Here is a 57671-nt window from a genome sequence, read left to right as displayed (position 1 = left end):
TGGATCGACTTCATCCTTCAGAACCTCAGCGAGATCGGCAAATAACAATGCTTCTGGATCTTTCGCCTTCAAAATGACGTCGCGCACCCGCGTCACAGCAGGCGGCAAGCTCACAGTCCGCTGCGCCCATGTCGGAAGCGCGTGGAAGCGCTGATAGAGCGCCGATGCAACCGGCAACGCCTCGGCTTCAACCGCCTCACCACTCTGGGAGAGCAGGGTGGCGAGCTGCAGAATGAAAGCATCATCCTTCTTCGAGCGCACAACGCGCCGGAACTCGATCGCCTTGGGTTCCTGGAGCATCCGATCGACGAAGACGTCGTCGATTAAAGCTTGGTACAGCCCATCGAGATAGACGGCGATCGTGGCGCGGTGCGTAATGAGAAAGGCCAGGATCAAGATCGGCATAACCCCGCGCTTGAGGCCATAGGGTCGCTTGCTCCATTTGTCGTAGAGCTCGTCGAGCGGCAAGCGTCGAGCCGTGGCGAGCACCTTCCAGGCCGGGCGCAAACTCTTGCCGGCGGTTTCGCCGTCCGGGTCCTGGAACCGCCAAACACCAGCAGCATCCTGCCGATGAAGCCCGAGCGGCTTTAGAATCGTCAGGTAGAGACCTCGTTCCGCCGGAAATCCGCTGATACCCAAATCCGCTTCTCCGGATTTGGAGACCATGGCATGCGCCAAGGCCCGCAAGCCGGCCATGGCGCTAGTTGACGGACGATCCCGATAGAGCAACTCGCTTTGAATGACCGGCGCATCATAGAACGCCGTGCTGGCCACTGCCGACGCGACGATGCTGAGCGACCGCCCGTCGAGATCCTTATCGCGCTCGCCAAGCCGCCACCAGATCGCGGAGGCGAACGCGTCCAGCAATTCCCGCCGGACCGCATCAATGATCAGAGATCGGCGAGCGGACAACTCGCGACGGGCAATGCGGTCACCCTCCAATTGAGGGTGAGACGCCTCGATACGATCAACGGCGTAAAGGTCCGTCGCGTGCTCACGCAGCATGAAGATGTTCTTGGCCGTGGCCACGGCGGCAAGTATCCCGGCTTCCTCTAGCGCTTCGCCGAGCGCCTTCGCCGCCGTCGCCAGTTTGGCCTCGAAGGTATAGGCATCAGGCAGTAGCAAGATAAGCACACCGCTGGCGCGCCGCTTCGCCTTGGCCAAACGCGCAGCGATCGCCCTCGCCCAGGGCGTGCAGTCGCTGGGGACGTGTTCGCCAAACTGCAAAAGAACATCGAAGGTGCGCAGCGCGCCAGTTTCAAAGTAATGACGCTTCGCCGCGATCGGGCCGATCCCCAACCGAACCGGTAAATCCATTAGGGCGTCAGCTTCGAGCTTCTCACTCGCCAGACGCATCGCCTCATCGAGATCGAAGTCACTGCCGGCAAACAGGGCATAGCCGCCCAGGCGCGGTTGCCGGATCAAAATCGCCCGGGAGACCAGCTCCGCCAGCGCGGCATCAACCTCGGCGGTCGTTGCGGTGGACGCACACAAACGCAAAAAGTCGTCGGTGACCGACAGGCCAGAGCCGTTTCGGAAGAATTCGATTAGCGCGGCCGCCTTGGCCAGTCTGGCGCAGAGCGCACTCCGAAGCGCCGCCCGCTCAACTGCCTCCATCGCCAGCGTCATTCGGGCTCCGTCCGGACCGACCGACAATGCCGACCCGAAGTTAGCTATCAGATAGTCCCATAGCTGGTCCGGTCCGAACCAGGCGTCCGCCGCTCGGACGTCGGTCGCCGTTAAATGTGCCTGAAAGCCATGCGGTTCGGCCGACGACAGGAAGCCGAACACACTGCGCTCATTCTGCGCGAAACGCTGACGAGACACGGGTCCGAGCAAGAGCGCGGTGACCGGATGCAGCGGCCAGGCCTGCCGCAAGGCGTCCGCCAGACTGTCTGCATCAACCGGACGACGCGCTGAGACCGCCTCGGCCGTCTTCCGAGCCAGGACCTCGGCCGCAGCCGGTATACGATCGCTGGTGATCGCCCGCGCTAGGAGCGCCGCGATTTCGTCGGCCTGCGCCACGAAGGGCACGTTCTGAAAACGGCCCTGCACCTTGGCCCATTCATCGCGCGCTGTGCGATTGAGCTTCCCCGCATATTGCTCGAACGACTGGTGTAGCACACCGACGATTACCAGGCTGCCCTCCGAGCGGCTGGCGCGTTCGGCAAGATCCTGAAGCAGATGCACGTCGCCGCCTTCAGCTATTGCGTGCTCAAAGAACTTGCCAAGCTCATCAACAATAAGTAGGAGGCCGCCGCATTTTTTTGCCTCGTCTTCGAGCTGCGCTATCAAGGCGCGATCGTCCGCCTCGACCGCCGTCCGCGTGGCCTTCGTCCACTTGAACGCGTCCGTGGCCGCGGCGACTAGGTCGCCCGCAAGGCTAGCCCGGCGTCCCGTCAAGGCCAGGACGGCCCAATGCCCATCGTCGCAAGGGAACGCACGGCCGAATTGCGCGACGAGCTCTTCGCCCGCAATCTCTCGCGCGATCTTGCGCTGCTCGGGCGCGCCGGCCACGAGATTGGCCACGAGAAGCGCGGCGCATGACTTGCCGCCGCCATAGGGGCCGGTCCAGGTGAACGCCCGCTGACCGCCATCCGCGATACCGGCGATCATGGCCTCGAGGGACTTTCGCACGCTCGGCTGGAGAATATAGCCGGTCAACGGCGGTGTCCCCGTCAGGTCGGAATCGAGGCGCGCCGACAGGGCAAAGCGGCGCTCGACGCGAACGATCTTCGCGAGGGTCGTCATGCGGCCCTCCGATAGGGATAGCTGGAGGTAATAAGTGCGTTGTCGTCGATGGTGTCAAGTTTGCGGGTCATTGAGACCTGTCGAAGACCGGCGGTGTCGGTCCAAATGATCGCGCCGCTCGTAACGTCGCCAATCTTCGCCAGACGTGCCATGACGCTATCCTCATCAAGCTTGAACACCCGGCCAGGCGACCCTGCGCCATAGCTGGCCTGCTCGGCCGACAGAGTGGGCGCATCGGGATGCCACCGCGCCCAGAACCGCTTTAAGACCAGCGCGAAGACGCCATCCTGAAGGTTCGGCTTGGGGCCACGCACGAACTCGAACTGCCCTGATAGCCGAGATTCGCGGATCAAGGCTAATTCGGCCAGCAGCGGCTCAGCCGCATCCTCACCCGCGTCGCCAGAGCGCGGGGCATAGCTGCGCAAGAAGACCTCGACGTCGCGCTTCACTGTCTCCGCCGTCGCGCGCGCACCGCGCATCTTCGCCAGATCGTGGATCGCCTCGACCAAGCCCCCACGATCAAACACAGCCTGATTCAATGTATTAAAGGCGAAGAAGAACGTCGTCGACTGCTCCGGCGTCCCCGCAAGGGCAGCATGAACCAGCCAAAGCGTGCTCGGGTCTTCCAGAAAGGGATCGAGGCCCGCTCGATTGTCGAGCAGTAACCACGCCAAGTGTGTCGGGACGAGCGAGCCGTCCTCTTCCGCCAGCATCCCGGTCGCTATCGCCCAATGACGCATGGCGAGCGCCATATTCTTGCCGACACCAAACTGCGCGATCGCCGACTGTTCTTGAAACGTTCTGCGATCTGCCCCATGATATGCGACGGCGTCGAACGCCTTCTTCAGCCACAGCAGGCGAAGCGGGAAAGTTTCGTGGCCTGCAAACTGCAGGCGCAGATCAGAATCGGTGAGAACATCCCTCATGCGCGGACCTTACTGGAGGATTAGTCCAGTGCGCAAGGGTCATACGATAAACTGCGTCGGCGATCGCGGTCGCGGCGTAGTCGATTTGTGAGACGTCATTATATCGGCCACAATAGATACGAATAGTTTCGCGCATTTCGACTTCCGAAAACCCGATTGCAGCAAGCACATGAGACGCCTGGATTTGTCCACTTGTGCATGCAGATCCTTCTGACAAACAAACGGTATCCGCTAAAGCATCGATTAGAGATGGGGCGTCTACACCGAAGAGGCCCAAACTTAGACTTCCAGGTAACTGATGTTCGTTCGGTACGTTCCTTCGAAAGCGCACCTGACGCGCCTCCAGACCGGCAACAAGGCGGTCGGCCAGAGCGCGGACATGGACGCTATCCTGCTCCAGTCTGCTAGCCGCGACCTTCGCCGCAGCGCCAAAACCGGCGATCAGCGGCGTCGGCAGGGTCCCCGGACGAAGACCGGCCTCCTGCGCTCCGCCATGGAACAGCGGTCTTGGGCGATATTGCGCGGCCGCGGATATGAACAGTGCGCCGACACCCATCGGACCGTACATCTTATGCGATGAAATGCTGGCGGAATCGTAGTCGGCCACGTCCGTCGCGAGCTTGCCAGCGAGTTGAGCCGCATCGACATGGATCATCGCGCCGAGCGCCCGAACCATTGGAAGCACCGCACCTATCGGCTGGACCGTCCCAACTTCGTTGTTAGCGGCCATGACGGACACAAGAAGCGTCTGGTCTGACAGCAAACGCTCGAATGCTAGGATGTCGAGCCGACCATCCTTTCCTACCGGGCAGACCTGAACACTAAAACCGCGCTCCTCAAGACTTTTAGCTGCACTCAGCACACTCTTGTGCTCAATCGCCGAGATTATGACTTCACGACGCCCGTCGCCGGCGCGATCGGCCGCATCGGCGATCCCGAGGATTGCGATATTGTTGGACTCCGTCGCACCTGAGGTGAACACGATCTCCTGCGGGGCAGCCCCAACAAGGTTAGCCACTTCAACGCGGGCCTGCTCTACAGCGGCAGCCGCTTCAGTCCCGCGACGATGAGGAGAATGGGCGTTGGCTGCACGGCGGTGCCACCACGGCGCCATCGCGGCCTCCGCTTCCGGAGCCAGCGGCGATGTTGCGTGTCCATCTAAGTAAACAGGAAGAGTCGTTGTGTTTTCGCTCATGTGACTTCTCGATTCTGTAGCACCTTAGCGTGCGGAGCGCTTAACGGCGATGATCTCAACGACCGGCCGCGCCGTTCACCCCCGCAGGATTCTTGACACAAGGTAGAACATAAGGGGAACGATGCCGTCGGCACCTCGAACCAACTTTGGGTGGCGGCGGGATCAATCTGGCGTGCCAAATGCATTGCAGTGATATTGGCTTCTTTTGTCGATGGCGTTCGGTTCTAACGAGCGAGTGACCCCAAGCCATTGAACCTCAAGGAGTGGGCTCACCCTCCGCGCGAGGCACGCCGTGGGTTGAATGTTCCCGTGCGCAACTAGGTTGGCTAATACTAGCAAGAGAGTTCAATGCTCTTTTCGACGCTTGGCTCACCACTCGCTGAAGTGTGTCGAGTGAGTGGTTAGCTAAGAATGGCCGTGTCAATTTGTGCAGCGAACGCTCGCCCGTCGGCGGGACGTATCGATGCATCGTGATGCAGCGCCTTGAAGATCGGCCCGAACAGTGCGTCTGGACCGTGCCAATCTAATCGCGACAACACTCCTGTAGGGTGACTTCGGTTCACTACGAACCAGAATACGGATGCGAGCTGGAAAACATCCGATGCGGCATTGATTGCGTCCTGACGGCCAATGCTGCGGTTATTCGCTTCCGGAGACATCCAGAAACGGGGGCCGACAACCTCCCAATCAGGGGTAACCCGTTCCTCCTCTGCACAATCGTGTGGGTCGCAAAGGCCATAGTCGCTAAGGACCCAGCGATCCCCAACGACCAAGATGTTGTCCGGCTTAATGTCCCTATGGAAGGCTCGGGTGTGTATCCGACCCAATGCATGCGCGAGGCCCCTGAATTGCGCGATGAATATCTCAGGTGGGATCTCCTCGGCCTTCACGAGGGCAGACAGCGTCTTGCTGCCGAGGCCCATGATGAGGAAAGGTATGTCGATATCTTTCGCCACCCCGAAGCGTCGCTTCTGTCGGCCGGCAACGTTGCCGTGGTCCTCGTAGACTATCAGGTGATCGTGCTTCAGCTCGCTTAGTAAGACCTGCTCGCGCGCGAACCGCAGCCGGCGCCGCTGCCGCAGATCGAGTTGAAATTTAATCGCGAACTCGAGACCATCGGCGATATCTATGCAACGGTGCACTACGCCATTGCCGCCCGCCGCTATCCGCTCGGCAATTTCAAAGTGCCGCCCGGCAAACGAGACGAGTTGGTCATCGACTTCAACGAACTCGCGAGGCTCTACCTCACCATTACCGGAGAAGAGGATCGCCACAGCTCAAGAGCTCCCGGACGCCGCACAATTCGCGGACCGCCAACACGAGTTAGTGATCTGATAGCTAACGACGTCCTTCGGCCATTCCAGCACACGTTCCGATGTCTCATGCTCGCTCATGAGTCTGTCACAACCCGAGCACACGTCTAGAAGTGACACCTCATCGCGCTGTAGCTGCACAAGAATCGTTGTGAACATCTCGACCGTCCGCGCGTCCGGCCGACGCTGCCGGTATGTTCCCTCCAGGATGTTGAGCAGGAAATTCTTACGCCAGGATCGACTCGATACCGAATTGGCCTGCGAAACGCACTTGATCGCATACTCGCTGAGGATGTCGACTGGAGACTCGGGCGCGATGTATTTGTCGAGCAGCTTTAGATCCTGACGTAGCGGGACGAGGTCTTTTCTCTCGAGCGTGCACCCTGCCCGGCGGAGTTCGACGAAGGAGAGGAACAGGGAGTAGAAGTCGGACTTCTGGCGAAAGCGTGTACTACGGAGCGGGAGCGCCCGCTCGTCGAACACAAGCTTGATGTCTTGCAACGCCGCTTGGAACTCTTTTTTCGCTTTTGCGGCAGCCGCGACTTCCCAATTGGCATATCGAGAATAGAAATAGTCTAGGTCGCCCTTTTTGTCCTGCGGCCCCTCGAGCATGCCGGCGAGCACCTCAGACATGAACTCGACGTCCCCCATCCGCCGTCGCTGTGCGATGCTGAAAACCTTCGCTTCTTCCAGGTACTCGTCAAGGGAGAGTTCAGTCGACACATCAAGGAAGGTGCCAGGATAGTCCGCTTTGCGAAGTTCCTGCTTGTTGAGCGGAAGCGAGTACTTATTCACTCGTGAGTAGACCTCGCGAACCTCTGCCTCGTCAAAGTCGAGCGCCTCATTGAAGTCAATCCGATACTGGAGAATCTTCTGTCGTTCAGCCACTGGAAGCTCGCTGAACTTCTTGCCGAGGTAGGGACCCGCGTATGGGGACTCAAGGGCAAACTTGTCGTCAAGGAACCCGAGGATAGCTGAAATACGCTGCTGACCATCAATTACGCGACGGTGCGTGCTTTCATTTACGACCTCGTTCCAAAGAAACATCTTCGGCATCGGCACCTGTCGCAGGATCGTATCGATCAGCATGATCCGCGCGGCAGAGCTCCACACCTCTTTCCGCTGGAACGAAGGACGAACTTCGAGCCGCCCTGACCTCTGCCAATCGCGTAGATCTGAAACAGGGTGCGGACTTGAGTTCCAGATACCCACACCGTTCCCCCTTTTGAACTGACGTTTACACTACGGCGATGTCCAACACCAGGCTCGCTTCCCGAGATACCCCTATATACGCAGACCTGCGCCCGGGCAGAAATCCCGACACCTGACGGCGGCTATTGGGCGAAGAAGGAAGCGGGCAAGAGAACCTTCCAGGTCGCGCTGCCACAGCGCCTGCCCGGTATGCTTGACGAGGTTAGCCGACCTTGATGAGCAGACCCTCGTTGCACATACGCGCCAGATAACAGCGGGGAATTCCAATGCTAGTTAGGTCGCACGTTCGCACTTCACCCTTTTCGCGGGCAAGTGCGACAGCGCGTTCTCTGAGGGATGGCTTCGGCCCGCCGGCCAATCGGATGCGCTCAGCGCGCTCGCGGTCGCGCTTCCGAATCTTGATAATGGGCTGTGGCATAGATTTGAAGGGGATCGGCAACTCGCAGTTCGCAGTTTCGTTCAGCCCGGGGACCGAGTCGGCATGGCCGATCCCATACCCGACAGCCTGAAACAGAAATGTCAGCCTCTCGATCACGATCGGCCAGAAGACATTCATGTCTCCATGAAGTCGATACTGGAGCCGAGCGGTTCGGATTTGATCGTCCACCTCCTTCAACGCATTACCGAGCATGTCCAGGAGTTCGAGGCCGACTTCCGGCGCAACCCATGCGGAACGCCGCTGGGCGGAGTATTCGGATTGGCACGGGTTGACCATTCTCTGAAGTGCGTCGTCGCGACCGTCGCGCGGCTTGGCCTCCTTCCAACCACCTGGGTAGGTCTTCGTAAACAGCCGAAGATCGTCAACGTGAACAAGTTCGTGAAAGATGGTGTGGAGCGCGCGCTTGTGGTCCTCGTGGCCTTCGTCAACCACCCGGCGGACTAGTGGCATCCAGATCACCACGCTCCATATCTCGCCGTTCCGCATGACGTGCATAGCCATTGCGGCACCTTGTCCGTACTCGTTGGATGTTGGATCAGCGGCTGGGCTGCCTTGGCCACGGTCAACGCTCGCCAATGCTTCGTAATAGTCCGTGCCAACCACGATAGACTCGAGACGGCTTAGGTCGAGATACCTGGAAATGCCCCGAGTCGCTCCCAACAAGCCCGAGGCAAACGCTCTTGCCTCTTCCTCGTTGTCATTCTCCCAGCCCCGAATATTGACATTGAAGTCAGGGTAAAGGGTTGGCTTAGCCGCGAGGTCGATGCTGTTGTAGTTTTGGATAGATATTTCGTATGCAGCCATGGTGCCCCCCCCAAAGTTTCGGGCCCAGTCATAGGCGAGGTGTTCTGGGGCTGTAAAGGCGAAATACTTTCGCAACATTGCGCGAAGAAAGTTCTGCAAACTCCAAGGTCCGCTTCTGGCCATGAATTCGGTCGAGCGCGAATGGCTTCCGCTTGGGGCCGAAAGCGTAGCGGGCTTTCCCGGCACAAGGAGCTATGACTTCGAGGCCGTCATTCGTCGCTCAATTTCCGGAGTTCGGAAGCCGGGACGCGGCAGCGATTTTTTCATTGCTTCTTTCGATTCCATCTCCTGATACCACAGCGGCGTTTGGCTGCTGGCCTTTTGGGGAACGCCATCGCCTTGGCCGAGAGACAGCACACGGCCAAGAGGCAGCATTTGGCCGACGGCCTTGAAGGGAACGGGCCAGCCGTGTGACGTCCGCCTCCTGAAATTCGACCTCCCCGGTGTTCCGGATGAGTGGTCCAGCACGGCGGAGGCCGCGTCTCCGCGCACTTTCAGGTCCGTCAGGATCGTCGTGAGGCTGCGCCGAAGGTCATGCGGGGAGAAATGCGGGATGCCTTCCAGCAGGTCGACGGACTCCCGTTTCTTCACGACCGTATCCTATCCCCGAAGCCTCCGGATCATCAGGTTCACGGTCGTGTCATGGATGGGTAGGTCTTCGATTTCCTCGCTACCCGCCGACGCACCTTCTTCGACGGGAAGGCCCATTTTGAATCGCTGTCGATGCCGATCCGCGCCCGTTCCAGCAAAAGCACCACGCGTGGGGGCAGCGGCAGCGCGTGATACCGTTTGGACTTCATGTCCTCCGCCGGGAACGCGGCGATCTTCCAGCCTCGCGCGTCCCTATCGCTTACCACGCGGGAGGCCAGCAGGGACATGCTGGCGGTGGTCCGCTGGGCCGTCAGGACGGTCCACCACAGGGCAGCTAGCGCCGCCTCCGTTGTCGGTTTTGCTTGCAATCTGTCCGGTCGGTCCCGATGCTTCTCCGCGATGTAGAGAACGCGGGCAATCTGTTCGAGGTCAAGATTCAAGCGAGCATCGCGAGCAATCGGACAGCAGGCAGCATTCAAATCCTCGAAGGCGTCCGTCGACATTCGACAGGAGACATATGGCGGGCGCCAGCGCTGGCGCTGTACGACTGACGAAAGCGGCTCTCAATCCGAGGCGATGCCGTTCTTGATCCGTGTGAGGCGGCTTTCGCCTTCCTCCGGGCCGAAGCAGCTTTCGAAATCATTGCATTCCCGGCAACTGGGCGCGCTGCACAGCGAAAAACCTTCGGCCTCGCAGAGCTTGCGGTAAAAGTATTTCTTCCATTTCATGTTTTGGGTGTTGCCGGCCGCCAGCGTCGGAAAATGCGAGGCGAGCAGGCGGCCGAGGTCGGTTCGATTAAAAAGGCCAAGGTCCTGCCAGAGGTGGTCATAGCGCATGGCACGCCGGGCGATGATCCTGGCGAAGCGGGCGCTCGTCGGGTCGCCAGGTCGGGCATGCGCCAGCAGCAGTCCATGCAGAAGTTCTTCCTCCAGATCCGGCTCGGGCTCGCTCACCTCTTTCAAGGCAAACGCGTTGATAGGAATAGCAGGGAAACAGCGGGACAGGACATCGCGCAGCTCGGCGCGCGAAAGTCCGGTTGCCTCCGTCGCCGTCGCCTCGCCGGCCTCGATCTCCTCGAGCGCACGTGAAAGCACACAGGCAAGCACATGCTGGTCGAACCTCCTCTCCAGCTCGATCTGCGGCCATTGGCCGGTGCTGAGCCGGGCATAATGTTGGGCAAATATGGTGCGTTCTCCTGGTTTGTCCTATCAAATCATGCAGAGATCCGGCCTGCCGCAACATGGGTCGGGCAGTTCTTCGGGTATACGCAGTCGCGGATCGCCTCGCGGTCGAGTAGTTCGGCAATTTTCGTCTGGTCCATCGGCTCTGTCGCAAATTCTGTGATTGGAAGAGGCGTTTCGCGAGCCCCGCCCTGCCGTTTGCGCCTCATGGGGAACACTGGCGCCGGAAATGCCCCCGCGGAGTTGGACGTGGACCGTGCTGGGACAGAGGTCGCGTGCTGTTCTTTCCAATGCGGCGAAATGGTCGACCCCATTCAGGCCCGCCAGACTCACGGTTGAATGACGTCTGATTCAAAAGCGTCAGCGGCGGGTGAGTTCCAGCGCACGTTCAGGACAGCATCGCGCGCCTCGCGATGCCGGCAGCTCCTCCCCTTCCGCAACTTCAATGTCACCAGGCAGGATATAACCCTCGTCATCAAGCTTGAAGATGTCCGGCGCTTGCGCCGCGCATCGCGCGTGACCCTGGCATTTGGCATTTTGGACGATGATGCGCATGGCGGTGCCTCCATTGTCTGTGCCCCGGCTCGGGGCGGGCCTAGGACCAATCCAGGATCAAATTTTCGATCCCGAACACATGGCCGCCAGAGGTTATGGGTGCCGTACCCTGCTTGATCCTGAAAGCCGGGATGCGCGCCAGCCACTCCTCCAGGCCAATGACAATCTCCCGCCGGGCAAGGTGTGAGCCAAGGCAACGGTGGGGACCATAGCCAAACGCTGCGTGGCGGTTGTCCTCGCGCTCCAAATCGATCGTGTTGGGGCATTCGAATTCCGCCGGGTCACGATTGGCAATCATGGTGGCGCAGGAAACATAGTCCCCCTTCCGGATCGGCGCGCCTTCGAAGTCGATATCTTTCGTAGCCACGCGGATCAACTGAATGGGCGGATAGGCCCGCAGCAATTCTTCGGTTGCGAGCGGGATGCGGTCCGGTTCGCTCCGCAGCAATTGCTGATCTTTGAGGTTGCGCGCGAGGTACACCAAGTCAAAGCCTATAGCTGCTGCCACCGTGTCGAGCCCAGCGACGAAGACAAGCACGCCGATGCCGCGGACTTGGGTGTCCGTCAGCCGGCGGCCCTCGACCTGTGCCTGCACGATAAAGGTCATGAAATCGTCAACCGCCTCCTGGCGGCGCATGGCTGCAAGTTCGTCGATGAATGCCACGATCGTCCGGGCAGCCACAGGTCGTTCCTTATTGTCGCCGTGGAGCAGATCTTTCCCCCAGCCGACGAATGTATCGAGTCGGTCATCGGGCAACCCCAGAAAGCGAAGAAAGGTGCTCACCGCGAAAGGAAAGGCAAAATCCTTCATCACGTCGCAGCTTGTGCCCGACGCGGCGATCCTTTCGATCAGCTCGACCGCCCGTTCGCGGACAGCCGGTTCCAAAGCCAACACCCGCTTTGGCGAAAGCAGCGGATTGAGCAGTGAGCGAAAGACGCCATGGGCCGGTGGATCGAGCTCAAGCGGGATCGTCGGCCAGTTTTCACCCAGTATGGAGGAGAAGATGCTGCGATGGCTGGAAAAAGTCTCTGCGTCCTGCAGCACCTTCCGCTGGTCCGCGGCACGGGTGATGACCCAGGTACCCCGGCCATCTTGCGTGTTGTAGCGGGAGTAAAAGATCGGAGGCCCCTCATGTACGCAAGCGACAGCTGCGTGTGGATCCCCGTTGGGTGTTGGTGGCATCCCTGGCGATGTAAACAGGCTGAAGTCCCTCACCATTTCGGGCGGGACATGATCTGGAACGGGTTTGGTTGCCATTTTGCTTTCTCTACATTGGCGTTCATGGCTCGATTGAGATTGCACCGCTGTTCATAAAGTCGATTTCCAGCATGGGTACGTCTCTTGTCGGGCCCCTTCTACATTCTGTCGCCCGATACAGCCCACCTGCACCAGCGCGGATGAGATCGGTTGCGAAGTCAATCAGAAGGGGCATCTCCGCCGCGCTGCGGTCATGAAGCAAAGCCGCCGCTTATCCCCGTTAGCGTTGAGAGGCTGGTCAAATCACCGCTGAGCTCCGTGACGCACTGCTGATGCCCTGCTGATCAAATTGTCGAAGCAAGTCGCGTGCCGGATAGGCGTACCCATGGCGCTGCACCAAGCGATGCCAACCTGCACTGGGCCCGCCGCCGCTAAGTTGATGATCACCTGTCCATCATTCTTAGGACAACGTCCGACAACCGACATCCACGGTCGGTTTTGTCGAGTCCGCGACATCGGGCTGTTCGGCCTGGCTGCTGCTGCACTGCCTTCCGGTCGACGAGCGAGAAGATCGCTCGCACGGCCCAGATTGAGCAACGACGCGATCCAGCGCAAGGATCGGGTGCGGTCCGACAAGACTCAGCGGCGCTTGCGCGCGATGATCGAAATTATCAACAAGGTCGAGCCGCGCTTCGGTTCGGCGCTGATGGCGTATGCGTTGTATCGCTCGCAGCCGCAGCAAGGCTTTCCGGTTAGACGGCGATGCACTCGTGCGCAGCGGTCCGCCCGGCGACGAGCTTGACTGTATCGATGCGGTCAATTCCGGCGTGCACACCTGACCGTCCGTATGCGCTACGACCTCGCAGCCGCTGTCGCAACGTGGTGCCGAGTCCTATGGCGGCCGGTTCAATCCGAGGGCCTGTCGGCACTCTAAACATCCCTGTCGGTCGGACCGGGAACGCGTGGCAGACTCTCGGCCAGAAACCGCCAGTCGCTGCGCTCGCGTTCGCCTTCCTTGCGCGTGCCGAAGAACTGGATGATCATCTTGCCGTCGGCGCCATAGGCTTCAATGGACGTGACGTGACCGTCCCTCGTCGGCTTGCGCACGGCCCAGACCTCGCGGATGTGATGGGTCCTAAGATGCAGATGGAAGGTCTCGTCGAGCACATTGATCCGCGGCCCGATCTGCTTGACCGACTTGATCGGGCCGGAATGGATCTGGATGCAACCACGATTGCCGACAAAGCACATGATCGGCATCTCGTCTTCGGCCGCCTGTTGGAACAGGGCGCCAACGGCATCATTGTCGAGCAGCCAGGCGTAATCCTCGTCGGCCATACGCATCGCCTGGCAGCGGCTGAGCTTCAGGGTCTTCAACATATGATAGAACTGATGCACGTCGCTCAGCCGGCTCCAGTGCTCGCGTAGGTCGTCGACCGTGGCGGCTTGGTCTGGACTCACTGCGTTATCGCGCGCCCCGCTCGCCTCGACCGATATGATCGGCTCCTGGTCGGAGGATACGAGCTCTGCCACCAGATTCTGATAGGCGTGCAGGTTCGAGGCGGGCCTGAGATGTACTTTGTGCATCGCCTCGCCGGTGGCATCAAAGAATTGCAGGCTGCGGCGGATCTCGGCTCCTTCGCGCTTCTCGACGGCGAAGCCATACGCCCACGCTTTCGGGAAGATGCGCAGGTCGATGTCGTCGCCGAGCACCATGGCATGCTGGTTGCCGGTGACCACTTTGTCGTAGACACCGATCTTTTCGTGCACGGCACTTTCATTGCGGGTGAGCGCCATCACCTCGCCGACCGCTTCGAGGCCGGTCAGCAGATCATCGACGCGCGGCTCGATGCGCACCGCGCCGTGACCACAATGCGCCGCGACCAATTCGGCTTCCGAAATGCCCAATCGAGCGGCGAGATCATGCTCCCGGATTTTCGGATTGTCTTCGCACGCCCGCCGGATTTCGTCCGGCGACGGTTTCTCGCGCTGGTCCATGTCTTACCCCTGCTTCCACCTACGTGTAAGGATCAGCTGCCCTGCCGGGGAATCTTCAGCCGATAGGGCGTGCCGTAATGCTCGACCCTGATCTGCTGCTGGCCCGTGAACAAAGTGTCGCTGGACAGCGTGCGCACGTCGTCGCACCCGCGCGAAAACCGGGGGTGCTGTCGGAGCGGCGAGACCCGAGTGACACGAGCAGGCACATGCCGATGGAATCCCATCGAGCCGGCCGGCGGCCACTGGGCGGTGGTGAGCGATTGTCGGTGTTGTCGCAATCGGCCAATCGGGCATTCGGATGCCACAGGCGGCGCTGCTTTGCCAAACAAAGCGTATCTGACCCAGTCCTGACATGTTGCTCCCTTGCTTCGCCCCATCGATCGCGAGGGCACCCACGACATGATTGTGGATCGGCAGTCTCTTGCCGCCTCGCCAAATGGAGCTTCAAAAAACGTGCCAATTGCGCCGAAGCAAGCTCAGAAGAAGTCTTCTGTAATGATCATTGGTTTAATGTGAGTTCAGCCAGAACTCAGGCCCAACATCCCCGTGGCGGACCCGACAAACCCGACAGTACGTGTCGGTTGGCCGACACCTTCGCAGCAATGGACTCACAAGAACCACCGCAGTGTCAGAGATGCCGCGCTGTGTTGAAACATTTTTCGCTTTGGCACGGTGCATGCAACGTGATGCGCAAGCAGGTCCCGGACTGAGGAGAATGGAGCCATGATTACGCTCACCGACAACGCTGTTGCCGCCATCAAGACTGCTCTTTCCCGCGCCAGCGAGCCGGCGGAAGGCTTTCGCATCATGGTCCAGGCCGGCGGCTGCGCCGGCTTCAAATACTTAATGGGCCTGGAGAGCGTGTCGCGCGAGGGCGACGCGATCACCGAGACAGATGGGATCAAGCTGTTCGTGGACGCGGGCTCCCAACCGCATGTCGCCGGCATGACCGTCGACTTTCTCACCGGGCTCGAATCTTCCGGCTTTGTCTTCGATAACCCCAACGCGCGCGAGAAGTGCGGCTGCGGCAAGTCCTTCAGTTGATCGCCCGAAGCGCCTGTGCGGGTCCATGAAGCGATTGCCGCCGACGCACTCATTTGCGGCAAAGGAGGCTTATATGGCCGGCACAACAGATGTCCCTGTCCTCAAGAACAAGGCAAGGTCGAAGCCGATCTTGGGACCGGCAATCGCTTCCGGTGGGATGCAAAGAACGTCGCCTCCCGAAACAGTTCGGTTCCTGGTGGCACCCAAGCTGCTGGCGGCCAAATCGCGCCGCTGCGCCAAATTCGGCTTATCGATAACGTTGTCGTGTTCGGGCGTCCTTACCTGCGGGCTGACGGCGGCGACTGCGGACTTGTCCATGTCGACGCCGATCCGGTCTACGTCAAACTCTCGGGCGTCTGCGCCGGCTGCCAGTTCGGGCCCATCATCATCAACGGCATACGCCAGAGGCTCAATGAGGCGGTCGCGCGCTCGCGTCATTCCGGTCAACTGAGGATCGCACATGAAACCTGTCTACCTCGACAACAACGCAACCACACGGGTCGATCCTGAGGTCGTGCAAGCGATGTTGCCGTTCTTTAGGGATCAATTCGGCAACCCTTCGTCGGCGCACGCTCTTGGCGCCTCAGTCAGTGCGGCGGTGAGAAAGGCGCGGAGGCAGTTGCAAGCTCTGATCGGCGCGGAGTTCGACGATGAGATCACCTTCACCTCGGGTGGGACAGAAAGCGACAATGCAGCGCTTCTTTCGGCGCTCGAGGCGGCGCCCAACCGAACCGAGATCGTGACGTCCGCGGTCGAGCATCCCGCCGTGCTGACGCTCTGCGCGCATCTTGAGAAGACCCGCCGCGTCAAGGTGCACAGGATCCCGGTGGATTGCCGTGGCCGGCTCGACCTCGACGCCTATATGGCCGCCCTCACCCCACAGGTGGCAATCGTCTCGATAATGTGGGCGAACAATGAGACTGGTGTGATCTTCCCGGTGGTCAGGCTTGCCGAGTTGGCCAAGGAAGTGGGCGCCCTTTTCCATACCGATGCTGTGCAGGCGGTCGGCAAGCTTCCGATGGACCTGAAGTCAACCGCAATCGACATGCTGTCGCTCTCCGGCCACAAGCTGCACGGGCCGAAAGGGATCGGCGCGCTTTTCGTAAAACGTGGCGTCAATTTCCACTCGCTGATCAAGGGGGGCCACCAAGAACACAACCGGCGTGCTGGCACCGAGAATACGCCCGGCATAGTCGGGCTCGGCATGGCGGCCGAACTCGCCTTGAAATTCATGGACGACGAGACCACACGGGTAAAGTCGCTCCGCGACCGTTTAGAGGACGGGATTCTCCAGCGCATCCCAAGCACCTGTGTCACTGGTGATCCCCTGGAACGGTTGCCCAACACCGCAAACATCTCCTTCGAACATGTCGAAAGTGATGGAATTCCACTCCTCCTCAGCCGCGTGGGCATCGCGTGTTCCTCCGGCTCCGCCTGCACCTCCGGCTCTCTGGAACCGAGCCATGTCCTGAGCGCGATGAAAACGCCACACGCGGCAGTCCGCTTCTCCTTGGCGCGGGACAACGGCGAAGCGGACGTCGACCGGGTGCTCGAGGTCATGCCGGCAATCGTGGAGAAGCTGCGTGGCTTTCCCAGTTCTGGGCCGGGTAAGCGAAGCTCCGAAGACGTTCAATCCGGTCTATGCCTGAGCGGCAGCAGAACCGGCTACCGTTCATGACCCGTCATGTCTTTCTCAACGATACGACCTTGCGCGATGGCGAGCAGGCGCCCGGCGTCGCCTTTACCACGACGGAAAAGCTGGAGATCGCCGAGTCTCTTGCGGCGGCCGGCGTCACAGAGATCGAGATCGGCACGCCGGTCATGGGCGCCGACGAGATCGAAACAATTCGCGCCGTGGTCGCGCGGTGTCTCCCGGTTCGGCTCATGGCCTGGTGCCGGATGACGTCGCTGGATCTCGATGCAGCGATCGAGAGCGGCGTCCACGCCGTCAATCTATCGCTGCCTGCGTCGGACATCCAACTTGCCGCCAAGCTCGGCCTCGATAAGGCGGGAGCGCTCCATGTCATCGAGCATATGGTCAGGCGCGCAGCCGCCGCCGGCTTCTTCGTCGCGGTGGGCTGCGAGGATGCCTCGCGGGCCAATCGGGATCATCTCGCCCGCGTCATCGAGACGGCTGCACGCGCCGGCGCAAGCCGCGTCAGGCTAGCCGACACAGTCGGCGTTCTCGACCCGTTTTCGACCTTCGAACTTGTCGCCCAGCTCGTGGCGCAGTCTCCAATCGACCTTGAATTTCATGCGCACAACGATCTCGGACTTGCTGCCGCCAACACGCTGGCCGCAATCCGCGCAGGCGCGCGCCATGCGTCCGTCACCGTCCTGGGGCTCGGCGAGCGTGCGGGCAATGCCGCGCTGGAAGAGGTGGCCGCCGCGATGGCGGTCTTCGACGGCGCGGATACCGGCATCGAGCTGACCGCATTGCCCGACCTCGCCGCCCAGGTGGCTTGGGCCGCCCGCCGGCAGACCGCGGCCATTAAGCCGGTCGTCGGCGCCGATGTTTTCACCCACGAATCCGGCATTCACGTCGCAGGGCTGCTAAAGGACTCGCGTACTTATCAAGGGCTCGATCCGGCTCTCGTGGGCCGCCGCCGGCGTATCGTCATCGGCAAGCATTCCGGCGCCACTGCGATTGCCCATGTGCTGAGCGAAAGCGGTCGCGATCTCGACCCGGATCTGGCAGCCGCGATGGTGGCCCGCGTCCGGCGCGAGGCGGCCGAGACCAAATCGACCGTCACTGCAACTCAACTGGTCGAGCTCTACGATGGAATGTGCAGCGAGGCATCCCTCGCGGAGCTGTGCGGGTCCAGGTCAGCCGTTCGCGAGCGCACCGACGCCACAGTTTTGCGACCAGGGAGAATGCAATGAATTGTTCCGCTGACAGCCGCCCCATCGATGTCACCGACATCCTCGCACGACTGAAGCGCCTGTCGGCTGCGGAGGAGTTCTTCGCAGTCCTTGGCGTCTCCTATGATCCGAAGGTGCTGAATGTCTCGCGGCTCCATATCATGAAGCGCGTGGGCCAATACCTTGCCGAAGAAGATTTCTCCGGTCTGCCCGACCAGGTGATTGCCGCGCGGGTGCGCGCGACGCTCGAACGCGCTTACGAGGACTTCGCGGTTTCCTCGCCGCTCACCCATCGGGTCTTCAAGGTGCTCAAAGACCACGATCCGAACAAACCTGCCACGCCGGGCCGCACCTTTGTCCCGTTCGACTCCGTACTGAAGCGGTTCGGACAGGAATGACCGCGACACGGGTTGCGATGCGACAATGTCGAGAAGCCGACAAATCTGGTCATCACCACGGCGCCCTCAGAAGCAACCAAGCGAAGTTCTAGGAATAGGGGGCAGCGCAAAATAGTTGGCACGAATGATGCAAACCAAAGAGATAACCGCCAAGCCCGCATCCGGACGGGAGCCTGGAGAAACCGCCAATGCACATCGTAATCTGCATCAAGCAGGTGCCGGACTCGGCACAGATACGGGTCCATCCGGTGACGAACACTATCATGCGCCAGGGTGTTCCGACCATCATCAACCCTTACGACCTGTTCGCCCTCGAAGAAGCCCTCAGACTGCGCGACGCCCATGGTGGCGAAGTTACCGTGCTCACTATGGGTCCGCCCATGGCAGAGGACGCGCTGCGCAAGGCGCTCGGTTACGGCGCCGACCGAGCGGTGCTCTTGACCGACCGCTATTTTGCCGGCTCCGACACGCTGGCGACCTCGTTCGCCCTTTCCCAGGCAATCGCGAAGGTTGGCGAGACGTTCGGCACGCCAGACCTCGTCTTCACCGGCAAGCAGACGATCGATGGCGACACCGCCCAGGTCGGGCCCGGCATCGCCAAGCGCCTCGGACTCCTGCAGCTGACCTATGTCGCGAAGATCGCCTCTATTGACCTTGCTGCGCGCGAGATCAAGGTCGAGCGCCGCTCCGAAGGCGGCACACAGATGCTGAAGAGCCGGCTCCCTTGCCTGATCACCATGCTGGAAGGCACAAACGAGATCCGCCGGGGCTCGATCCAGGACGCCCTGTGCGCCGCGCGCAGCCAGGTCTTGAAATGGAGTGCGGCCGACGCCGGCATTGAGGATCTCACCAAATGCGGCCTGCGCGGTTCACCGACGGTCGTCAAGCGCGTTTTCGCCCCTCCTGCGCGGGCGGAAAAGGCGGCAAAAATCGACACCGCCGAGATGGCTTTGCGCGATGTCGCTGACGAACTCATCACGGCAATCTTCACCCGCCAGCCGGCATTGGAACATGAGCTCGCCTTCAACGGCGGCGCGTGAGAGGGCAAGGATCAGACGATGTCGAACGCGAACCGAGAAACCCCTCGCCCTGCCGCCGGCCGTGCCGGCATAAAGAAGGAGCTGCCCGCGCATTTCAAGGACTACCGGCACGTTTGGGTTTTCATCGAGCTCGAACGCGGTCAGGTCCATCCCGTATCATTCGAACTGCTCGGCGAGGGCCGCAAGTTAGCAGACAAGCTTCAGGTCCAGCTTGCGGGCGTCGTGCTTGGACCGCCGGGAGAGGCCATCGGGAACGCCGTTGCCGAAGCCTTCGCTTATGGTGCCGACCTGGTCTACATCGTCGAGGAGCCGCTGCTCGCCGACTACAGGAACGAGCCTTTCACCAAGGCGATGACGGATCTGGTCGATACCCACAAACCCGAGATCCTTCTTCTCGGTGCCACCACACTCGGCAGGGATCTTGCCGGCTCCGTGGCGACGACCTTGCAGACAGGGCTCACGGCCGACTGCACCGAACTCGATGTGGATACCGATGGTTCGCTCGCCGCCACCCGTCCGACTTTCGGCGGTTCCTTGTTGTGCACGATCTATACGCTCAATTTCCGCCCCCAGATGGCGACAGTGCGACCGAGGGTCATGCCCATGCCGCAGCGGGCGGATAAACCGGTCGGGCGTGTCATCCGGCACAAGCTCTCGGTAGCCGAGGACGAGATCGTTACCAAAATCCTCGGCTTCCTGCCGGATAGTCAGTCGGCAAAGGCAAATCTTGCCTATGCCGACGTCGTGGTTGCGGGAGGCCTCGGTCTAGGCGCGGCGGAGAACCTGCAGCTTGTGAAGAATCTCGCGCGGGCAATCGGCGCCGAGCATGGCTGTTCGCGCCCGTTGGTCCAGAAGAGCTGGATGCCAGCTGATCGGCAGATCGGCCAAACTGGCAAGACTATCCGGCCGAAGCTTTACATAGCGGCCGGGATTTCCGGCGCCGTCCAGCATCGGGTTGGCGTCGAGGGGGCGGATCTCATCGTGGCCATCAACACCGACCCGAACGCGCCGATTTTCGATTTCGCTCACCTCGGAATTGTCACCGACGCGATCCGCTTCCTGCCCGCACTGACGGAAGCCTTCACCCGGCGGCTGTCGCCCCACAGTCGCGACAAGCTTGCGAGCTAAGGGATGGACATGATTGAGGAACAATTCGACGCCATTGTTATTGGGGCCGGCATGTCCGGAAACGCAGCTGCTTACACCATGGCCAGCCACGGCCTGAAGGTGCTGCAGTTGGAGCGGGGTGAATATCCGGGCTCCAAGAATGTCCAGGGTGCCATCATGTACGCGAACATGCTGGAGAAGATCATCCCGGATTTCCGGGACGATGCGCCTCTCGAGCGGCATTTGGTTGAACAGCGGCTTTGGGTGATGGACGACACATCCCATACCGGGATTCACTATCGGTCGGACGACTTCAATGAGGCGAAGCCCAACCGCTACACGATCATCCGTGCCCAGTTCGATAAATGGTTTTCGCGTAAGGTGCGCGAGGCCGGCGCGACGGTTCTGTGCGAGACGACCGTGACGGAACTCATCCGTGACGCCAAGGACAGGGTGATCGGCGTCCGCACAGACCGGGCCGGCGGAGCCATCTACGCGGACGTGGTCGTCCTCGCAGAAGGTGTATGCGGACTGCTTGGCACGCGGGCCGGCCTGCGCGAGATGCCGAAGCCGCAAACCGTGGCGCTCGCCGTCAAGGAAATGCATTTCCTGCCCGAAGAGGTCATTGAGCAGCGGTTCGCGCTCAAAGGCGATGAAGGCTGCGTGATCGAGGCGGTGGGCACGACCTCCCGCAGCATGGCCGGGCTCGGCTTCCTCTACACCAACAAGGAGTCGATCTCACTGGGCATTGGCTGCCTCGTCTCCGATTTCGCCGCGATGGTCGAGAGCCCTTACGTCCTCCTCGACGCCTTAAAAACCCATCCTTCGATCCGTCCGCTGATCGCCGGCTCGGAAGTGAAAGAATATTCCGCGCATCTCATTCCCGAAGGCGGCTACAAGGCTATTCCGCAGCTCTTTGGCGACGGTTGGGTCGTGGTCGGCGATGCCGCGCAACTGAACAACGCCATTCACCGCGAGGGTTCGAACCTCGCCATGACCTCCGGCCGCATCGCGGCTGAGGCAATCATCGAGGTCAAGAGCCGCAACGGTCCTATGACCAAACGGAATCTCGCCCTTTACAAAGCCATGCTGGACAAGTCCTTCGTGGTCAAGGACCTAAGGAAATACAAAGACATGCCGGCCTTGCTCCACACCAATTCCTGCAATTACTTCACGGCTTATCCGCGGTTGATGTCGCAAGCCGCGCAGAACTTCATGCGTGTCGACGGCACGCCGAAGATCGAGAAGGAAAAGGCGACCACGGCGGCCTTCATCAAGGCGCGCTCGCGCTGGGGGCTGGTCAGCGACGCGGTCCGCCTTGCATTGGCGTGGCGCTGAGGGGAGACGAAATGACGATCGCAGTGACGAAGTCACGTGTCGAGGACAAGCTTTACCAGAACCGCTACTTGGTGGATTCCGGCCGTCCGCATATCAAAGTGCGACCGCACGAGAGGCCAAGCGCGAACTTGCTCGCGCTGACCCACGTCTGCCCGGCGAAATGTTATGAGTTGAACGACAAAGGTCAAGTGGAGATCACTGCCGACGGCTGCATGGAGTGCGGCACCTGCCGGATTTTGTGCGAGACCAGTGGCGAGATCGAGTGGAACTATCCACGCGGCGGCTTCGGAGTCCTCTTCAAATTCGGATGAGGACGCACGCACCGTATCAACAGGGTCAATCTTGGTACACCTGAGGTCGCGACCAACGCCAAGTCTATCTTTGCTTGAATTGCCGCGCCACGAAGAGAAGCTCGTGAATACTGTGCTTTCAGAATTCAGACTCAGACACAAAAGGAGGAGCACTCTGGACGACAACCGCTGAGGTGTTTCCATGGCTCACGTACCGCAAGATCGGGTCGACGAGGTAGCACCTCGGGATACCCGCCCTGAACCGCCCATCAAAAGCATGCCCCAAGCAGATATCGCGCTCAGGGGACTCTACGAGATATCGAAGGTGCTGACCGCCCCCAGCGAGCTGGAGATTACGCTCGCCAATGTCGTGAACATCCTGCCTTCGTATCTGCAGATGCGTCACGGAGCAATCGTCGTCCTGGACGCTGAAGGAGAGCCGGAGATTGCCGCAACTGCCGGCAATACCGACGCACCTCAATCAGGCACTCGCCGCGTCATACCACAGGCCATAACAGATCAAATCGTCGCTACGGGGACGCCGCTCTTCATACCGGACGTCCGCAAGTCCCAACTATTTCAGGCTGACCTTCAAACATCTTCGAGCAGCGGCACCATCCCAATTGCCTTTATCGGTATCCCGCTAAAGGCTGATCATAAAATCCTTGGGACATTGTCGATCGATCGCGCCGGAGACGGCGCCACCGACTTTCGCGACGACGAGGACACATACTTCCTGACGATGGTCGCCAACCTTGTCGGCCGGACGATCCGTCTCCATCGCATCCTGAGTACAGATCGTCAGCGGTCTGTCCATGAGCAATGGAGACCGGAGAAATCGCCCAACGAGGGGAGGACCTACGACCCTGCCCGGCATGCGGATGTCAAAATCGACGGGATCATCGGGGAAAGCCCCGCACTCAAGCAGGTGCTCGAAACCGTCTCGGTCGTAGCAGGTACCAATTCCACCGTGCTACTGCGGGGTGAAAGCGGCACCGGCAAGGAATTCTTTGCGCAAGCCATCCATAAGCTCTCACGTCGGAGGAAGAAGTCTTTCGTCAAATTGAACTGCGCCGCACTGTCTGAAAGCGTTCTGGAGTCAGAACTGTTTGGGCATGAAAAGGGCGCTTTCACGGGTGCTATCTCCCAGCGCGCCGGTCGTTTTGAATTGGCAAATGAGGGAACGCTGCTACTTGATGAAATCGGCGAGATTTCGCCGGCCTTTCAAGCCAAGCTGTTGCGTGTCTTGCAGGAAGGCGAGTTGGAGCGAGTCGGCGGCACCAAAACGCTACAGGTCGACGTGCGCCTCATATGCGCCACCAACAAGGACCTCGAGACGGCCGTCATAAAAGGGGAGTTCAGGGCCGACCTTTATTACCGCATCAATGTGGTGCCAATTATCCTGCCTCCGCTCAGAGAGCGACCCGGCGATATTCCACGCCTTGCGAACGCCTTCCTCAATCGATTCAACAAGGAGAACGATCGCGCACTCGCCTTCGCGCCGTCGGCGCTTGACCTGATCTCGCAATGCTACTTCCCTGGTAACGTCCGCGAGCTCGAGAACTGCGTCCAAAGGACGGCCACACTTGCGCGTTCAAGGACGATCACGCCATCCGATTTCGCCTGTAAGAAGAGCCAGTGCCTTTCCTGGCTCCTCTGGAAGCGAGCCGACCGCTCGAATGGCGGCAATACCATCGACGATCTCGCACGGGTCAACGCAGTGCCGGTCGGATTGCGGCTGCCGGCCAGTCGCATCGGTGCCTCCGCAGGCAACGTATCTCCCCTTGCGGCCGGCGATCCAAACGATCCCGCTTGTCCCCCGCGTCTGACGGAACGCGACCGGCTGATCGACGCGATGGACAAGGCCGGTTGGGTTCAGGCCAGGGCGGCTCGTATCCTCGGCCTCACGCCGCGGCAAATCGGCTACGCGCTGCGCCGGCATGGTATCGAGGTGAAGAAATTCTAGACGTCGTGATGACGTCAAACGTAAGCCCGGAGTAGTCTCCCTCACACCCTTCGCGCCCAAGGCTGGTAGCCTTCGCGACCCGATTTGCTTGTCCACTGTCGGAAGCCCGACAAAGGTGTGTCGGAGCAATCCGACGGAATCCGACACGAAAGCCAATTCGTGAACCAAAACCGCTCTTTGAGCTGGCATAGCTCTTGCGGTTTGAACTGCGACATTCACCCAGCAACGGAGCCGTTCGATGTCCGCACCGGCAATTTCGCTTGAGAGCCTCAGCACGACATTCGGTGACCAGTTGCTTGCCACCGTGAAAGCCGGTGGCTGCGCGTCTTCGTCCTGCGGCTCGTCGATAAAGCCGGACGACACGGATCCGGCTGTCTGGGACAAGATCAAGGATCACCCCTGCTTTTCAGAAGAGGCGCATCACTATTTCGCGCGCATGCACGTCGCGGTCGCGCCCGGCTGCAATATCCAGTGCAACTACTGCAATCGCAAATATGACTGCGCCAACGAAAGCCGGCCTGGGGTGGTCTCCGAAAAGCTGACACCCGACCAGGCGCTACGCAAGGTGGTCGCGGTCGCCAACGAGGTGCCGCAACTTTCCGTGCTCGGCATCGCCGGACCGGGCGATGCCTGTTACGACTGGAAGAAGACGAAGGCAACGTTCGAACGAGTTGCCAGGGAAATCCCAGACATCAAGTTTTGCATCTCCACGAATGGGCTCGCGCTGCCGGACCATGTCGATGAGCTTGCCGACATGAATGTCGATCACGTGACGATCACCATCAACATGGTCGACCCTGAGGTCGGTGCAAAGATCTATCCTTGGATCTTTTACGACCATCGCCGCTACGTCGGCATCGAAGCCGCCCGGATCCTGCACGAGCGGCAGATGTTGGGTCTGGAGATGCTGACCGCGCGCGGCATCCTCACCAAAATCAATTCGGTGATGATCCCCGGCGTGAACGATGAGCATCTGATCGAGGTGAATAGATGGGTCAAGGAGCGAGGCGCGTTCCTGCACAACCTCATGCCGCTGATTTCGGACCCGGCGCACGGCACGCACTACGGACTGAGCGGGCAACGCGGCCCAAACGCAATGGAGATGAAGGCTCTTCAGGATCGTGTCGAAGGCGGCGCCCAGTTGATGCGCCACTGCCGGCAGTGCCGGGCAGATGCCGTCGGCCTGCTCGGTGAGGATCGTGGCCAGGAATTCACAGTCGACCGGATTCCCGGCGAGGTCACCTACGATGCCAGCAATCGCAAGGCCTATCGGGAGCTGGTCGCGGAGGAGCGCCGTGATCACGTGGCGGCTAGGAGAGAAGCGATCGGATTGGTCAAGGCAGCGAGCCCCGGCAAGTCCCTTCTCTTCGCAGTGGCCACCAAGGGCGGCGGCCGCGTCAATGAACATTTCGGCCATGCGAAGGAATTCCAGGTTTATCAAGCCTCGCCGAGAGGGATCAGCTTTGTCGGGCATCGGAAGGTGGAGCAGTATTGCCTCGGCGGCTGGGGCGGAGAAGCTGCCCTCGATGGCGTCATCGCAGCGCTTGAGGGCATAGATTTCGTGCTGTGCGCCAAGATCGGAAATTGCCCGCAGGATCAGCTCGCGGACGCTGGAATCCGAGCCACCGACGCTTATGCCCATGACTATATCGAGACCGCAATCAGCGCGATTTACGCCGCCGCGTGTGGGACCCCCGCACTCGCGGCGACGGCCTGAGCTGTCTCATTCATTCGGACCAGGAGTTAAAATGGCTTTCAAGATCATCGCATCCCAATGCACCCAATGCGGCGCCTGCGAATTCGAGTGTCCCTCCGGCGCGATCAAGTTCAAAGGCGAGAGCTATGTGATCGAGCCGCAAAAGTGCACCGAGTGCGAGGGGGTCTTCGATGCGCAGCAATGTGCCTCGGTATGCCCGGTGCCGAAGACCTGCGTTCCTGCGTGACGAACATTGGGCTGCCGACATGGTCGGGGATGCCTTCGCAGGACGCCTGGAACGCCTTTGTTCACAATCTGCAGCCTCAAGAGAAATCAGGGAACGGACATGTCGCTCGGACGCGAAGAGGAGGTCGAAATCCGCAGGCCTCCACGATTCATGCCGGGAGAGCGGGTACGTGCCACTCGCCACATAAAAAATGACGGCACCTATCCTGGCAGGGAGATCGGCGAAAATCTCGTGCGGAAGGGCGACGAGGGATATGTGCGCGACATTGGCACCTTTCTCCAGCAGTTCTTCATCTATGCGGTCGAATGGATCGACCGTGGCACCGTCGTCGGCATGCGAGCGCGTGAACTGATGAGCCTCGACAAAGCCGAGGCGCCCTGCAGTGCTGAAAACGATACCAATGAAGGGACGGCCAGATGAAAGTCATGATCCGCAGGACCGATGCTGGCTTGTCGGCGTATGTCCCCAAAAAGGACCTCGAAGAGCCGATCATCAAGCTTGAGAAGGAAGAGTTGTGGGGCGGAACTGTGACGCTCAGGAACGGGTGGCGGCTCCTCCTACCCGATCTTCCACGGGATACGCGTCTGCCGATCACCGTCGAGGCAAGGAAGGTTTCCGAAGAGGACTGATGCTGCCCCTTGATAGGTGCGTCGCGAGGAACGAGCATGAACACGATCCTGACATCGGGCCACCTCGTCATCGTGCGGGACAGTTTTGCCGAAAAGCTGCTTGACTTGGCGAAGGAAGCGCTCGCCGCCGATGAGGTGATCCCCTATCTCGGTCCGGGTCTTCTTGGGTTCAACTGTGCGGAACCGCCTGTGCCGCATACGCCGGAGCTCGTTGCCGCGGCACTCAATGCGCGGGCGCCGGCCCCTTCCAGGATCCGCACCAATATGTGGTCGGTTGCGCAGTTCATCGAACAGCGCCGGCATCGCCGGACGCTTCAAGCTTGGATGACCGACATATTCGCAGCGCCGGTGGCGCCGACCCTCCTCCACGCCTGGCTCGCAAGGCTGCCGCTCTCCCTCATCGTCGACAGCTGGTACGACGGCGCGATGCGCACGGCTCTCGTAGAGACCGGCCGAACGGACGTCGTTGAGATACAAGGCGTCACGCGGGCGAACGAAATCGGTAACGTTTGGACGAAAACCTACGATTTGTGCGGGAGGGAACTCGACCCCCGATCGGGGGCGAAGACGGTTCTCTATACACCTCACGGGAGTATTAGGCCGGCGCAAAACTTTCTCGTCGCAGATTCCGACTATGTCGAAGTCCTGACCGAAATCGATATCCAGACACCGATCCCAGACCTGGTGAAGGAACGGCGCATCACCCGTGGATTTTTCTTCGTTGGCTGCCGCTTCAACGATCAGATGCTGCGCACCTACGCCAGGCAGATCATGAAGCGCTCCCGAGGTCCATATTGCGCGGTAATGGACGCGGAAACGCTGACCAGAAACGAAGCGCGTTTCCTTGCGGCAAGCGGAATCACGGTGATCGACATGCCAGTAGGTGAAGCCGCGGCTCGGCTTATAGGAACGCGCCCTGCTGCAGGTGGTGGACAGGATTAACAATGGCGGGCCCCTTTGATGATTGGTCCTTCGGCTTGCCTCGAAGGCGCAAAATGCAGTCGGGAATCAACCGTGAGCAGTGATGCTATCGGCAGCGCAACGAACGCTCTGAATTCGTTGACCGATGTGGAAGCGGCGCGCTGGGGCCGGGATTTGAGTACGCTGTTGCGCATCACGCGTATGAATTTGCGCCATCCGTGGCAGGTTGCCCTCGCTATGGGCTCGACGATCATGGCGGCAATCCTCCAGTTGCTCATTCCCCAGCTTCTCGGCCGGGCTGTCGACCAGACCCAGACAGTTATCGGGGGCGGTGTCGCGGGGAGCGCGGCAGGACAAGCGCTCTGGGCCCCGGCTCTCCTGCTGCTCGCCGTCAGCGCGCTGCGCGGCGTTTTCACGATGGCGCAGAACTATTTTGCCGAAGCCGTCGGGCATCATGTCGCGTACGAACTGCGGCTCGCCTACTACGACAAGATCCAGCGTCTCAGCTTTTCCTTTCACGACCGGGTCCATTCAGGCGATCTGATCACCATCGGAATGCTCGATCTCCAAGGCGTGCGGATGTATTTTTCCACCGCGCTCGTTCGCGTGGTCCTGCTCACCATGCTGATCGGGATCGGCGCCTACATGATGATCTCGACCGATCCCATGCTCGGCCTGGTCGCGCTGAGCTTCGTGCCTTTTGTCGCCTGGCGCTCATCGACCACACAGCTTAGGCTGCGCGCCACCTGGCTCGACCTCTATGAGCGCCTTTCGGTACTAAGCCGCGTGATGAAGGAAAATCTCGCAGGCATCCGCGTGGTCCGCGCTTTTGCGGCTCAAGCCTATGAGATGCTGAAGTTCGACGGCGCTTCCAAGAACGCGCTCGACCTCGCCCACGACCGAGTTGACATCTACGTGCCCAGCACGTCGGCGATGACCTTGTCCTTCTTTTTCGCAATGGGATTGGTGCTCTGGATCGGTGGCAGCAAGCTCGTCGCTGGCGAGATAAGCGTCGGAACGGTGGCGACCTTCCTGACCTTCATGACAATCCTGCAAATGCCAGTCCGCCAGATCGGCCTCATGGTCAATGCCTTTGCCCGCGCTTCTAGCTGCGGTTCGCGGCTTTTCGGTCTCCTCGACCAGGAGATCACAATCAGGGATGCTCTCGAGGCCAGACCGCTCGAGATAAGCGACGGCACTCTGCGCTTCCACAATGTCTCGTTTGCGTACCCCAGCGCCGAAAACCGCGCCATTCTGAAGAACCTCAGCTTTGAGGCCCGTAGAGGCGAGACGATCGCGATCGTCGGTCCGCCGGGTTCGGGCAAATCGACGATAGCTCATCTGGTCCCCCGCTTTTATGACGTGACCGGTGGCGCCATCACGCTGGACGGCCAGGACATACGCAATGTCACCCTCGCGACGCTTCGCAAGGCGGTCGCCGTCGTACAGCAGGATGCATTCCTATTCACCACTACGATCGAGAACAACATCGCTTATGGCGATCCCTGGGCGAAGAGACAGCGAATCGAACGCGCTGGCGAATTCGCCCAGCTCCACAACTACATCCTCGGGCTCCCAGCGGGCTACGAGACGGTCGTGGGCGAACGCGGCGTCTCTCTCTCTGGCGGCCAGCGCCAGCGTCTCACGATTGCTCGCACCATGATGCTGCGCCCCTCCGTCGTCGTTTTCGACGACTCAACGGCCGCGATCGATGCCGGCACCGAGCAGCGCATCCGCGCGGCGATGCGGCGCTTCGCCAAGGATCGGGTGACGATCATCATCGCGCACCGGCTGAGTGCGCTTATGCATGCCGATCAGATCCTTTTTGTCGATAACGGCGAAATCGTAGAACGCGGCACGCATCAAGAGCTTTTGGCGAAGCGGGGACGCTACAGGGCCCTTTACGATCTCCAGACGCGCCCGGGTGATGACATTATGACCCAGTATGGGGGCGCCCGCTGATGGCGCAGGGCCGCGCCGGCGAACTCGAAGCCGAACGTGATGACGGCAGACGCCCTCCGCGCGCGGTTGTCGGTTCGCACCGCATCGAGGAGGAGATGTTCGGCCGGGCTTTCGACAAGAGCATCCTCCGGCGCATCTGGGCCTTCGTCCGTCCCTATCGGGCCAGGGTAGTCATCACGATTGCAGCAATGCTGATCTTCACGGGGACGCAGCTTCTCATCCCGTTGATCATCCGCTACGCGATCGACCAGGGCATGAACCCGGCAAGGACCGATCGCTCAGCCCAGCTTGCGGCCGTCGGCGCGTTCGTCTTGGCGATTTTGGTCAATTTCGCTGCCGGCTACATGCAGGAAACTGTGGTTGGGAAAGTGGCCGAAACTGTCCTGTTCGACATCCGCCGCGCCATGTTTGGCCATCTGCAGAACGTTTCGCTCTCCTTCATGGACAAGACCGAGGTCGGACGCCTCATGTCGCGCCTGCAAGGCGACGTCAACTCCATACAGGAATTCCTCGAAACCTCGGTATATTCCGTAGGCGATGTTGCGCTCCTCTTCGGCATCGTTTTCGTAATGCTGTCGCTCGACTTCCGCCTCGGCCTCCTGACGCTCTCGGTTCTGCCGGTCCTGGTGATCGTCCGCATTGTCTGGCTGCCGCGTGCCCGCGACGCCTTCATGGCTGCACACGAGACTAATTCCGTCGTCAACGGCGCGCTGGCCGAAGCCATTCACGGCGTGCGCACCGTCCAGTCCATGGACCGCCAGCAGGTGAATTTCATTCTCTTTGACGACAAGGCCCATGCCAACCTCAGGACCCACCTGATCGCTGCCAAATATGCACTGCTCATGGTGCCTATCGTCGATGGCCTCACCGGCCTCGCCATGGCCGCCGTCATTGTGGTCGGCGGCTCGATGGTCATGAATGGCCGCATAGATGTGGGCGTATTGGTAGCCTACCTGTTTTACATCCAGCGCTTCTTTGACCCGATCCGCTCACTCACCCTGCAATATTCCATCATGCAGCGCGCCATGGCCTCAGGCAAGCGCCTGACCGATGTGCTCGACGTCAAGATCGATGTTCAGGACAAACCCAATGCCGAGGTGCTTTCGCCTGAGATGGACGGCTCGGTCGAGTTCAGGGACGTCACCTTCGGCTACAATCCGAACCGTTCGGTGCTGAAAAATGTCTCCTTCCGGGTCAATCCCGGCGAGACGGTCGCACTGGTCGGGCCGAGCGGTTCTGGCAAATCGAGCGCGATGGCCCTGGTCCACCGCTTCTATGATGTTCAGCAGGGCCAAGTGCTGGTCGGCGGACATGATGTGCGCGATCTCACCCAGGAATCGCTCGGCCGCCAGGTGGCCATGGTGCTGCAGGAGCCGTTCCTGTTCACCGGGACGGTCTTCGAGAACATTCGATACCACAAGACAGAGGCCACGCGCGACAAGGTGATCGAGGCCGCCAAGGCGGTCGGCGCCCACGACTTCATAATGAGCCTCGCCGACGGGTATGAGACCCAACTTGGCGAACGCGGCGACAACTTATCTCTCGGCCAGCGCCAGCTTATCAGTTTCGCCCGCGCCCTCGTCGCCGACGCCAAGATCCTCGTGCTCGACGAAGCTACCGCCAACATCGACAGCTACACGGAAATGCAGATTCAGAAGGCTCTGATAAAGCTGCTTGAAGGCCGCACTGGCCTCGTCATCGCCCACCGTCTTGCCACGACCCGGGGTGCCGACCGCATCATCGTGCTTCAGAATGGCCAAGTTATTGCGACTGGCAACCACGATCAGCTAATAGCCATGGGGGGCCTGTATTCCAAACTCTACAATCTCAACTACGCCTCCTTTGACGATATTCCAGAACACGATACGACCGTACAAGCCGGCTCCCAGACCTGACGTCTTGGCGGCCTTGTGGTACTGACATTGACTTCGGGCGTGCCGGCGGACACTCAGGCCGCCGCAGACGAGGAAGCAGGCAGCATTCATGCAAAGCACTCGCGCGGATCGTGAGGACCGGCTGCGAACGATTTCCTCCAGCGTCGTTATCCGACCGCGGTGCACGCCGCGACATCGGGCGAACTCGCTCCAGGTGGTGTCGCTCGGCGTAGCAAAGCCGCTCGCGAGCGCGCCCTCAACAGCGCCGTAGCGAGTGACGGCTTTGCTACCGCCGAGCCGCTGATGAAGCTGGATGCGGGAGCCGCCACCGGCGCCGCCCCGGTCGAGAAGAACCTCTGCGGCCGGCTATGGGCAATGACTAGCGCGAGCGCGACGAGCAGACGCGTGCCGGCACCGTGGCGCGCTCGGCCATCATCTCCTTAGGATCGTGCAGTCTCGCACGGTGCCCAGATGCCGGCCAACGCACAAACCCGGCAATCTGTGCCCCCGGTTCGTCGTCAGTTTGGCCTCCCTCACGATTTCCCAATCCCCACCACGTGCACGCTCGAGCAATGTGAGGGAGCGCAGTTACAACGATTTACCTTCGGATCAGACCGCGAATTTCATGGTCAGCCAAGTCGAGCCATGATTTCGGATTGAATGGTCGTCGCGGTGTATAGGGAAGCATCTAGCGGCAGATTCCCAAATGCCAGCTGACAAAGAAGGTAGTTAGCACCTGCCTCTTCCAACTGACTGAGCAGAGCTTCTCGCACAGACGCTGCTGATCCTACCACGCACAATTCACTCTCGACTGCCGCATCGAAGGTCAGCGGCAGGTTGGGTGGAGTGGGGATAGCGTTAAGCTCGTAAAGGAATTGGAAGCTCTTGAGCCATCTTTCGTAAGCAGGTGCCGCGAGCGAATAGGCATGTGTGTCACAACGCCCAACCACGACCATGCGGAGCAATCCAATAAATGGCGCTCGATCGCCCGCGCCAGTGTTGTCCTCTTGATAGGCGCGGAACGCATCAGTAGTTTTGCGAACAGAAGAGGAAGGTCCTACACACGCGATATTTGCTCCATTCGCAGCGGCCCAGGCTGCGGACTCGGGTCGATTGGCGGCGACCCATGTCGGCGGATGTGGACGCTGATGAGGTCTTAGCGTCAAAGGAACGTCATTGAGCTCAAAATGGCGGCCTTGATAGCACAGCGTGCCAACCTTCATGGCATTAACAAGTATTTCAACAAGAATTTCGCTGGCTTCCGCATAGCGGCCCGGCACCGCGTCCGCACCAATCCCGAAGTAACCCAATTCGATCGGGAGAGCACCGCGCCCTATGCCCAGTTCGAGCCTGCCACCGCTCAACTGGTCCAGCATACAGATCTCTTCGAACGCACGCAGCGGATGATAAAGCGCAAGCAGCATCACCAAGGGTCCGAGACGCAGGCGCCGGGTGCGCTGGGCGACGCTCGATAAGAACAGATTCGGCGATGGACCTCTCCCATGGGGGGTACAGTGGTGCTCTGCGAGATGATAGGCATAGAACCCTAGCTGATCGCACGCCTCTGCTAATATCAGGCGATCTTCGTACTGCCGGGCGATATCGAGGCCGTCCTCGTCCAGATGATCGAAGATGCCGAAGGCTAGGTTTGAAGGAAAGACGTTTGTCACTCGATATTGTCCCCGATTTTAAAGAAAAATGTTGTCGTGCTTGGGTGACCAAGCAAGTCTAAAGATAGCAATGTGTGATATCGGATTAGCGTCAGCGTACCGAACGAGCAGAGCCTGACGCTCCCCTCCCCGTGGTGCTTGGTATGTTTAAGCTTCCAACTATATCGCGAGCGGCAGCAAGAAATGCATCCAATTGCTCTTTTGTGCCGATGCTGACGCGGATGCAATGTTCCAAACCATTGTCCGGAAAGTAGGCAACGAGTATCTTTTGCCTTTCCAAGGCTGCTTGCCACCATGAGCCGTCCTGTCCCGCTGGCACACGGGCTAGCAAGAAATTTGCGTGGGAGGGCGTTACGGAAAATCCAAGTTGCGACAGTGCGGCTGTCACTCGCTGTCGTTCATGTCTGATGTGCTTGTGGTTCTCTGCGTAGGCGCCGCGATGCGCAAGCACGCTGATACCAACCGCATGCCCGATCACGTTCATGTTGAAGACGTTCTGGATGTTGCGCAGCCTGCCAATAATCTCAGGGTGACCGAAACCGAAACCGACGCGAATGCCGGCGGCGGCATAGCTCTTCGAAAATGTTCTCAAGATCAGAAGGTTCGAATAACGGTTGATGAGGCGCAGCCCGTGATCGGGTGCAAAGTCGACGTAGGCCTCATCAAGGACGACCAGGCGATCCGATTGTGCCACGAGGCGTTCGATATTGCTTATCGAGAGGAATGTTCCGGTCGGATTGTTTGGATTGGCCACCAGAATGAACTTGGCGTCTTTTGCCGGACCGGAAAGCAATTGCTCCATTGGGAGCGAATGAGTTTGACATCCGATCTCGAGAAACTCAGCACCATGCAACATGGCAAGTTTGCGGTTGAACGAAAACCCTGGCGATATCATCGCCACCTTGTCGCCAGGGGCGAGGAAAGCTCTGTAGATGAGTCCGAGCAGTTCAGACGACCCGTTGCCTGCGATGACCTGATCCGTGGATACGCCATAGGTATTGGACGCTGCTTCCCTCAAGCTGATGTTATCGTCGTCCGGATACAGATACTGGCGCTGGAGGGCCGCCACTGCACTTTGCATTATGATTGGCGGCAACGGAAACGGGTTCTCATTCGTATTCAGCTTGACAAAACTTTTGTCCGGCGCTGGTCCGTTGGACGGCAGAGCATCTAACTGCCGCGTCCCTTGCGGAAGAGACGAAAGCACAGCTTGCAGTTTTGCATCGGACATATTTTATCTCCGTTTCAGTCGCACAGGGGCATCCGTATGAGCTCGCAACGAGAGCAACATGGCGGACGGATTGACGATGGCAGCGTCGCCTTTCACAAGATGGTCGCAACGCCGGCTGCCACGGGAATTCGGCCAGGCTGTCCTCGGTCGGATCGACTTGACGCGGACGCGGATCTGCATCCCTGCGCGGGCCAAGCCGCTAAGCGGTCTCAGCTAATCCGCCTGAGTCAAGCTTTCACAGACGCTTGACCTCGATGCCGTATTTCCTCAGCACGTAGCCAATCTGGCGCGGGGTCAGTCCAAGCAGGCGCGCCGCCTTTGCCTGCACCCAGCCACATCTTTCCATGGCAGCAATGACGCGCTCGGCGTCGGTGGTCCTCGCGCCCAATGAGTGGGTTGCTCCGGCAGGCGGGACTGGGGTGGCGGCCGAACGAGCGGCCGCATCCGGCGGCGTGGCCGGATTCACTGCCTCTGGGAGGATTGGCGCTGGTTGCAGCGCGGCCTTGCCCGATCTGCTCTTCCGCAGCGCCTCGGCAAAGCATTGGTCGTGGGAGCACGCAAAGTCGTTTCTCCCGATTGATCGTCCCTCCGCCAGGATCGCTGTCCGGTGCACGCAATTTTCAAGCTCGCGAATGTTGCCGGGAAATTCACATTTCATCAGTACTTCAATCGCACGCGCATCGAAGGTCAGCGTACGGCCGTTCTCATCGTTGAAATTCTTGAGAAACTCAGCTGCGAGGAGCGGAATATCGCTGCGCCTTTGGCGTAATGCCGGCACCAGCAAGGGAACCACGTTGATGCGATAATATAGGTCGGCGCGGAACTCATTCCTTGCAACCGCCTCTTCAAGGTTCCTGTTCGTGGCGGCAATCACGCGAACGTCGACCTTGATGGTCTGGTTGCTGCCGACGCGCTCAAACTCCTGCTCCTGCAGCACGCGCAGTAGCTTTGCCTGGAAGGAGGCCGAGATCTCGCCGATCTCATCCAGAAACAACGTCCCCTTGTCGGCGAGCTCAAAGCGACCCTTGCGGGAATTGAACGCGCTTGTGAAGGCACCCTTCTCATGACCGAACAATTCGGATTCCAGGACTGTCTCTGGCAGCGCTGCACAATTGAGTTTGATGAAGGGCCGCTTGGCGCGCGGCGACAACTCGTGAATTGCCTTGGCGACCAGCTCCTTCCCGGTACCGGATTCGCCTCGCAACAGAACCGTGGTCTTTGCCTTAGCTACCACTGCGATCTTCTCGAGCAGCGCGCTTAGCGCCGGACTATCGCCAATCATCCCCTTGACGTGAACCTTCTTGCGCTGCGGTGCAGGGTGCTTGACATCAGAGAATTGCGTTTGCAGCCGATCTTCCACCTCTGTCGGTCGTTCGCGGTCGCCCGCGGAGAAGCGGTGCAACTTGACTGTCTGTCCCACCATGTTGGCGATCATGGTGAGCAGCCGGACATCATAATCGAGCCGATACGTTGACCTGCTGTCCAAGGCGCGGTCGATAGTCAGCGTGCCTACGGCGTTCCCATCAACACGAATAGGAACGCCGATGAACGACACGGGGTCGGAGGCCCCAAGCACCTCTATGTCAGCGGCAGTGAAGGCCGAATGCACCGCCATGTTCTCGGCGACGAGCGGCGTGTCCGTCGTCACAATCCGATCGATTGCCTTGCGCGGCAGACGCATCCGGGAGCGCTCATCGCTGTTCTCGTCGCAGCCGGTGACTACGGTGATGTCCAGTATGCCCTCAGCGTCGAAGAGAGCGATGAAGCCGTGCCGCATCTGCACAAACGAGGGCAGGAGATCGACGACCTTGGCCAACGTGACTTCGAGCCGGGCGGGGTCGGTGAGTACTTTCGATATTTCGAAGATGCCGGTAAGCGCGTGCTCGTGCGATGGCACAAAAGGGACCGCGGTGTTCGTCTCGGACTTTGGGTAAGCCCTTTTCGCATCCGGAAGCGAAATGCGGCACTCGCTGGCATTTTGTTCTGATTTGGGAATGTTGTGGTGCATGTGATCCTCGATCTCGCGCCATGAAATGCATGCCGGCGGCATGTGCGCCCGCGACGTCGCGGGCAAGCGCGAAAATGCTCTGACGTGAACTCGTGCCACCGCCGTGTGGTCGAGTACAAAGCGGGTCGACCCCTGACGCATCGCTTGGCTCTCCCTCCACGAAGCTTGGCCACGTTCTCGGCTTGCACGGGGGCAACCACACGTTGATTTTCAAAAGACTGGAGCGAGGCGGGATAGTCAATCGAGCTTTCTTTCATTCGTGAAAGGAAACCTCGCGGCCTATGATAGAATTCATCAGTTCTAATTTTTGTCGGCGATGTTGAACGACAGAAATACGGCGCCGGCGATGCGGTGCCCGAGCGGCTGACCGCGCCGAGTATAAATTGCCGGGCCGTGCCATTCACCAGCGCCTGTGAACCAGGGGCGGGAGCGATAATCACTGCCGACGACACTGGTCGGTCGCGGCAACCGCCATTTCCGATATTGATGACGCAGATAAGGCGGCGGCGGCGCATGTGAAGGCGCGAAGCTGGCGGTCGAGCGCGGCTTTCTCGGCGGTGCTCGGAACTTCTGAACCGCATCGTCGCGGTCAGCACCAGCGGCGTCAATCCCTACGTCTCGACGTCGCTTTCAAGCTGTCGCTGCAGCGGCAGCGCGGCAAAGAACACGGCAATTCTCCGCTCTGGTGCCAGCGATGCGGCCCTTCCCAAAGTCGGCAAACCGAGGAGCCCACCACGATGTGCAGCAAAACCGCAAGCCAGAGAGATCGACCGGCAATCTGCCGGAGAACATCAAGCGCGTGCTGGACGGCGGCCTTGTCATTCCCGTCTTGTGCCACCGCATTCATCCCATCATTGGCGAGCCCAACGTCAGTTCAGGTCATGCGGATCCATTTGGCATGGGTATTGCGGCGGCGTTGGTGCAGCGTTCGACCGGAGCGCCGCGATAGGGAGAAGCCCGGGAGAAGTCACGCCACCTCGATCCGGTCAGGGAGAGAGAAACAGTGTCAGCTGCACAAGTCCGCGGCGCGAGTCCCGCGCCCCGCAAACCCTTCTATGCCAAGCTTTACGCGCAGGTGCTTGCCGCCATCGCCCTCGGCGTCGCAATTGGCTATTTCTATCCGGGAACCGGCGAGAGCCTGAAGCCGCTGGGTGATGCCTTCATCAAGCTGGTCAAGATGATCATCGCGCCTGTCATCTTCCTGACAATTGCGACCGGCATTGCCGGCATGAACGATCTTCACAAGGTCGGCCGGGTCGCCGGCAAGGCAATGGTCTATTTCCTCACCTTCTCGACGCTCGCGCTGATCGTCGGCCTGATCGTCGCCAATGTCGTCCAGCCTGGCGCCGGCCTCAACATCGATCCGGCCTCGCTCGATGTCCAGGCCGTGAATACCTATGCCGCAAAGGCCCACGAGCAGTCGGTCACCGGCTTCCTGATGAACATCATCCCGCCAACGATAGTCGGCGCCTTCGCGGAAGGCGACATCCTGCAGGTGCTGTTCTTCTCGGTTCTGTTCGGCATGGCGCTCGCGATGGCCGGAGAGACGGGCAAGCCTGTCGTTTCCTTCCTTCAGGCGCTCATCGCGCCTGTCTTCAAGCTCGTCGGCATTCTGATGAAAGCCGCGCCGATCGGCGCTTTCGGCGCAATGGCCTTCACCATCGGCAGATATGGCATCGGTTCGGTCGTCAACCTCGCGATGCTGGTCGCGACGTTCTATTTCACCGCCTTCCTCTTCGTGTTCGGGGTTCTCGGCGCGGTCTGCCGCTACAACGGCTTTTCGATCTGTTCTCTCATTCGCTACATCAAGGAAGAGCTGCTGCTTGTCCTCGCAACGTCCTCCTCGGAGGCCGCGCTCCCCTCGCTCATGCAGAAGATGGAGAAGGCGGGCGCCAGGCGTTCGGTTGTGGGTCTCGTCATCCCGGCCGGATATTCGTTCAATCTGGACGGCACGAATATCTACATGACCCTGGCGGCCCTCTTCATCGCGCAGGCGACGAACACGGATCTGTCAATCGGCGATCAGGTGCTGCTGCTGCTCGTTGCGATGCTTTCCTCCAAGGGCGCTGCAGGTGTAACAGGTGCGGGCTTCATCACCCTGGCTGCTACGCTCGCCGTAGTTCCGAGTGTTCCCGTTGCTGGGATGGCACTGATACTCGGCATCGACCGCTTCATGTCCGAATGCCGGGCGCTGACGAATTGCGTCGGCAACGCAGTGGCATCCCTCGTCGTTGCCCGCTGGGAAGGAGAATTGGACCGAGCGCAGATGAAAGCCGCCTTCTGCGGTCATCAGCTTGCCGAGGCATCAAACCGGCTATCCTCCGCCGAGTAAGGGCGACGCACCGCGACCGGTTTCGCCAAGCTGGTCACATGACCTGAACGATCGACTCGCAGGCTCTAAACGGCGCCTCACGGACCATGTATCAGAAGCGCTAAATGTGTGAGTGCAAATCGTCGCCGCCCTAAGCGAATGAACCTTCCGTTATACCCGGCCGGTCTACGTCTGGAGTAGTCCAATACGCTGTCGATCATTCAGTATGCGGGCGTCTTCACTTTGCCCACCCGAAACCATTGTCGAATCGCGCTAGGTGACAGAGAGCCAGCCTGCGTCAAAAACCAATCAGAATAGGACCCATGACCAAGCGCCCCACAATTGCCGATCTCGCCCGCGAAGCCCGAGTCAGCGTAGCAACGGTCGATCGGGTTCTGAACGCCCGCCATCCGGTGCGCGAGGAGACCGCGCGGCGGGTCCACGACGCCGCCCACGCGATCGGCTATCATGCTGCCGGGCTCATCAAGCAGCGCTTGCGGCGAGACCTACCGTGCTACCGTCTGGGCTTCATCTTGAGAAAACCGGCCCAGCATTTCTACCAAGACTTTGCGCGCGAGGTCGAAGCGTCGGTCAATTTGGCCCAGTCCTTCCACGGCATTCCGCTCATCCAATTCGCCCCGTCACATATGCCGAGCGACCTAATCGCACCGCTCAAGGATTTGGGCGCACGCTGCCATGCGATCGCGATGGTGGCACCGGACCACCCAAAAATTACAGCAGCGGTTGAGGACCTCAAGGCCAAAGGCATTCCGGTTTTCTCGCTGCTTTCCGACTTCGCCGCCGGCGTGCGACAGGGCTATATCGGCCTCAACAACCGCAAGGTGGGGCGCACGGCCGCTTGGATGGTGTCCAAGGTCGCAAAACGGCCCGGCAAGGTGGCGGTGTTTGTCGGTAGCCATCGTTTCCAGGGGCACGAGCTCCGTGACGTCGGCTTTCGCTCCTATTGCCGTGAGAACGCGCCGACGTTCGAGGTGCTCGATCCGCTTGTGAACCTGGAGAAACGGCAGGTCACCTACGAGGCAACGCTTGATCTCATGCAGCGGGAACCCGAGCTCGTCGGCTTCTATGTCGCCGGGGGCGGCATGGAGGGCGCCATCTCCGCGGTCCGGGAAGAGGGTAAAAGTCGCGATCTCGTCGCGATCGTGAATGAAATCACGCCGGAATCTCGGGCGGCACTCGCTGATAACATCATCACGATGGCGGTCGCCACGCCAATGCGCCGGCTTTCCCAGGAGCTGATAACGCTGATGACGCGGGCTATCGAGACCGGCACTGCTGAAACACCAGGACAGACATTTCTGCCGTTCGACATTCATCTGCCGGAAAATATATGAAACTGATGGCTTCTATCGTAAGCGGGGAAGTTTCCTTTCATAAATGAGAGAAAGTTGATTGATGATCCCATCCACGCGGGGTAGCCGCACCCCACAGGCCTCAGCCGCGGCCCAGGATGAAGCGCCAATTGGTGAACGGATCGGCCACGCGTTCAGGCGGAAGCGCGAGGTAAATTGCCTACTGAGTGGGGCTAGACATCTTCTGGGACTTCGCACGCGAAATCGGAGGCGGCAGTCAACTCAGCACCAACCCGGGCATGTGTTCTGCTCGTTCGTGGCCCTCGTACTCAGCAAGGAACTGCGCCGCTCTGCCGAGCCAAAGGCCTGACGCCCGAATGGCAACCGCTCCTACGCGATCGCGACCGCCTCCGCCCGAGACGCTCAATAGCTTTCAAGCAAAGGCGCCAGGCGAGATGCCTCCTGCAACATCATTTCCCGCATCCACAGGCTTGCCGGATCGGTATTGTGAAGCGCGGGCCATTGGACGGCCTCCGTGAATGCGGGATGAGGAAGTGGCGGCGGAAGTCCGACAATCCGCAGGGGTGTTGTTTTTGCGAAATGCTGCGCCAGCCGTAAGGGCATGGTCCCGATGCGGTTGGTGCCTGATATGACGGGCGCGATCAGGCTAAAGCCCTGTACGACGACCTCGATACGTCTCTCGAAACCGTGCTCGAGCAAATACCACTCCTCCATGGTGGGCTGCCGGGTGTGCCTGAATTTGAGCACGACATGCCCCATCGACAAGTATCGCTCGAATGTAAGTGGCTCTGACAGCTGCTTGTTCGTGCCGCAGCCTACGCATACGAGCATATCTTCGAACAGGGCTGCGCGAGGATGTTTCGACATGAACACTTCCGGCATAATCAGAAAATCAACGTCGCCGCGCCGGAGAAGCTCCTCGGGGTCGTCGCAAATAGGCAGACATTCGAAGCGGACGGCGGGAGCTTCCCGCGCAGTACGCTCTACGATCCTCTTAAAAAGCACGAGCGTGAGGTAATCGGAAAGCATGATTCGGAAGAGACGATCCGATTGGGCTGGGTTAAAGGCGTCGGAGGAAATAATCGATAGCTGGATGTGCAGCAATGCGTCCCGGACTGCTGGGGCAAGCCCCTCCGCGCGCGGTGTCAAAATGAGCTCGCGGCCGTTCATCGTAAATAGCTCATTACTGAAGTAGGCGCGTAACCGAGCGACGGCGGCGCTCATGGCCGGCTGGCTCAGGTTAATACTGTTGGCCGCGGCAGTGACTTTACGCTCCCTGATCAGAGCGTCCAGCACAACGAGGAGATTCAGATCCAGCCCCTTAAACCGCATATCCTGATCTATCCAGCGTGTGGATGGGCATCATCTAAACAATCAATTTTACGAATTTACGAACCATGCATTAGAGGAACGTAAATGACCGACGTCAAGCTCAAATCGACGGCGCCGCCACACGGGCGGGAACATCGAGAGAGCTCATTGGCGAGCCCCCACCGGCTGGCTCACCGTCGCTAACGACAACGGTTGAGTGCAGCCAACAACGCCGCCGCTTTGGCCGGGTAATGCGGCCCGCAAGAAACTATTTTGAAGAGAGGTCCTGAATGCGCCCTCAGGTGCAGTGGAAATTGTGCTGGGAAAACGAGTTGCAGCTCTCGGATCACGTCGAGCTCGCCCAGTTCTTTCGTAATACCTACGGGCCGACTGGGGCGTCCAACGCAGAACCGTTCGAAGGTAGTCGAAGCTGGGCCGGAGCCAGGCCTGAACTCCGCGCAATCGCCTATGATTCGAGCGGTGTAGCGGCTCACATGGGCATACTGCGCCGTTTCATCAAGGTTGACGCGGTCGATCTGTTGGTGGCTGAGCTGGGCCTGTACGGGGTACGTCCGGATCTTGAGGGTCTCGGAATCGCCCATTCAATCCATGTCATGCTTCCAATACTGCAGGAGCTTGGCGTTCCATTCGCTTTCGGAACCGTCCGGGACGCGCTGCGGAATCATGTTGAGAGGTTCGGGCGGCGATACAGCCCTTTGGCCGTTTTGTCGGGAATTCGCGTGCGCTCCACCCGACCAGAGGCGCGCCTCGACCTGCCGCCCACACGCATCGATGACGCACTCACCATTGTTCTGGCAGTTGGACGGCCGATCAGCGAATGGCCCACGGGCACGATGATCGATCGGAACGGACCAGAGCTATGAGCCGTCCCGATTGCTTGTACGAAGTGCGCCGTGAGTGCTCTGACGGCACCGGCCGTCGCAGCGTTTATCTGACGTTTGACGACGGTCCCAATCCACTTTTCACACCGGAGATTCTGGATGTGTTGGCAGAGCAGCGGGTGCCGGCGACTTTCTTCGTCATCGGCGCCTACGCCTTAGAGCACCCGGATCTAATCCAACGAATGTTTGCAGAAGGGCACGAGCTAGGCAACCACACGATGACTCATCCGGATCTGTACAAATGCGGCTTCGGCGAAGTGCAACGTGAGATCTTTGAAGCGAACGGCGCCATCATGAGGGCGTGCCCTCAGGCCTCGGTGCGCTATATTCGCGCGCCCTACGGCGCCTGGAGCGAAGAAGTCTTCACAGCGTCACAGATCGCCGGGCTGACGGCCCTCCATTGGTCCGTCGACCCTCGAGATTGGTCTCGCCCCGGGGTCGACGCGATTATCGATACCGTGCTCGCCTCTGTCCGGCCGGGCGCAATCGTACTCTTGCATGACGGATGCCCTCCCGGCGAGTTGAGCCAGGGCGCTCACGCCGGTCTGCGCGACCAGACGGTCACGGCGCTGTCCCGTCTGATTCCAGCACTTCATGAGCGCGGATTTGTAATCCGCTCACTTCCTCAACATCACTGAACAAACGAGATCCCATGACTCTTCTTGGTACAACCAGCACTGTGGCCATTTCGCTTTATGCACTGCTCTCGACTGCTTATAAGAGCATGCAGGGGATTTATGCTCTGCCGACAAACGACTCATCGGCGTTGGAGGATCTCGTCGGCTCCGATCAACTGCCCAGCGTGGATGTCATCGTCCCCTGCTTCAACGAGGATCCGCGCACGCTTTCAGAGTGCCTGGCGTCCATTGCAGACCAAGAATACGCCGGAAGACTTCGGGTCTATGTGGTTGATGACGGTTCTGGAAATCGCGAAGCCGTAGGAACTGTCCACGAAACCTACGCGCGCGACCCTAGGTTCGACATCATTTTGCTTCCCGAGAATGTTGGAAAGCGCAAGGCGCAGATCGCCGCGATACGCCGCTCATCCGGGGATTTGGTGCTTAACGTTGATTCAGACACGATACTCGCGTCCGACGTCATCACCAAGCTTGTACCGAAGATGCGAGATCCAGCGGTCGGCGCAGTCATGGGTCAGTTGATTGCCAGTAACCGGAGCGAGAGCTGGCTGACAAGGCTGATAGACATGGAGTACTGGCTGGCTTGCAACGAGGAGCGCGCGGCACAGGCTCGCTTCGGTGCCGTTATGTGCTGTTGCGGCCCATGTGCCATGTACCGCCGGTCTGCGCTCCTTTTGTTACTGGACCAGTACGAGTCGCAATTTTTTCGGGGCAAGCCAAGCGACTTCGGGGAGGATCGCCATCTCACTATCCTCATGCTGAAAGCAGGCTTTCGAACCGAGTACGTTCCGGGCGCCATCGCGGCCACAGTCGTTCCGAACAGACTCGGACCGTATCTGCGCCAACAACTCCGTTGGGCACGAAGCACATTCCGGGACACGCTGCTTGGGCTGCGCTTGCTGCCCGGCCTCAATAGCTATCTCACGTTGGACGTGGTCGGACAGAATCTCGGGCCGCTACTCCTCGCCCTATCGGTACTAACGGGCCTCGCACATTTCGCACTGACAGGCACTGTGCCTTGGTGGACAGGACTGATGATTGTGTCCATGACCATGCTCCGATGCAGCGTGGTAGCATTTCGTGCTCGACAGTTTCGATTTCTGGGCTTTTCCCTGCACACGTTCATCAACATCTTTCTCTTACTTCCTTTGAAGGCCTACGCGCTGTGTACATTGAGCAATAGCGATTGGCTGTCGCGAAGCTCTGCTGTCGCTACATCGAACACTGGGGGAAAACAGACCCCCACCCAAACTCCGATCACTGGATCAAGCAGGGCAGAATTCTCACCGCATGCGGCTCCGCTTCGCAGGCTCAATCTTGTGCGGATTCTTCGGGATTAGCGCTGTCGAGCAACATCTGCGGCGACGAGTGATCGCTAATTACCGAGGTGGACGAGAGGTGGACGAGTTTGACCCAGAACATGAATCATCAGTTGCTCGATCGGGAATTGGCCGCAGACGATCCGTGGCGCCTCGACGGCAATCCGTTCGAGCGGGAGCGCCACACGCAAATGCTCCAGCTCGCGCTTGCCCAAGGCTCCATTACAAATGCCCTCGAAGTCGGGTGCGCTGCCGGCGCATTCACGGAAAAACTAGCTCCCAACTGCCAAGGGCTCACCGTCATCGATGTGGTGGCGCAAGCGATTGCTCGAGCACGTCAACGGATAAAGGAGCCGTCGCGCATCAACTGGATAGTCTCCGATGTTCAACAGTTTTCGACCGACGAGTTGTTTGACCTGATCGTTGTGGCGGAGGTCCTATACTACCTCGAAGGCATAGCCGAGATGCGCGCGGCCGTCAAAAACCTGGTGCGGGTGCTTGCGCCAGGCGGGCATCTGATCTTCGGATCGGCAAGGGATGCTAATTGCCGTCGCTGGGGTCACGCCGCTGGTGCTGAGCCGGTCATCGCCATGCTGAACGAAACGTTGATCGAGGTAGAGCGTCTTGAGTGTCGGGGCGAGTCGGTCAACGAAGACTGCTTGCTCGTCCGTTTCCGGAACCCGCTTTCCGCTTCCTGATCAATCGAATCTATCGCCGTTAACGTGGAGACACTATGCGCATCTCTGGTACCAAGCTGACCCATGATGGGGCGATCGCCCTTGTCGAGGATGGACGGCTCGTCTTCTGCGTTGAGCAGGAAAAGCGGCACAACAATCCGCGTTATCAAACCATCGATAATCTCGACGCAATTGTCGCCGCTTTGGCGGAACAGGGGCTAAATCCTTGTGATGTCGATCAGTTCGTTATCGACGGCTGGGATGGCGAAGACGAGTCACAGTTTCAGGTCCGGCAGGCAACCAAGCAACCGCCAGTCTTGGCGTCCCTCGCGGTAAAATGAACCCATGTCCATGGTAGCGATCGATCTTACTGACGTAAGCAAAACTTATGACAAGCTCGTTGTCGACAGACTGTCGTTCCGCGTTGCGGCGGGGGAATGCTTCGGGCTCCTGGGACCGAACGGTGCGGGCAAAAGCACGATTGCGCGTATGGTCCTCGGCATGACATCGCCTGATGCGGGGAAGATTACTGTGCTCGGCGCTCCAGTGCCGGCGCGCGCGCGTTTGGCACGTATGCGCATCGGCGTGGTCCCGCAGTTCGACAATCTTGATACCGCGTTCACTGTACGCGAGAACCTGTTGGTGTTCGGGCGCTACTTCCGGATGAGCAGACGCCAGATCGAAGCGGTCATACCATCGCTGCTTGAGTTCGCCCGCCTCGAGAACAAAGCGGATGCGCGCGTCGCCGAACTGTCCGGCGGCATGAAGCGGCGCCTGACGCTCGCGCGTGCGCTGATCAATGACCCGCACTTGCTGGTGATGGACGAGCCGACCACCGGCCTCGATCCGCAGGCCCGCCACCTGATCTGGGAACGGCTGCGATCGCTGCTGGCGCGGGGCAAGACTATTCTTTTGACTACCCATTTCATGGAAGAGGCCGAGCGGCTGTGCGATCGGCTGTGCGTTATGGAGGAGGGGCGCAAGATCGCCGAAGGCCGCCCGTCCGCACTCATTGACGAGCAGATCGGCTGTGACGTGGTCGAGGTCTACGGCGGCAATCCGCATGAACTGGGTGCGCTGATCCGGCCGTACGCACAGCGCATCGAGGTGAGCGGTGAGACGCTTTTTTGCTATGCACCCGATCCGGAGCAGGTGCTGGTGCAGCTACGCGGGCGCGCGGGTCTGCGCCTTCTGCAGCGTCCCCCCAATCTCGAGGATGTGTTCTTGCGGCTAACCGGGCGCGAGATGGAGGACTGAACAATGGGCGAACGTTATGCGGCGGCCATGCCCGCCAATGCGTGGAATTGGGTCGCGGTTTGGCGCCGCAACTATCTTGGATGGAAGAAAATCGGGCTTGCATCGGTTCTCGGCAACCTCGCCGATCCGATGATCTATCTGTTCGGTCTCGGCTTTGGCATCGGAACAATGATAGGTCCTATTGAGGGCACTTCGTACATTGCGTTTCTCGCGGCTGGCATGGTTGCCACAAGCGCGATGGCATCGGCGACTGCTGAAACGGTTTACGGGAGTTTCGGCCGCATGGACAACCAGCGCACCTGGGAAGGAATGCTATGCACTCAGCTGACGCTCGGCGATATCTTACTCGGCGAATTGGCGTGGGCAGCCACCAAGGCCCTGATGGCGGGCACAGCAATCACTATTGTTGCCACCACGCTCGGCTACACATCGTGGCCATCCATCCTCTGCTTGCTGCCAGTCATCGCTCTCAGTGGCCTCGCCTTCGCGAGTCTAGCGATGGTCGTCACGGCGCTTGCGCCCAGTTATGAATATTTCATATTTTATAATACGCTTGTTATAACACCCATGCTGTTCCTTTGCGGCGCGATGTTTCCGGTCAACCAATTGCCCGGCGCTTTTCAGGACGTCGCCTCCTTGTTGCCGCTCGCACATGCAATTGACCTCATTCGTCCGGCGATGCTTGACCGTCCGGCCGGCAGCATGGGCCTGCATATCGGCGCGCTTTGCATATACACGGTTTTGCCGTTCTTCCTATCGGTTGCTCTATTTCGTCGTCGGCTGATGCGTTGACGCTACTCACCATTCGTAAAATTGATTCTTTGGGCGATACCCATCCACGCGTCGGATAGGTCAATACATGCGTTTTAAGGGACTCGATCTAAATCTCCTGGTTGTGCTGGACGCTTTGATCAGGGAGCGTAAAGTCACCGCCGCGGCCCGCAGTATTAACCTGAGTCAGCCGGCCATGAGCGCCGCCGTCGGTCGGTTACGCGCCTATTTCAGCGATGAGCTATTTACGATGAACGGCCGCGAACTCATTTTGACACCGCGCGCGGAGGGGCTCGCCACAGCAGTCCGGGAGGCATTGCTGCACATCCAGCTGTCGATTATTTCCTGGGACGCCTTTAACCCGGCCCGATCGGATCGTCGCTTCCGCATCATCCTTTCCGATTACCTCACGCTCGTATTTTTTAAGAAGATCGTAAAGCGTGCTGCGCGGGAAGCTCCCGCCGTCCGCTTCGAATGTCTGCTTATTTCCGACGACCCCGAGGAGCTTCTCCGGCGCGGCGACGTTGATTTTCTGATTATGCCGGAAGTGTTCATGTCGAAACATCCTCGCGCAGCCCTGTTCGAAGATATGCTCGTATGCGTAGGCTGCGGCACGAACAAGCAGCTGTCAGAGCCACTTACATTCGACCGATACTTGTCGATGGGGCAGGTTGTGCTTAAATTCGGGGACACCCGGCAGCCCTCCATCGAGGAATGGTATTTGCTCGAGAACGGTTTCGAGAGACGTATCGAGGTCGTCGTACAGGGCTTTAGCATGATCCCGCCCCTTCTATCAGGCACCAACCGCATCGGGACAATGCCCTTACGGCTGGCGCAGCATTTCGCAAAATTAACACCCCTGCGGATTGTCGAACTTCCGCCGCCACTTCCTGCCGCATTCACGGAGGCCGTCCAATGGCCTGCGCTTCACAATAATGATCCGGCAAGCCTATGGATGCGGGAAATGATGTTGCAGGAGGCATCTCGTATGATTACCCCGCCTAAGAGCACCGGACGTCTCAGTTGTCGGTCGAATTGAGAAACTGACCCCCTCGGTTATGAGAGGAGGAATGGATGGCGATTGGGATTGGGCGATTCCTGCATTGTCGAGAACGATGCAGGGAGAGCAGATCCTTCAGCATGAAGAGGTGGCAGCGATGCTGCGGCTGCATGAGCTTGGCTGGGGAATGAACCGACGGGCGAAAGAATTCGGGTGCGCGCGCAACACGGTGCCTCGGTATCTAAGCGAGGGCGGGACTGTTCCGTTTCGCAAGCCTGTGCGGCCGACCGCGTTTGACGGACTGGACCATTGGCTGCGGGAGCGCTTCTTCCCCCATGGCTCGGGCTGGATGACGATCTCGACCCGCTCCAGATGCGCCGGGAACGCCTTGCGCGGTCGCGCAGCACGTCGCGGCTCGCCTGTCGGTCTTGCGGCCTCGAGCTCGGACTCAATCGCGCCGAGCCCGGTCTGGATTTCGTCGAAGGCGAAGGCCTGCTGGTCACGTTCGAGCTTCTCGGAGCTGCGACCGAAGCGGCGCGCTCCAGCTGCTTGACGATCCCATGAAGGTCGGCGATCCGCTCCTGGGCAGGCTCGTTGAGTGTCGCCATCCGGACGATCTCGGCCTTGAGTGTTTCGCTCCGGAGTTGTTGCAGTTTGGCCTTCTCCGCCGCCATGGCGACGAACATCGCCTTGAGCGTATCGATTTCGTGGGGACGGGCCGAAGCGCTTCTCGTCATGACGCCGACAGAAGCTTATTGTGCACGGCCTGAAGCCCGCCTTTTGCGCCTGAGTCACTTCGCCACCGCCTTCCGGCCGGACGCCGTCGCCGTTCGGCTCGAACGCGTGTCCAGTCCATGCCTTCGACGAGCGCCATCAGTTTCGGCGCGGCAAGCCGATCACGCCGTTCTCCGCCAGCGGAACTTGTCCTCGTCCAGCGCTCAAGGTGCGGGTATGCCGGCGTCGAGCAAACAGAGAGACGTTTGGGGCCCAACCAGGACGGCCCCGTTACGAAGTGTTGTCCTGGTCCGGTTTGAGTGTCGAATCTTCAGATCGATTGCTTGGGCGACCAGCTTCCCGGCCGCCAGCGAGCCCGCAACTGCTCAGCAGAAGGGCGAAGTGAACGTGAGTGCATCCATCTCGTAAATGTGTGTCTATCCAAGCAATCGATTTCTCTAATTATCCGATGAGGAATATGAAACGCGTCAGGCAGGGTGCATCATTAGGAGTATTTTTGATGGCAAAGATTATCGAGGGTGGCCCGGATTCCGAAACACTCCTCGGCACCGAGCTTGAAGATTGGATGGAGGGTTTCCAGGGCAATGACTGGATTGACGGTCGTGCCGGCAACGACGAGATCTCGGCTGGCCAGGGCAGTGACCGAGCCATTGGCGGCAAGGGTAACGACCGCATCTTCGGCGGAGATGGCTGGGACGATCTCTCCGGCGACAACGGCCGCTTCAACGCGCGCATCTCCGGTGAGGACAATGACAGGCTCAGCGGCGGTCCCGGCCAGGATGTCCTCTACGTGGGTGACGGCCAGGATAGGTTGACCGGGGGCACCGACAATGACACGTTCGTGTTCCAGTTCCACAATCCGGTGCCTGGGGTCGACCCGAGTGTCGGGTCGAAGCCGGACATTACCACTATCACCGATTTCAACCCGGCGGAGGACAAGTTCGCCTTCGATGCGGTGGGCCTCTACAACGACGGTTTTGGCGCGAACTTCGTCAACAACGCCAGCATACAGTCCGGCTACCCGGTGAGCAGCTTCTACAGTGGTGCGGCCTCGGGTGCGAACGGCGAACACGTCGTGGTAATCACTGGCGAATCTTTCAACTCTGCTTCTGAAGCCGCGAGTGCGATCTCCGGCGAGCACGCCGGCGACATCATTGTCTACCAAAGCAGCTACACCGACAGAGTCGCAACTCTGGCCTATGTCACCGCCGACGACAGCGCGCATGAGTTCGCCCACCTGGGCGGTGTGGTCACCGTGGCCGACCTAGGCCTGACCGCGTCGGACTTCACCTTCGTTTGATCCAGAAAACCCATACGGAACAGCGCCCCGCCCCCCCTGGGCGGGCGCTTTCCGTTTCCGCTACTTGCGATGGGCCGGGGCGCCCGGGAGCAGTCGCAGCGTGTACAGCTTGACGAAGCCCTGCACGTCGCGCTGGTCGTACACCGAAATCTCCCTGAAGGCGTGGAGGCGGAAGCCTGTTCGGGCCCTTGCGGCCGGCCACGATGACGTTGCCCTTCCAAACCTTCAGCCGGACGGTGTTGTTGTTGACCCGCTCCATTAGATGCCAAACCAAACACATTCGGCGGGAGCACTGATCCTGAATCAGCGAGCGGATGCAGTCGGTTGCCGCTCGGGGAGCAATATAGGGAGCTGGGTCGCCAGATCCTCACGGAGACCTACGTGAGTAACCATTCCTTGAAGGATTCAGCTTTGAGACCTTTCCCTCTGACTTCCGCTATTTGGGGAATTCTGTTGATCAGCGGCGTGGTCAACGTGCTTGCGCTGATCTCGCCGCTGTTCATGCTTCAGGTCTACGACCGCGTTCTGGCAAGTGGCAGCGTATCGACGCTAGTGGGGCTCGTCGTGCTTGCTGCAGGGCTTTATGCGTTCCAATGCCTGCTCGACGTTTTGCGCGCCCGCGTGCTGCTGCGGATTGGCGAGCGTTTCGATGAACAGTTTTCCGGACGCGTTCACGATGCGATCGTTCGCCTTCCGCTTTTAACGCGCATGCCGGGCGACGGCTTGCAGCCGCTACGCGATCTCGACAATGTTCGCGGATTCTTAGGTGGAAACGGCCCGACAGCGTTCTTCGATCTGCCATGGATGCTGCTTTATCTTGGCATTTGCTTCCTCTTTCATTTCTGGATCGGCATGACGGCACTTATCGGAGCGATCGGTCTCACATCTCTGACACTCCTTACCAACACTCTCTCGCAAGGGCCGATACGCGATACCATTGACCACAACATGGTACGCAATGGTCTACTGGAAGCAGCGCGCCGCAATGCCGAGGTCGTGCAAGCTCTCGGTCTCGCAAAGCGGATCGCTGCCCGATGGCACAAGGCCAATGCCAAGTATCTGGCCGCCAACCGGAAAGTCGGGGACGTGGCAGGTGGGCTGGGTGGCATTTCAAAGTCGCTGCGCGTGCTGCTGCAATCGGCCATTCTTGCCGTCGGCGCGTACCTTGTCATCAGGCAGGAGACTACGGCCGGGGTCATGATTGCCAGTTCGATCACGATGGGGCGTGCGCTGGCTCCGGTCGATCTGGCCATTTCAAGCTGGAAACCCTTCCTCATGGCGCGCCAGGGTTGGGCGCGGCTGGAGGACCTCTTGGGAAAGGTTCCTGAAACCGCTCCTGTTATGCCAATGCCTGCACCTGAACGCGAACTCCGCCTCGAAGGCGTGACAATCGTTCCGCCCGGCGAAAGGAAGCCGACCGTGACCGGCCTTGCGTTTGCCGTTCAGGCGGGAAGCGCACTCGGGATCATCGGTGCATCGGGTTCGGGCAAGTCGACACTCTCGCGCGCCATCGTCGGCGCATGGGCGCCGGTCGCCGGAAAGGTTCGCATCGACAGCGCAAGCCTCGATCAATGGGACCGGGAAGCGCTAGGCCGTCATATCGGCTATTTGCCGCAAGGTGTTGAACTATTCGACGGCACCATTGCCGAAAACATCGCTCGTTTTGAAGACGATCCTGACCCTGAGGCTATTGTCGCCGCGGCGAAGGCAGCGGGCACGCACGAACTGATCCTCCGATTTGAGCACGGCTACGAAACTCCGATTGGTGAGGCCGGATCGGCACTTTCCGCCGGGCAGCGCCAGCGTATCGGTCTTGCCCGTGCTCTTTATCGAGACCCTTTCCTTGTTGTGCTGGATGAACCCAATGCCAATCTCGATGCGGAAGGCGAGGCTGCGGTCGTTAAGGCGATCGCCTCCGTGCGCGAGCGCAAGGGGATTGCGGTTGTCGTTGCCCATCGGCCGAGCGCCATCCGCGCCGTGGATTTGGTGTTGGTGATGGAAGGTGGACGGCAGCGAGCATTCGGTGCGCGTGATGAAGCGCTTTCCAAAGTCCTTAAGGGGGCAGCGATGGCATCAGGCGCTGGGGTCAAGGCCATCGAGTCTACACAGGATAACGAGCGCGCTGACATGGAGGATCCCGGTGTCCGGCATTCATCAGAACAATGACGTTTCCAGGTCCATTCGCCGGCACCTGGTGGCGGGCCTGCTGGCGAGCGTGATCTTTGTGGGAGGAGCCGGAGCCTGGGCGGCCTTCACGAATCTCTCCGGCGCGGTTGTTGCGTCCGGACACTTTGTCGTCGATTCCTATGTGAAGACGGTGCAGCACCCGACCGGCGGGGTGGTGGGAGAAATCCTGGTGAGCGAAGGTGATAAAGTAAAAGCCGGCGACATCCTCATGCGGCTCGACGCCACCCAGACGCGCGCCACTCTCGCTGTAGTCACCAAGCGGCTCGATGAGCTGGCCGCCAACCTGGCACGACTCGAAGCTGAGCGTGACGATCTGGCGGAGATCGCCTTCCCGGACTGGCTGCTCGCCCGCAGAGATGTTCCGGACGTAGCTTCGGCAGTACATGGCGAGACGCGGCTGTTCGAATTCCGCAGACAATCCCGCGATGGAAGGCAGGCGCAGCTAGCGGAACGCATCACTCAATATGAGCACGAGATCGAGGGGCTCAAGGCGCAGGAAATCGCTTGTGAGAAAAGCACCGAGATTCTCCAAAAGGAAATTGCTGCCTTGAGTGGGCTGCGCGACCAAGGCATTGTCTCGGACCAACGCTTGAACAGTCTGAAGACGCAGGTTGCCACTTTCGGCGGCGAACGCGGTGAGAAGATTGCACATCAGGCACAGACGGCAGCCCGCATAGCCGAAACGCGCCTGCAGATCCTGCAGATGGATCCGGATTTCAAGACGGAAGTCGGCCAGGAGCTCAGAGAGGTTCAGGCGCAGGTTGGGGAGTATGTTGAGCGCAAGGTGGCGGCTGAACAGGAACTGCGACGGATCGATATTGTCGCGCCGCAGTCAGGCGCCATTCAACAACTCGCAATTCATACGGTCGGAGGAGTGATCACGCCGGCCGATCCGATTATGCTAATCGTGCCGGAAGGCGACGATCTTGCGCTTGAAGCACGAATCACCCCGAAGGACATCGACCAAATCCAGCTTGGTCACAAGGCCGTGCTGCGGATGTCAGCCTTCAATCTGAGGACCACGCCGGTATTGAACGGATATGTCAGCCGGATCGCAGCCGATCTGGCGACGGACGAAAAAAACGGCGTTTCGTATTACCTGGTGCGTCTGTCGGTTCCGCATGCGGAACTGACGAAGCTCAAGGACCTGACGCTCGTGCCCGGCATGCCGGCCGAAGCGATGATCCAGACGGGCGAGCGTACGGCGCTTTCTTATTTTGTGAAGCCGCTGTCGGACCAAATCAGTCGCGCATTCCACGAGGAATGAAAGTAATCCACAGAAATATTTTGTTTGTATTCTTGTTGGTTGTTACGCATGCATGAGAGTCATAACCGTCTGAAACACAGCCATACTTTCCTCAGTTGGACCGCCTCTGACTCAGATTCGTGGTTCCGCGGTCATTTTGCCCTTCCAAGTCGCCGACCATTCAGTTCTTGGCCTCGAGCGCATTAAGATACCCATCATCGTACACAAAGGCTGGAAAAGAGTCCGGTGTCTTGAGCGATCCTAGGTCTGGAGACCTAGGGTGAGCCTGCAAGCACAGGGCCAGGACATGATTGAGCGTCTGCAATATTCGGACAGGTACATAGGAAGACAGGCAGGCGTCAAAAACGCGCTTTCAACGCGCTAAACCGATGCTACGCACCCCGAGCGTCTTGCCGCCCTCGCTCCCGCCGGTAGGAATCAATCGCGAGCAGGCTGCGACGTTCATCGGCGTAAGCTCAACGACCTTTGATGAAATGGTCCAGGACGGCCGGATGCCGCAGCCACGAATGCCGAGCAAAGGGCGCATTGTTTGGGACGTCGAGGAACTTGTATTGGCCTTTCGAAAGCTCCCTCACCGCCAAATCGGAGGAGCACCAAAGCTTGACGAAGATTCGCCGCCACTAGACAATCCTTGGGATCGAAAACCACGAACATGACGGATGAGCCCGTGAAAATCGATCTTAAGGGCGTAGTGAAGGACACTGATCGCCACGGCAATGATCGGTACTATTTTCGCGCACCGGGTCGGAAGAAGGTCCGGCTCCGTGAACCGACCGGCAGCGACGAGTTCCTCGAGGAACTGCGGTGCGCGCGCGCCGAGGTCACTTATGTTCGGCCCGGCACTCTTCCCGAGATTTGCCGGCGCCTCCCCAAGCCTTCCGAGCCCGCGAAGAAAGGCACGTTGCTGTGGCTTTGCCAGGAGTATTACCGTCGGGGCGGCACGGAAATCACCCAAGACACTATGGCGCGCCGACGAGCAATTCTGGAGCGCGTATGCGAATTACCTCATCCCCTCGAAGGTGACCCGGATCCTCAGTATCCCACCAAGGGATCTCTGCCATTCGCCGGTATGAAACGGTCTCATGTTAAGGAGATCAGGGACACCAGGCTCGACGCCCTTGGCGCGGCAAACAATATCGTAAAAGCCATCAGCGCGATGTTTGAGTGGGCAAAGGACACAGAGATTCCGGGCGTCGACTCCAATCCCGCCCGCGGCATCAGACGGCTAAAGAGCGGCGACGGCTGGCACCCATGGGACGTGTCGGAGATCGTTCAATATGAGAAGCGGCATCCGCTGGGTACCGCAGCCAGACGTGCGCTCTCGATCTTCATGTTTACTGGCCTGCGATTGTCCGACGTCGCGATCTTCGGTCGACAGCACATCACGCTCGTCTACAACGAGGAGACCGAGCAGTGGGAGAAGTGGATCAGAATTAAGCCTGGGAAGACCAGTCGTAACAAGGATGCGGTGTTGGTGGAGCTCCCGCTTCTGCCCGAACTAGAGGCGGAACTTGAGCACACGCCCTCCGACCAGATGACCTTCCTGGTCAATGAGTATGGTCGCCCGTTCTCGGAGAACGGTCTGGGCAACAAGATGCGCCAGTGGTGTGATCAAGCTGAGCTGCCGCACTGCAGTGCTCATGGAATTCGCAAGGCCGGCGCGACGATCGCCGCTGAGAACGGCGCGACGCACGAGCAACTGAAGGCGATATATGGGTGGACTACGTACCAGCAGCCCGACCACTACATCAAGAAAGCGCGTCGCCGCAAGGTAGCGAGAGCGGCGAAATACCTGCTGGTTATCGATCGAAAAGAGAACAAAATTGTCCCACTTTCTGAGGGGGTTGAAAGAGGTGGGACAAAAATCGCCAAAAAATCCAATTAAATCAACGGCGACAAAAGCCAATGGTGGGCCCGGAGGGACTCGAACCCCCAACCAAGCGGTTATGAGCCGCCGGCTCTAACCATTGAGCTACAGGCCCCACACGCGGCTGGATTAATGTTTTTCCCCGAATCGCACAAGGCTTTCCGAACTGGCTGGCCGAGATCGTCCCAAATCAGCCCATATTCAGACATTAGAGCGACGTGCGTCCACTTAGACGCGCAAAGTACGCTCTAACGCTTTGAATCTACGCATCGTGCTTTCCGAAATCGATTCCGATTCTTGGGGCGATGCGGTAGTCGACAAGCGCGACTGGATCGCAGACCGAGGAGATTTTTATGACCAGACATCTTTTGCCCTTGGCGCTCGCCGCCGCAATCGCGTTTCCGGCGATGGCCGGCGCGACCGATTCGCCGCCCCCGCCCCGTATCGTCGTCACCGGCGAAGGCGAAGCGACTGCGGCCCCCGATCTGGCGCTGCTGACGCTCAGCGTCATGCGCGAGGCAAAGACTGCGCGTGCCGCGCTCGATGCCAACAACGACGCCATGGCCTCCGTGATCGCCGCTATGAAGTCGGCTGGCATCAAGGAGCGCGACCTGCAGACAGCCGGCATCCAGATCAGCCCGCGCTACAACTACACTAACAAGCCGGACGGCAGCCAGGAAGCCGAACTCATCGCCTATCAGGTGACCAACACGCTTTCGGTGCGAATCCGCGATATCGACAAAACCGGCGAGATTCTCGACAAGGCGGTATCGCTCGGCGTCAACCAGGGCGGCGGCATCTCGTTTTCCAACGAGGATCCGGCTGCAACTCTCACCGAAGCCCGCAAGAAGGCGGTCGCCGACGCCATGGCCAAGGCAAAGACGCTGGCTGAAGCCGCCGGCGTCAGCATCGGACGGGTGCTGGAAATCACCGACCAGAACGTCGCGCCGCCGCCGATACCGATGAACGCCAAGGCCTTCGACGCGGCCCGCGAATCGGTTCCGGTACAGGCCGGCGAGAATTCCTACACGGTGCAGGTCACTGTCACTTTCGAGTTGAAGTGACCGCCGCCTGAGCGGTTCGGCCCTTGCTGCATCAAAAAACCCCGGAGGACTGACCCTCCGGGGTTTTTTTGAGCCGCACCCTTCCGTCATGGCGGAAAGGGGCTCCGCTACTCCAGACCGACCTTCGCAGAAGGTCGTGTCTCCGGACTGACCTTCGCAGAAGATCATGTCCCAAGCTGACCTTCGCAGAAGGTCATGCTGCCAAGCAGGCCGTTGCCGGTCGGCAACGTGCCGAACGTTTACCGGTAGATAACCGGGCAGCCGCGTTCATTGGCGAACACGATCACCACGCGGTCACCGTACTGGCGGCCCGCGACTTTCACCGAGCGGCGGCTGACGTCGATAATTCGGGCGCGGCGCAGACCCATGCGCTCTGCTTTATTGAGGGCACGGTTCGGCGAGCAGGACCGGCGCCAGTCGCGTTCGCGGCGGCGTTCGCGATAGAAACCATCGTCGTCGCCGGTATAGACGCCGACGCGCGGATCGTCGTTATTGCCGAAGCCGAGATAGATGCTGTCTGCCTGGGCAGTGGCGGGGATAGCGGCAAGCGTGCCGAGCCCGATAAGCGCCGAAAGGGCCGCCGTCTTGATCGTGTTGAACATTGTCTTCTCTCCTTGTTCAGTGCCTGTCTTGATCGAAACCGGTGGTCTTGATCGAACCGGTGTGTCTTGATCGAACTAATGTGTCTTGGTCGAACCGATGGGGAGGAGAATGCGCCTGCGTATCTGAATTTTTTTCGAACCAGCCGTTCATGTTGGGTTCATGTGGCAACAAGAGGTAATTTCGCAGTTTTCTCCGCTTTCCGGTTCCGAACGATCTTACCGGTTCTGAACAATCTAGCCGGTTTTGAGCAATCTGGATAGAAACGCCCTGTCGCGCAGCCGGTTCCGGGCCCTGGCTAGAGGCCCCCTAGGTGGTGTGGACTCTTAGGATTCCCTTTTTGACCGTAGCATGATTCAAGACTGCTTTTGGAGGCAGCCTTGGGTGTAATGGATCGGTTGATATTGAGTGACGCGGCGTGGGATAGGATGTCGCCGCTGATCATCGGGCGTCCTGATCAGAAGGGCTCGACGGGCCGCGATAATCGGATGTTCGTCGAGGCGGTCCTATGGATTGTGCGAACGGGCTCTCCCTGGCGCGATCTTCCCGATGTATTCGGCGATTGGAACAGCGTATTCCGCCGCTTCAGTCGGTGGAGCAGCAAGGGTATCTGGTGGCGCATCTTCGAGGCGATGTCCGATGATCCGGACTTCGAATATCTAATCATCGATTCCACCATCGTCCG

51 protein-coding genes, 1 tRNA gene and 4 pseudogenes (1 of these 56 running past the window's edge) are annotated in these 57671 nt (G+C 59.7%); 36 read left to right on the top strand and 20 right to left on the bottom strand.

Annotated elements, in window-relative coordinates; genetic code table 11:
• The 11 genes from NKH12_RS07755 to NKH12_RS07705 form a co-directional block, all read right to left on the bottom strand.
• Window positions 1-2751, bottom strand: partial view of a hypothetical protein gene (locus tag NKH12_RS07755; RefSeq protein ID WP_352952578.1) — the 5' portion only. 585 nt of this gene lie to the left of the window's left edge; 2751 of the gene's 3336 nt are visible here — the first part of the coding sequence; its start codon is at window positions 2749-2751; the stop codon falls past the left edge of the window.
• A complete protein-coding gene (locus tag NKH12_RS07750) occupies window positions 2748-3677 on the bottom strand; it encodes a DUF4007 family protein (protein WP_352503038.1) in 930 nt (309 codons plus the stop codon). Before NKH12_RS07750 ends, NKH12_RS07755 begins: the two co-directional genes overlap by 4 nt.
• A complete protein-coding gene (locus NKH12_RS07745; RefSeq protein ID WP_352952577.1) occupies window positions 3652-4872 on the bottom strand; it encodes a cysteine desulfurase family protein in 1221 nt (406 codons plus the stop codon). Before NKH12_RS07745 ends, NKH12_RS07750 begins: the two co-directional genes overlap by 26 nt.
• Before the next feature lie 401 nt (window positions 4873-5273).
• On the bottom strand, window positions 5274-6146 hold the full coding sequence (locus NKH12_RS07740) for a protein kinase domain-containing protein (protein ID WP_352494977.1): 873 nt from the start codon (window positions 6144-6146) through the stop codon (window positions 5274-5276).
• A 3-nt stretch (window positions 6147-6149) separates the two neighbouring features.
• Window positions 6150-7397: a GmrSD restriction endonuclease domain-containing protein gene (locus NKH12_RS07735; protein ID WP_352503036.1), complete on the bottom strand. Its 1248-nt coding sequence runs from the start codon at window positions 7395-7397 to the stop codon at window positions 6150-6152.
• 202 nt (window positions 7398-7599) lie between these two features.
• Complete coding sequence (locus NKH12_RS07730; RefSeq protein ID WP_352503035.1) at window positions 7600-8640, bottom strand: type IV toxin-antitoxin system AbiEi family antitoxin domain-containing protein; 1041 nt, start codon at window positions 8638-8640, stop codon at window positions 7600-7602.
• A gap of 192 nt (window positions 8641-8832) precedes the next feature.
• Window positions 8833-9231, bottom strand: a complete 399-nt coding sequence (locus tag NKH12_RS07725; protein WP_352494974.1) for a hypothetical protein — start codon at window positions 9229-9231, stop codon at window positions 8833-8835.
• A 38-nt stretch (window positions 9232-9269) separates the two neighbouring features.
• On the bottom strand, window positions 9270-9734 hold the full coding sequence (locus NKH12_RS07720; RefSeq protein WP_352952576.1) for a site-specific integrase: 465 nt from the start codon (window positions 9732-9734) through the stop codon (window positions 9270-9272).
• 60 nt (window positions 9735-9794) lie between these two features.
• The gene (locus tag NKH12_RS07715; protein ID WP_502894883.1) at window positions 9795-10415 is read right to left on the bottom strand and encodes a nitrogen fixation protein NifQ; all 621 of its coding nucleotides are present in this window, start codon (window positions 10413-10415) and stop codon (window positions 9795-9797) included.
• 357 nt (window positions 10416-10772) lie between these two features.
• Window positions 10773-10967 (bottom strand): ferredoxin, encoded by a 195-nt coding sequence (locus NKH12_RS07710; protein ID WP_352494972.1) that lies wholly within the window; start codon window positions 10965-10967, stop codon window positions 10773-10775.
• Window positions 10968-11007: 40 nt separating this feature from the next.
• Window positions 11008-12225, bottom strand: a complete 1218-nt coding sequence (locus NKH12_RS07705; protein ID WP_352952575.1) for a cytochrome P450 — start codon at window positions 12223-12225, stop codon at window positions 11008-11010.
• 438 nt (window positions 12226-12663) lie between these two features.
• On the opposite strand from NKH12_RS07705, the pseudogene NKH12_RS07700 reads away from it, so the two are divergent.
• Window positions 12664-13004, top strand: a pseudogene (locus NKH12_RS07700) (hypothetical protein).
• A 91-nt stretch (window positions 13005-13095) separates the two neighbouring features.
• Here NKH12_RS07700 and NKH12_RS07695 read toward each other — a convergent pair.
• Both NKH12_RS07695 and hemP read right to left on the bottom strand, forming a co-directional pair.
• Window positions 13096-14163 carry a hemin-degrading factor gene (locus NKH12_RS07695; RefSeq protein ID WP_352952574.1) on the bottom strand — a complete coding sequence of 356 codons (1068 nt, stop codon included), beginning with the start codon at window positions 14161-14163 and terminating at the stop codon, window positions 13096-13098.
• Between the two features lie 32 nt (window positions 14164-14195).
• Window positions 14196-14387: a hemin uptake protein HemP gene (gene hemP / locus NKH12_RS07690; protein WP_352952573.1), complete on the bottom strand. Its 192-nt coding sequence runs from the start codon at window positions 14385-14387 to the stop codon at window positions 14196-14198.
• 499 nt (window positions 14388-14886) lie between these two features.
• On the opposite strand from hemP, the gene NKH12_RS07685 reads away from it, so the two are divergent.
• The 17 genes from NKH12_RS07685 (at window position 14887) to NKH12_RS07605 (ending at window position 31558) form a co-directional block, all read left to right on the top strand.
• A complete protein-coding gene (locus NKH12_RS07685; RefSeq protein ID WP_023678237.1) occupies window positions 14887-15207 on the top strand; it encodes a HesB/IscA family protein in 321 nt (106 codons plus the stop codon).
• A gap of 15 nt (window positions 15208-15222) precedes the next feature.
• Window positions 15223-15717 (top strand): NifU family protein, encoded by a 495-nt coding sequence (locus NKH12_RS07680; RefSeq protein ID WP_352952572.1) that lies wholly within the window; start codon window positions 15223-15225, stop codon window positions 15715-15717.
• Window positions 15668-16885 carry a cysteine desulfurase NifS gene (gene nifS / locus NKH12_RS07675; protein ID WP_352952571.1) on the top strand — a complete coding sequence of 406 codons (1218 nt, stop codon included), beginning with the start codon at window positions 15668-15670 and terminating at the stop codon, window positions 16883-16885. Before NKH12_RS07680 ends, nifS begins: the two co-directional genes overlap by 50 nt.
• Window positions 16882-18090 carry a homocitrate synthase gene (gene nifV / locus NKH12_RS07670; protein WP_352952570.1) on the top strand — a complete coding sequence of 403 codons (1209 nt, stop codon included), beginning with the start codon at window positions 16882-16884 and terminating at the stop codon, window positions 18088-18090. The genes nifS and nifV overlap by 4 nt, the downstream gene beginning before the upstream one ends.
• A complete protein-coding gene (gene nifW / locus NKH12_RS07665; RefSeq protein ID WP_352503026.1) occupies window positions 18087-18467 on the top strand; it encodes a nitrogenase stabilizing/protective protein NifW in 381 nt (126 codons plus the stop codon). The genes nifV and nifW overlap by 4 nt, the downstream gene beginning before the upstream one ends.
• A 188-nt stretch (window positions 18468-18655) precedes the next feature.
• Window positions 18656-19507 carry an electron transfer flavoprotein subunit beta/FixA family protein gene (locus tag NKH12_RS07660; protein WP_352752958.1) on the top strand — a complete coding sequence of 284 codons (852 nt, stop codon included), beginning with the start codon at window positions 18656-18658 and terminating at the stop codon, window positions 19505-19507.
• An 18-nt stretch (window positions 19508-19525) separates the two neighbouring features.
• Window positions 19526-20635: an electron transfer flavoprotein subunit alpha/FixB family protein gene (locus tag NKH12_RS07655; protein WP_352548221.1), complete on the top strand. Its 1110-nt coding sequence runs from the start codon at window positions 19526-19528 to the stop codon at window positions 20633-20635.
• 9 nt (window positions 20636-20644) lie between these two features.
• The gene (locus NKH12_RS07650; RefSeq protein ID WP_352700549.1) at window positions 20645-21952 is read left to right on the top strand and encodes an FAD-binding protein; all 1308 of its coding nucleotides are present in this window, start codon (window positions 20645-20647) and stop codon (window positions 21950-21952) included.
• Window positions 21953-21963: 11 nt separating this feature from the next.
• Complete coding sequence (locus tag NKH12_RS07645) at window positions 21964-22263, top strand: ferredoxin family protein (protein ID WP_023678245.1); 300 nt, start codon at window positions 21964-21966, stop codon at window positions 22261-22263.
• A gap of 181 nt (window positions 22264-22444) precedes the next feature.
• Window positions 22445-24208, top strand: coding sequence for a nif-specific transcriptional activator NifA (gene nifA, locus NKH12_RS07640; RefSeq protein WP_352896365.1), 1764 nt, complete (start codon window positions 22445-22447; stop codon window positions 24206-24208).
• A gap of 238 nt (window positions 24209-24446) precedes the next feature.
• Window positions 24447-25925, top strand: coding sequence for a nitrogenase cofactor biosynthesis protein NifB (gene nifB / locus NKH12_RS07635; RefSeq protein WP_352952569.1), 1479 nt, complete (start codon window positions 24447-24449; stop codon window positions 25923-25925).
• A gap of 31 nt (window positions 25926-25956) precedes the next feature.
• Window positions 25957-26151, top strand: coding sequence for a 4Fe-4S dicluster domain-containing protein (locus tag NKH12_RS07630; protein WP_023678248.1), 195 nt, complete (start codon window positions 25957-25959; stop codon window positions 26149-26151).
• 99 nt (window positions 26152-26250) lie between these two features.
• Complete coding sequence (locus NKH12_RS07625; protein ID WP_352952568.1) at window positions 26251-26571, top strand: nitrogen fixation protein NifZ; 321 nt, start codon at window positions 26251-26253, stop codon at window positions 26569-26571.
• On the top strand, window positions 26568-26780 hold the full coding sequence (nifT, locus tag NKH12_RS07620) for a putative nitrogen fixation protein NifT (protein ID WP_023678250.1): 213 nt from the start codon (window positions 26568-26570) through the stop codon (window positions 26778-26780). Before NKH12_RS07625 ends, nifT begins: the two co-directional genes overlap by 4 nt.
• 36 nt (window positions 26781-26816) lie before the next feature.
• Window positions 26817-27722 (top strand): SIR2 family NAD-dependent protein deacylase, encoded by a 906-nt coding sequence (locus NKH12_RS07615; protein WP_352952567.1) that lies wholly within the window; start codon window positions 26817-26819, stop codon window positions 27720-27722.
• A gap of 72 nt (window positions 27723-27794) precedes the next feature.
• Window positions 27795-29663 carry an ABC transporter ATP-binding protein gene (locus NKH12_RS07610; RefSeq protein ID WP_352952566.1) on the top strand — a complete coding sequence of 623 codons (1869 nt, stop codon included), beginning with the start codon at window positions 27795-27797 and terminating at the stop codon, window positions 29661-29663.
• On the top strand, window positions 29663-31558 hold the full coding sequence (locus NKH12_RS07605; protein ID WP_352952565.1) for an ABC transporter ATP-binding protein: 1896 nt from the start codon (window positions 29663-29665) through the stop codon (window positions 31556-31558). Before NKH12_RS07610 ends, NKH12_RS07605 begins: the two co-directional genes overlap by 1 nt.
• Window positions 31559-32166: 608 nt before the next feature.
• Here the strand turns inward: NKH12_RS07605 and NKH12_RS07600 are convergent.
• The 3 genes from NKH12_RS07600 to nifA (NKH12_RS07590) all read right to left on the bottom strand — a co-directional run bounded on the left by NKH12_RS07600 (window position 32167) and on the right by nifA (NKH12_RS07590) (window position 36446).
• On the bottom strand, window positions 32167-33207 hold the full coding sequence (locus tag NKH12_RS07600) for an LLM class flavin-dependent oxidoreductase (RefSeq protein ID WP_023678254.1): 1041 nt from the start codon (window positions 33205-33207) through the stop codon (window positions 32167-32169).
• A 91-nt stretch (window positions 33208-33298) separates the two neighbouring features.
• Window positions 33299-34438, bottom strand: coding sequence for a histidinol-phosphate transaminase (gene hisC / locus NKH12_RS07595; protein WP_352523374.1), 1140 nt, complete (start codon window positions 34436-34438; stop codon window positions 33299-33301).
• A gap of 235 nt (window positions 34439-34673) precedes the next feature.
• Window positions 34674-36446: a nif-specific transcriptional activator NifA gene (gene nifA / locus NKH12_RS07590; protein ID WP_352952604.1), complete on the bottom strand. Its 1773-nt coding sequence runs from the start codon at window positions 36444-36446 to the stop codon at window positions 34674-34676.
• A 739-nt stretch (window positions 36447-37185) separates the two neighbouring features.
• On the opposite strand from nifA (NKH12_RS07590), the gene NKH12_RS07585 reads away from it, so the two are divergent.
• From NKH12_RS07585 to NKH12_RS07575, 3 genes are all read left to right on the top strand, one after another.
• Window positions 37186-37395: a hypothetical protein gene (locus tag NKH12_RS07585; RefSeq protein ID WP_156937379.1), complete on the top strand. Its 210-nt coding sequence runs from the start codon at window positions 37186-37188 to the stop codon at window positions 37393-37395.
• 54 nt (window positions 37396-37449) lie between these two features.
• Complete coding sequence (locus NKH12_RS07580) at window positions 37450-38778, top strand: dicarboxylate/amino acid:cation symporter (RefSeq protein ID WP_023678259.1); 1329 nt, start codon at window positions 37450-37452, stop codon at window positions 38776-38778.
• Window positions 38779-39080: 302 nt separating this feature from the next.
• Window positions 39081-40112, top strand: a complete 1032-nt coding sequence (locus NKH12_RS07575; protein ID WP_023678260.1) for a LacI family DNA-binding transcriptional regulator — start codon at window positions 39081-39083, stop codon at window positions 40110-40112.
• A 381-nt stretch (window positions 40113-40493) separates the two neighbouring features.
• On the opposite strand, the gene NKH12_RS07570 is transcribed toward NKH12_RS07575, so the two are convergent.
• Window positions 40494-41423 carry a LysR family transcriptional regulator gene (locus NKH12_RS07570; RefSeq protein WP_352506788.1) on the bottom strand — a complete coding sequence of 310 codons (930 nt, stop codon included), beginning with the start codon at window positions 41421-41423 and terminating at the stop codon, window positions 40494-40496.
• 269 nt (window positions 41424-41692) lie between these two features.
• Between NKH12_RS07570 and NKH12_RS07565 the strand changes: the two genes are divergently transcribed.
• From NKH12_RS07565 to NKH12_RS07525, 9 genes and pseudogenes are all read left to right on the top strand, one after another.
• On the top strand, window positions 41693-42286 hold the full coding sequence (locus tag NKH12_RS07565) for a NodA family N-acyltransferase (RefSeq protein ID WP_352472404.1): 594 nt from the start codon (window positions 41693-41695) through the stop codon (window positions 42284-42286).
• Entirely contained in the window at window positions 42283-42942 is a 660-nt protein-coding gene (gene nodB / locus NKH12_RS07560) for a chitooligosaccharide deacetylase NodB (RefSeq protein ID WP_352457035.1), read from the top strand. Before NKH12_RS07565 ends, nodB begins: the two co-directional genes overlap by 4 nt.
• Window positions 42943-42956: 14 nt before the next feature.
• On the top strand, window positions 42957-44282 hold the full coding sequence (nodC, locus tag NKH12_RS07555) for a chitooligosaccharide synthase NodC (RefSeq protein ID WP_352952564.1): 1326 nt from the start codon (window positions 42957-42959) through the stop codon (window positions 44280-44282).
• 80 nt (window positions 44283-44362) lie between these two features.
• Entirely contained in the window at window positions 44363-44959 is a 597-nt protein-coding gene (gene nodS, locus NKH12_RS07550) for a nodulation methyltransferase NodS (protein ID WP_352952603.1), read from the top strand.
• Between the two features lie 35 nt (window positions 44960-44994).
• A pseudogene (locus NKH12_RS07545) lies at window positions 44995-45240 on the top strand (carbamoyltransferase N-terminal domain-containing protein); the annotation flags it as partial.
• A 43-nt stretch (window positions 45241-45283) separates the two neighbouring features.
• A complete protein-coding gene (nodI, locus tag NKH12_RS07540) occupies window positions 45284-46195 on the top strand; it encodes a nodulation factor ABC transporter ATP-binding protein NodI (protein ID WP_023719311.1) in 912 nt (303 codons plus the stop codon).
• A 3-nt stretch (window positions 46196-46198) separates the two neighbouring features.
• Complete coding sequence (locus NKH12_RS07535) at window positions 46199-46987, top strand: ABC transporter permease (RefSeq protein ID WP_352548201.1); 789 nt, start codon at window positions 46199-46201, stop codon at window positions 46985-46987.
• Window positions 46988-47054: 67 nt separating this feature from the next.
• Window positions 47055-48005 (top strand): LysR family transcriptional regulator, encoded by a 951-nt coding sequence (locus tag NKH12_RS07530; RefSeq protein ID WP_352548199.1) that lies wholly within the window; start codon window positions 47055-47057, stop codon window positions 48003-48005.
• 31 nt (window positions 48006-48036) lie between these two features.
• Window positions 48037-48303: pseudogene (locus NKH12_RS07525) on the top strand (hypothetical protein); the annotation flags it as partial.
• 77 nt (window positions 48304-48380) lie between these two features.
• Here the strand turns inward: NKH12_RS07525 and NKH12_RS07520 are convergent.
• Window positions 48381-48761 (bottom strand): annotated as a pseudogene (locus NKH12_RS07520) (transposase domain-containing protein); the annotation flags it as partial.
• A gap of 439 nt (window positions 48762-49200) precedes the next feature.
• Between NKH12_RS07520 and NKH12_RS07515 the strand changes: the two are divergent.
• The 4 genes from NKH12_RS07515 to NKH12_RS07500 all read left to right on the top strand — a co-directional run bounded on the left by NKH12_RS07515 (window position 49201) and on the right by NKH12_RS07500 (window position 55340).
• Complete coding sequence (locus tag NKH12_RS07515) at window positions 49201-50001, top strand: M10 family metallopeptidase C-terminal domain-containing protein (protein ID WP_352548198.1); 801 nt, start codon at window positions 49201-49203, stop codon at window positions 49999-50001.
• Window positions 50002-50397: 396 nt separating this feature from the next.
• Window positions 50398-52167, top strand: a complete 1770-nt coding sequence (locus NKH12_RS07510) for a type I secretion system permease/ATPase (RefSeq protein ID WP_352952602.1) — start codon at window positions 50398-50400, stop codon at window positions 52165-52167.
• Window positions 52142-53455, top strand: a complete 1314-nt coding sequence (locus NKH12_RS07505) for an HlyD family type I secretion periplasmic adaptor subunit (protein WP_352586905.1) — start codon at window positions 52142-52144, stop codon at window positions 53453-53455. The genes NKH12_RS07510 and NKH12_RS07505 overlap by 26 nt, the downstream gene beginning before the upstream one ends.
• A gap of 667 nt (window positions 53456-54122) precedes the next feature.
• Window positions 54123-55340, top strand: coding sequence for a tyrosine-type recombinase/integrase (locus NKH12_RS07500; RefSeq protein WP_352503903.1), 1218 nt, complete (start codon window positions 54123-54125; stop codon window positions 55338-55340).
• A gap of 21 nt (window positions 55341-55361) precedes the next feature.
• Here NKH12_RS07500 and NKH12_RS07495 read toward each other — a convergent pair.
• Window positions 55362-55437: transfer RNA gene (locus NKH12_RS07495), tRNA-Ile, on the bottom strand.
• A 238-nt stretch (window positions 55438-55675) separates the two neighbouring features.
• Here NKH12_RS07495 and NKH12_RS07490 point away from each other — a divergent pair.
• Window positions 55676-56386, top strand: coding sequence for an SIMPL domain-containing protein (locus NKH12_RS07490; RefSeq protein ID WP_095491648.1), 711 nt, complete (start codon window positions 55676-55678; stop codon window positions 56384-56386).
• 239 nt (window positions 56387-56625) lie between these two features.
• On the opposite strand, the gene NKH12_RS07485 is transcribed toward NKH12_RS07490, so the two are convergent.
• Window positions 56626-56988, bottom strand: coding sequence for a hypothetical protein (locus NKH12_RS07485; RefSeq protein WP_352952563.1), 363 nt, complete (start codon window positions 56986-56988; stop codon window positions 56626-56628).
• A 378-nt stretch (window positions 56989-57366) separates the two neighbouring features.
• Here NKH12_RS07485 and NKH12_RS07480 point away from each other — a divergent pair.
• A partial coding sequence (locus NKH12_RS07480; RefSeq protein ID WP_352952562.1) for a transposase occupies window positions 57367-57671 on the top strand: 305 nt, incomplete at its 3' end.

This window comes from Mesorhizobium sp. M1322, from assembly GCF_040318085.1.
Classification (GTDB): Bacteria; Pseudomonadota; Alphaproteobacteria; order Rhizobiales; family Rhizobiaceae; genus Mesorhizobium.
The sequence above is the reverse complement of the archived record's forward strand: the minus strand, read 5'-3'. Positions and strand labels throughout refer to the sequence as shown.

Bases quoted from the DNA above. Each gene is read 5' to 3' on its own strand.
- NKH12_RS07750 (WP_352503038.1), bottom strand. From the start codon at position 3,677: ATGAGGGATGTTCTCACCGATTCTGATCTGCGCCTGCAGTTTGCAGGC.
- NKH12_RS07745 (WP_352952577.1), bottom strand. From the start codon at position 4,872: ATGAGCGAAAACACAACGACTCTTCCTGTTTACTTAGATGGACACGCA.
- NKH12_RS07730 (WP_352503035.1), bottom strand. From the start codon at position 8,640: ATGGCTGCATACGAAATATCTATCCAAAACTACAACAGCATCGACCTC.
- NKH12_RS07720 (WP_352952576.1), bottom strand. From the start codon at position 9,734: ATGTCGACGGACGCCTTCGAGGATTTGAATGCTGCCTGCTGTCCGATT.
- NKH12_RS07710 (WP_352494972.1), bottom strand. From the start codon at position 10,967: ATGCGCATCATCGTCCAAAATGCCAAATGCCAGGGTCACGCGCGATGC.
- NKH12_RS07705 (WP_352952575.1), bottom strand. From the start codon at position 12,225: ATGGCAACCAAACCCGTTCCAGATCATGTCCCGCCCGAAATGGTGAGG.
- NKH12_RS07695 (WP_352952574.1), bottom strand. From the start codon at position 14,163: ATGGACCAGCGCGAGAAACCGTCGCCGGACGAAATCCGGCGGGCGTGC.
- hemP (WP_352952573.1), bottom strand. From the start codon at position 14,387: ATGGGATTCCATCGGCATGTGCCTGCTCGTGTCACTCGGGTCTCGCCG.
- NKH12_RS07685 (WP_023678237.1), top strand. From the start codon at position 14,887: ATGATTACGCTCACCGACAACGCTGTTGCCGCCATCAAGACTGCTCTT.
- nifS (WP_352952571.1), top strand. From the start codon at position 15,668: ATGAAACCTGTCTACCTCGACAACAACGCAACCACACGGGTCGATCCT.
- nifV (WP_352952570.1), top strand. From the start codon at position 16,882: ATGACCCGTCATGTCTTTCTCAACGATACGACCTTGCGCGATGGCGAG.
- nifW (WP_352503026.1), top strand. From the start codon at position 18,087: ATGAATTGTTCCGCTGACAGCCGCCCCATCGATGTCACCGACATCCTC.
- NKH12_RS07660 (WP_352752958.1), top strand. From the start codon at position 18,656: ATGCACATCGTAATCTGCATCAAGCAGGTGCCGGACTCGGCACAGATA.
- NKH12_RS07655 (WP_352548221.1), top strand. From the start codon at position 19,526: ATGTCGAACGCGAACCGAGAAACCCCTCGCCCTGCCGCCGGCCGTGCC.
- NKH12_RS07650 (WP_352700549.1), top strand. From the start codon at position 20,645: ATGATTGAGGAACAATTCGACGCCATTGTTATTGGGGCCGGCATGTCC.
- NKH12_RS07645 (WP_023678245.1), top strand. From the start codon at position 21,964: ATGACGATCGCAGTGACGAAGTCACGTGTCGAGGACAAGCTTTACCAG.
- nifA (WP_352896365.1), top strand. From the start codon at position 22,445: ATGGCTCACGTACCGCAAGATCGGGTCGACGAGGTAGCACCTCGGGAT.
- nifB (WP_352952569.1), top strand. From the start codon at position 24,447: ATGTCCGCACCGGCAATTTCGCTTGAGAGCCTCAGCACGACATTCGGT.
- NKH12_RS07630 (WP_023678248.1), top strand. From the start codon at position 25,957: ATGGCTTTCAAGATCATCGCATCCCAATGCACCCAATGCGGCGCCTGC.
- NKH12_RS07625 (WP_352952568.1), top strand. From the start codon at position 26,251: ATGTCGCTCGGACGCGAAGAGGAGGTCGAAATCCGCAGGCCTCCACGA.
- nifT (WP_023678250.1), top strand. From the start codon at position 26,568: ATGAAAGTCATGATCCGCAGGACCGATGCTGGCTTGTCGGCGTATGTC.
- NKH12_RS07615 (WP_352952567.1), top strand. From the start codon at position 26,817: ATGAACACGATCCTGACATCGGGCCACCTCGTCATCGTGCGGGACAGT.
- NKH12_RS07605 (WP_352952565.1), top strand. From the start codon at position 29,663: ATGGCGCAGGGCCGCGCCGGCGAACTCGAAGCCGAACGTGATGACGGC.
- hisC (WP_352523374.1), bottom strand. From the start codon at position 34,438: ATGTCCGATGCAAAACTGCAAGCTGTGCTTTCGTCTCTTCCGCAAGGG.
- nifA (WP_352952604.1), bottom strand. From the start codon at position 36,446: ATGCACCACAACATTCCCAAATCAGAACAAAATGCCAGCGAGTGCCGC.
- NKH12_RS07575 (WP_023678260.1), top strand. From the start codon at position 39,081: ATGACCAAGCGCCCCACAATTGCCGATCTCGCCCGCGAAGCCCGAGTC.
- NKH12_RS07570 (WP_352506788.1), bottom strand. From the start codon at position 41,423: ATGCGGTTTAAGGGGCTGGATCTGAATCTCCTCGTTGTGCTGGACGCT.
- NKH12_RS07565 (WP_352472404.1), top strand. From the start codon at position 41,693: ATGCGCCCTCAGGTGCAGTGGAAATTGTGCTGGGAAAACGAGTTGCAG.
- nodB (WP_352457035.1), top strand. From the start codon at position 42,283: ATGAGCCGTCCCGATTGCTTGTACGAAGTGCGCCGTGAGTGCTCTGAC.
- nodC (WP_352952564.1), top strand. From the start codon at position 42,957: ATGACTCTTCTTGGTACAACCAGCACTGTGGCCATTTCGCTTTATGCA.
- nodS (WP_352952603.1), top strand. From the start codon at position 44,363: ATGAATCATCAGTTGCTCGATCGGGAATTGGCCGCAGACGATCCGTGG.
- nodI (WP_023719311.1), top strand. From the start codon at position 45,284: ATGTCCATGGTAGCGATCGATCTTACTGACGTAAGCAAAACTTATGAC.
- NKH12_RS07535 (WP_352548201.1), top strand. From the start codon at position 46,199: ATGGGCGAACGTTATGCGGCGGCCATGCCCGCCAATGCGTGGAATTGG.
- NKH12_RS07530 (WP_352548199.1), top strand. From the start codon at position 47,055: ATGCGTTTTAAGGGACTCGATCTAAATCTCCTGGTTGTGCTGGACGCT.
- NKH12_RS07515 (WP_352548198.1), top strand. From the start codon at position 49,201: ATGGCAAAGATTATCGAGGGTGGCCCGGATTCCGAAACACTCCTCGGC.
- NKH12_RS07490 (WP_095491648.1), top strand. From the start codon at position 55,676: ATGACCAGACATCTTTTGCCCTTGGCGCTCGCCGCCGCAATCGCGTTT.
- NKH12_RS07485 (WP_352952563.1), bottom strand. From the start codon at position 56,988: ATGTTCAACACGATCAAGACGGCGGCCCTTTCGGCGCTTATCGGGCTC.